We start from the raw sequence: 57671 nt of genomic DNA on the forward strand, positions 1-57671 counted from the left end.
GAACCCCACCACGGGGTAATGCTATGTTACTGGCCTGCTTCCTTGGGAAGCGGGGCGCATCATATCAAATGACGCGCCGCTGTAAAGCATTCCTTTGCTTAACGTGGATCGTTTGCGTACTTTTCATCCGTAACGCAGTAAAGCTAATCAATTCATATTATTGGTGATTACAGAATAATCGTTCGGTTACCGTAAACGAAAACTCGCTGGGCCAGAACCTGATACAGCGCACGGCTTAATACGTTTTTCTCAACGTCACGACCGGCACGCATCATATCCTCTGCGGTATAGGTATGATCTACATGAATCACGTCCTGCATGATGATCGGACCTTCGTCGAGATTGTCATTCACATAGTGGGCTGTCGCTCCGATGATCTTCACGCCGCGCTCATACGCCTGATGGTACGGGCGCGCGCCAATAAAGGCGGGCAGGAATGAGTGGTGAATATTGATAATCTTATTTGGGAAGCGAGAAACAAATGTCGGCGTCAGGACACGCATATATTTTGCCAGCACGACATAGTCTGGCTGATGTGCGTCGATAGCGTCCGCCATTTTTTGGTCATGCTCGTCACGCGTTAGTCCTTCGTGGCTGACCAGCTCAAAAGGAATATCAAAACGCTCAACTAGGGAGCGCAACGTGTCGTGATTGCCGATAACTGCGGCAATTTCAACATCCAGTCCGCCGTAATTGGCCTTCATTAATAGGTCGCCCAAACAGTGAGCTTCTTTGGTGACTAAAATGACAATGCGGCGACGTCCCGCTGGCGTAAGTTCACGAATGGAACCTTCTGGTAGTGCGCTGTCCAGATCGGTCAGCAGTGTGACATCGTTAAAAATGCCTTCCAGTTCGGTACGCATGAAAAAGCGCCCGGTACGGTGGTCCACGAACTCATTATTCTGCACGATGTTCAGTTCGTGCTTGTAACAGATATTAGTAATGCGCGCGATCAGACCTTTTTGGTCCGGGCAAATAGTACGCAGCACTTTTCGTTGTAATGAATGCATTTGCAGCGGAGATCCTGTTGAGAATGTTTGCATAATTGATACTGTCGGGCGTTGATTAGCCGCAGCACTTTTTAAATTTTTTACCGGAGCCACAAGGGCAGGTATCGTTTCGTCCAATTTGCGGGCGTGTACCATCGATATAGTACCACTGACCGTTTTCTTTTAGAAAACGAGAGCGTTCGATAATTGCGCCTGTTTTTCCCTGTTCAGAAAACCGTGCGACAAAACTGACATAGCCGATATTGTCGGTTTCTGCCGTCTGCTGTTCAAAAACGGTCAGCCCCAGCCATTCGGTATGGGTAAATCCTGCAATAATGTCATCCCGGAAATCGGCGGCATGGCAATCTGGATGCCAGGTTTTGATGAGGTAATCTGCGTCTTTCATCACAAAAGCACAGTAACGAGAACGCATGAGATGTGACGGCGTTGGTGCTACTTGTGCACCGGACACATAACGGTAGCAACATAGGCTATACTCGACAGCGCTACCACAGGGACAAAGCTGAGACACAAAGTACTCCCTGGAATAAAAAAACGGCGTAAAAACGCCAGGGTGGCACTATGTTAACTGAGCCGTGGCGATGTTGCTACGTCTGCAAGCCAGGGGAAGTCTGTAGGTATAATGAGAAAAATAAAAATTGGGCTGGCGCTAGGTTCCGGCGCAGCACGCGGCTGGTCGCATATTGGTGTGATCAAAGCCCTGAAACACATGGGCATTGATATTGATATTGTGGCAGGGTGTTCCATTGGCTCACTGGTCGGTGCCGCCTACGCATGTAACAAACTCCCCGCGCTTGAACAGTGGGTTTGCTCCTTCAGTTACTGGGATGTTTTACGCCTGATGGATCTCTCGTGGCGCAGGGGCGGACTATTGCGCGGCGAACGGGTATTCAACCAGTATCGTAATGTCATGCCGGTAGAATCTATCGAGCAATGCTCACGCCGTTTTGCCACTGTCGCAACCAATCTCAGTACGGGCCGTGAACTCTGGTTTACTGAAGGTGATTTGCACCTTGCCGTTAGGGCCTCCTGCAGTATTCCTGGCCTCATGTCACCTGTGGCGCACAATGGTTATTGGCTGGTAGATGGTGCGGTGGTGAACCCTGTGCCTGTCTCACTGACGCGTGCGTTGGGGGCCGATATCGTTATTGCGGTCGACCTGCAACATGATGCGCACCTGATGCAACAAGATCTGCTCTCCTTCAACGTCAATAGTGAAACCGAATCGAACGATGATGATGAGCTGTCATGGCATGCCCGCCTGAAAGAGCGCTTGAGCAACATTACAGCCCGGCGTGCAGTCACGGCACCTACGGCGATGGAGATCATGACGACCTCGATTCAGGTTCTGGAAAACCGTCTCAAGCGCAACCGTATGGCTGGGGACCCACCTGATATTCTGATTCAGCCGTTTTGTCCGCAAATATCCACGCTGGATTTCCATCGCGCCGGTGCTGCAATTGCTGCCGGGCAGTTAGCGGTCGAGAAGAAAATGGATGAGCTTCTGCCCCTGGTAAAAACCAACGTTTAACGCATTTTTTATCAACACTTAAGCAAATTCTGACAGGCGTGAGTTGCAATAGCATGCCACTATTTACTAAAGCCAGTCAGGGGGGAGAATATGACGCAGCCATTGGTCGGAAAACAGATTCTTATCGTTGAAGATGAGCCAGTATTTCGCTCGCTTCTGGATTCATGGTTTTCCTCTTTGGGAGCGACAACAGCAGTAGCGGGAGACGGGCTTGATGCGCTGGAGTTACTGGGGCGCTTCACCCCCGACCTGATGATTTGCGATCTCGCTATGCCGAGAATGAACGGCCTTAAACTGGTCGAGTATCTGCGTAATCGTGGCGATCAGACGCCTATTCTGGTGATCTCCGCAACGGAAAATATGGCCGATATTGCCAAAGCATTACGGCTCGGTGTGGATGATGTTCTTTTAAAGCCCGTGAAGGACCTTAACCGCCTGCGAGAAACCGTTTTTGCATGTCTTTATCCCAATATGTTTAATTCTCGCGTGGAAGAAGAAGAACGCCTGTTTCGTGACTGGGATGCGATGGTGGGCGATCCTGCTGCCGCCGCAAAACTGTTGCAAGAATTACAGCCCCCAGTGTCGCAAGTCATCTCGCATTGTCGGGTCAACTACCGCCAGTTGGTCGCCGCTGATCAACCTGGACTGGTATTGGATATTGCCCCTCTGTCGGACCACGATCTCGCCTTCTATTGTCTGGATGTTACTCGAGCAGGGGATAATGGTGTCCTGGCTGCATTATTACTGCGCGCGCTGTTTAATGGTTTGCTGCAAGAACAACTCACCCATCAGAATCAACGACTGCCTGAGCTCGGTGCGCTATTGAAACAGGTGAATCATTTACTTCGTCAGGCTAATTTACCCGGACAGTTTCCACTGCTGGTGGGGTATTACCACAGCGGATTAAAAAATCTGATTCTGGTATCGGCTGGGCTGAATGCGACATTAAATACCGGTTCACATCACGTACAAATCAGTAATGGTGTTCCGCTGGGCACGTTAGGCAATACGTATCTGAATCAGTTAAGTCAACGCTGTGAATCCTGGCAGTGCCAAATCTGGGGGGCAGGCGGTCGCTTGCGCCTGATGTTGTCTGCGGAATGAACAATCGAGAGGGTAGTGAATAAAATTGGTTCACCTCCCTTACGCTGTGAGTGCTACTATCAGCGCCAGTCTTATTCGTATTTATCTTAATTATACCGACGCGCGTCCTTTTCAGACCTGAAGCTTACTGCGGTACTGATATACTCGGATGCGAAACAGATTGATGAACACGTTCAATACATGAACAGTCCAGGAGAGTTTTAAATGGCTGCCCTTAATTCAAAAGTCAAAAAAGCCGTTATCCCGGTTGCGGGATTAGGAACCAGGATGTTACCGGCTACGAAGGCAATCCCGAAAGAGATGCTACCGTTGGTTGATAAGCCATTAATTCAGTACGTCGTAAACGAATGTATTGCTGCGGGCATCACTGAAATTGTACTCGTGACTCACTCGTCTAAGAATTCAATTGAAAACCACTTTGATACCAGCTTTGAACTTGAAGCGATGCTGGAAAAACGCGTAAAACGTCAGCTTCTGGAAGAAGTGCAATCTATTTGCCCTCCGCATGTCACTATTATGCAGGTGCGTCAGGGGTTGGCAAAAGGTCTGGGTCATGCGGTATTGTGTGCCCATCCGGTTGTTGGCGATGAACCGGTTGCGGTCATCCTGCCGGACGTTATTCTTGACGAATATGAATCTGATTTATCCCGTGACAACCTTGCTGAAATGATCCACCGTTTTGATGAAACGGGCAGCAGCCAGATTATGGTGGAGCCTGTAGCAGACGTAACGGCTTATGGTGTTGTTGATTGCAAAGGCGTTGAATTAGCGCCTGGTGAAAGCGTACCGATGGTTGGCGTGGTAGAAAAACCGAAAGCTGACGTTGCGCCATCTAATCTGGCCGTTGTGGGGCGTTATGTTCTCAGTGCGGATATCTGGCCTCTGCTGGCAAAAACACCTCCGGGAGCAGGTGATGAAATTCAGCTGACCGACGCAATCGATATGCTGATCGAAAAAGAAACGGTAGAAGCCTATCACATGAAGGGCAAAAGCCATGACTGTGGTAATAAGCTGGGCTATATGCAGGCGTTCGTTGAATATGGTATTCGCCATAATACGCTTGGCGCTGAATTTAAAGCATGGCTTGAAGATGAGATGGGTATTAAGAAGTAACCTCGCGGTATTATAAGGACAGAGCGGCGCTGCTAATCCAGCGCCGTTTTTTTATACCTAATTTGGGTAGGGAAATGTGCGAAGTGCGGGTAAAAAAAATCCCGCCAGTGGCGGGATTTTAAGCAAACTATTTCTGAATTATTCCTTGATCAGGAAATCGTCCAGTTGTTTACCTTGTTCTTCCATCGCTTTTTTGATCACTGCCGGTGTACGACCCTGGCCAGTCCAGGTTTTAGTTTCACCGTTTTCGTCAACGTAGCTATATTTAGCCGGACGTGCTGCACGTTTAGCTTTGGTGCCGGACTTAACCGCAGCCATGCTATTCAGCAGTTCGTTCGGATCAATACCATCAGCAATCAGCATTTCACGATATTGTTGCAGTTTACGGGTACGCTCTTCAACTTCAGCAGCGGCAGCGCTTTCTTCTTCGCGACGCTCGCTAACTACAACTTCTAATTTTTCCAGCATTTCTTCAAGCGTTTCCAGAGTACATTCTCTCGCCTGCGCACGAAGAGTACGGATGTTGTTCAGAATTTTAAGTGCTTCGCTCATTGTAGTAATCTCAAACTTATATTGGGGTGGTTTGTTGAGCTAATAATAGAGCGATAAATTCAGTTGTGCAATAGCCAGGAATGTAAGGAATTCAAAATTGCTCTTTATTTAGTGGCTGTATTAATTGTTCAGTCTTAATTTTATGACGATGTCGGGCATAAAAAAGGCTTATTGGTATGCGGGCTTCCCGGCAGCAGAGAGTAAAAATTCAAGATTCAGGTCACATTTCATAGTGTACAAATAGTATCTCTTTGCAGTGATTTCAACCTTTTGTATTAGTTTTGCTTACGGAAATCCTCTATTACAAGGCGGCTATCGTTAGATACAATAACAATAAGGGCAGGGTTTCTTTATTGCGCGGTGATGATAAGTGACGTTGATGAATTTCAGGAGCACTATTTGTGAAAGAATGTGTATATACACATCATACTTCAGGTTGTTTGTGCTTTGGCAGCGTACTTTCACTCTATTGTCCACTTAAGAAAGTACCCAAGGGCTCTTCCGTGCTGAGGGGTATTTAGACGAAACAGGGTGGTGTTTGCACGTTCTTTTATACATTCCGAATGTCACGCTGCACCGACTTGTTTGTGAAATATGATACAATCCTGCCCATATTTATTCTCCCCGGTGAGGGCCGACACACAATGGCACAGCTTTATTTTTACTATTCTGCAATGAATGCAGGCAAGTCGACGGCATTGCTGCAATCTTCATACAATTATCAGGAACGTGGGATGCGTGCCGTTGTATATACAGCGGAAATTGATGACCGTTTTGGCGCGGGAAAAGTAAGTTCACGTATAGGCCTGTCGTCACCTGCAAAATTGTTTAACCAAAATTCATCTTTGTTCGAGGAGATTCGAGCGGAGAACGCGCAACAACGAATTCACTGCGTGCTGGTCGATGAGTCTCAGTTTCTGACGCGACAGCAGGTTTATGAATTATCAGAGGTTGTTGATCAACTGGATATTCCCGTGTTGTGTTACGGTTTACGCACCGATTTTCGTGGTGAGCTATTCGGCGGTAGTGAATACCTGCTTGCATGGTCAGATAAGCTGGTTGAATTAAAAACTATTTGTTTCTGTGGCCGTAAGGCCAGCATGGTATTACGTCTTGATCAGGCCGGAAGACCTTATAACGAAGGTGAGCAGGTAGTTATCGGCGGAAATGAACGTTATGTATCGGTGTGCCGCAAGCATTATAAGGAAGCACAGTCTGAAGGCTCTCTGACGGCCATTCAGGAACGCCACAGCCACGATTAACCCTCTGCTCTCCTGCTGAGTTAAATCGCAGGGTAGGCCTCTGCTTTAGCCAGAAGCGTTACCCTGCGGTATTGCCTTCTGGTGTTACTCATACATCTCTTGTTTGCACCTATTTCTCTTACGCCTTTTCACCTCGATGGCTGGTGTCTGCATAGCCTGGTTTTGGCTGAGTATGGCAAAAAAAAACGGCCCCAAAGGGCCGTTTATGAAGATACTAAAACTTATGTGAGTACATTAAGCGGATTTTTTCGCTTTTTTCTCAGCTTTAGGCGCGGCTGCTGGTTCAGTTTTAGCAGCAGTTTCACCTTCGCTGTACTCACGACCGTAGTAAGTATCCAGCAGGATCTGTTTCAGTTCAGAAATCAGCGGGTAACGCGGGTTAGCACCGGTACACTGGTCGTCAAACGCATCTTCAGACAGTTTGTCGACGTGTGCCAGGAAGTCAGCTTCCTGAACGCCAGCTTCACGGATAGATTTAGGAATACCCAGCTCAGCTTTGATTTCTTCCAGCCATGCCAGCAGTTTCTGGATTTTAGCCGCAGTACGGTCGCCCGGTGCGCTTAAACCCAGATGGTCTGCGATTTCAGCGTAGCGACGACGAGCTTGCGGACGATCGTACTGGCTGAATGCAGTCTGTTTAGTCGGGTTGTCGTTCGCGTTATAACGAATGACGTTGCTGATCAGCAGGGCGTTCGCCAGACCGTGAGGAATGTGGAACTGAGAACCCAGCTTGTGCGCCATTGAGTGACATACACCCAGGAAGGCGTTAGCAAACGCGATACCGGCGATGGTTGCTGCACTGTGAACACGCTCACGCGCGACCGGGTTCTTAGAACCTTCATGGTAGGACGCAGGCAGGTTTTCTTTCAGCAGTTTCAGCGCTTGCAGAGCCTGACCGTCAGAGAATTCAGAAGCCAGCACGGAAACGTAAGCTTCCAGGGCGTGAGTCACTGCGTCCAGACCACCGAATGCACACAGTGATTTCGGCATATCCATCACCAGGTTGGCATCGACAATTGCCATGTCTGGGGTCAGCGCGTAGTCAGCCAGCGGATATTTCTGACCCGTTGCATCGTCGGTAACAACCGCAAACGGCGTTACTTCAGAACCGGTACCGGAAGTGGTGGTGACGGCGATCATTTTCGCTTTCACGCCCATTTTCGGGAACTTATAGATACGTTTACGGATGTCCATAAAGCGCAGTGCCAGCTCTTCGAAATGGGTTTCCGGATGTTCGTACATCACCCACATGATTTTCGCGGCATCCATCGGGGAACCACCGCCCAGTGCGATGATAACGTCAGGTTTGAAGGAGTTAGCCAGCTCAGCACCTTTACGAACAACGCTCAGAGTCGGGTCAGCTTCAACTTCAAAGAACACTTCGGTTTCAACGCCGGCTGCTTTCAGAACGGAGGTGATCTGGTCAGCATAACCGTTGTTGAACAGGAAGCGGTCGGTCACGATCAGAGCACGTTTGTGACCATCGGTAATCACTTCATCCAGCGCGATTGGCAGTGAGCCACGACGGAAGTAGATAGATTTCGGAAGTTTGTGCCACAACATGTTTTCAGCTCGCTTAGCAACGGTTTTCTTGTTGATCAGATGCTTAGGACCAACGTTTTCAGAGATGGAGTTACCACCCCAGGAACCACAACCCAGAGTCAGGGAAGGTGCGAGTTTGAAGTTGTACAGGTCGCCGATACCACCCTGTGAAGCCGGGGTGTTAATCAGGATACGCGCGGTTTTCATCATCTGACCGAAGTAAGCAACGCGTTCTGGTTGGTTGTCCTGGTCAGTGTACAGGCAAGAAGTGTGGCCGATACCACCCATCGCAACCAGTTTCTCTGCTTTGTCTACCGCATCTTCGAAATCTTTCGCACGGTACATCGCCAGCGTCGGGGACAGTTTTTCGTGAGCAAACGGCTCGCTTTCATCAACAACTTTCACTTCACCGATCAGGATCTTAGTTGTTTCCGGAACTGAGAAGCCTGCCAGTTCAGCAATTTTATAGGCCGGCTGACCAACGATAGCGGCGTTCAGTGCGCCATTTTTCAGGATAACGTCCTGAACAGCTTTCAGCTCTTTGCCCTGCAGCATGTAGCCGCCGTGGCTAGCGAAACGTTCACGAACTGCATCGTATACAGAGTCAACAACAACAACGGACTGTTCAGAAGCACAGATTACGCCGTTATCGAAGGTTTTAGACATCAGAACGGAAGCAACCGCGCGCTTAATATCCGCAGTTTCGTCAATAACAACAGGGGTGTTACCTGCACCTACACCGATTGCGGGTTTACCGGAGCTGTATGCTGCTTTAACCATGCCTGGACCACCGGTCGCAAGGATCAGGTTGATGTCCGGGTGATGCATCAGAGCATTAGACAGTTCAACGGAAGGTTGATCGATCCAGCCGATCAGATCTTTCGGTGCACCCGCAGCGATAGCAGCCTGCAGAACGATGTCAGCCGCTTTGTTAGTGGCATCTTTAGCACGCGGATGTGGAGAGAAGATGATTGCGTTACGCGTCTTCAGGCTGATCAGCGATTTGAAGATAGCAGTAGATGTCGGGTTAGTGGTCGGAACGATACCGCAGATGATACCAATCGGTTCAGCGATGGTGATAGTACCGAAAGTGTCGTCTTCAGACAGAACACCACAGGTCTTTTCATCTTTATAAGCGTTGTAAATGTATTCGGAAGCAAAGTGGTTTTTGATCACTTTGTCTTCGACGATGCCCATGCCGGATTCGGCAACGGCCATTTTCGCGAGAGGGATTCGAGCGTCAGCGGCTGCCAGAGCGGCGGCGCGGAAGATTTTGTCAACCTGTTCTTGAGTGAAACTGGCATATTCACGCTGGGCTTTTTTTACGCGCTCTACAAGTGCGTTAAGTTCAGCGACATTAGTAACAGCCATAATGCTCTCCTGATAATGTTAAACTTTTTTAGTAAATCATCTGCTCGATACGAGAGTATAGACAGATCGACGAAAAATTGTATAACGTTTTGAAAATCAAACGGTTAATTAACGTCCACTTTACTTTGATTTACTAAAAGAGCTTATGCGTTAACGTCATTTAACTCTAACGCGTTACCTCCAGGTGGCGTAAGCAAGATTACTCACTTCTGAGTAGTAATTGCGTGATCTGGATCAAATTTTCGCAAAGCTGACACCTTTCAGCAGGCCCTTTTAGCGTTTCTTGGTAAGTGTTAAAAAATTGATGTAATGAATGAGGTTAACATTAGCATATTTAATACATATTAATAACACCGAGTAATGGTAGCGTATTTACGCAGATATACGCAGATATACGCAGATAGCAGGTGAAGTATGCTGACAAAAGGCGTATCTTCAGCGCGGATTTCATCAATTTTTATGACTCATTTTATCCGGCTAACGCTTCGGAGCTAACCGTGATCCATACGCTATTCGATTTCCCTGTTTATTTTAAATTTTTCATTGGGTTATTTGCATTGGTCAACCCGGTAGGGATCATCCCTGTCTTTATCAGCATGACCAGCTACCAGACCGCTGCCGCACGCAATAAAACCAACCTTACGGCAAACCTGTCGGTTGCTATCATTCTGTGGACCTCTCTGTTTCTGGGGGATGGAATTCTGCAATTGTTTGGCATCTCAATTGATTCGTTCAGGATTGCTGGTGGTATCCTGGTCGTGACTATCGCGATGTCGATGATCAGCGGAAAACTTGGGGAAGATAAGCAAAACAAGCAGGAAAAGTCGGAGACGGCAATACGCGAGAGCATTGGCGTTGTCCCGTTAGCGCTGCCGTTAATGGCGGGGCCGGGGGCAATAAGCTCAACGATTGTCTGGGGCACGCGTTATCATAGTGCCATTAATCTGTTTGGTTTTTTCGTGGCAATTGCGCTGTTTGCGCTGTGCTGTTGGGGATTGTTTCGAATGGCGCCATGGCTGGTTCGCCTGTTGGGACAAACCGGCATCAACGTCATTACGCGTATTATGGGGTTGTTACTCATGGCGTTGGGTATTGAGTTCATTGTGACCGGTATCAAGTCTATTTTCCCGGGTTTACTTGCCTGAATACACCCATTCAATATAAACGGAGCTGCTCTCTGGCTCCGTTTCCCTCCATTGTCAGTAAAACTTCTCACGAAAGTTGAAAAGTGGCATAGCAATACTAAAAAATGATGATAGCCAACTGCATTTTTATGTATTGATTTTAAACACAAATACCTTTTCCGCAGAACAGATGAAACAGGGCTGCATTGTTATTTTATTAACATCATACTCTGGGGCTTGCTGAAGGATTATCGAAATGATATTAGTTATTTCAGCACCTAATTTAGATGAATGTGCTAATTAATAACCAATTGTTAAATTTATGTGCATTCTGACGTCTCTTCGATGCCGGACAGGGTGATGAACTGGGTGTCTCATGCAATGCATTGAATTAATTGATTTTATTGTTGAAAAATTGCTTTTTTGATGATTTTTTAGTGCGGTTTTTTTTCGATAAAAGAGAATTGGTTAACAAATCTGTAAAATGTATTGGCGGTGAAGAAACGCATTTGATACTTTCCGGCCAGGTATTTAGCAGAAGATTTCACGTTGATGAGAATCATTTTCAGTTAGTTTCTCTCAACAGGATAATAGCGTGCTTCCGGCAGGGGAGGCACGTAGATAATCGACGCAAGGCGATCAAACGAATCGCCAGAATAAATAAAGTCGGTGATAGCGAGCAGTAAACAAAAAAACACCTGACGGTAGAAAATCTCCGGTGCCGTACAGGGATCCTGACAGGATTAACAGTCTGGTTATAAAACCAGCCATAATAATGAGGGAGTACAAACACAATGACTAACATCACTAAAAAAAGTTTAGTAGCTGCGGGGATCCTAACTGCGCTAATCGCTGGAAATGTTGCTACAGCAGCAGTAGTACCAGCAGGCGTACAGTTGGCTGAGAAGCAGACTCTGGTGCGTAATAATGGTTCGGAAGTCCAGTCACTCGATCCGCATAAAATCGAAGGTGTACCGGAATCCAACATTAGCCGTGATTTATTTGAAGGTTTATTAATCAGTGACGTTGATGGCAAACCATCACCGGGCGTGGCTGATAAATGGGAAAATAAAGATTTTAAAGTTTGGACATTCCATCTGCGTAAAGACGCTAAATGGTCTGATGGAACGCCCGTTACCGCACAAGATTTCGTCTATAGCTGGCAACGTCTGGCGAACCCTAATACTGCTTCACCGTACGCCAGCTATTTACAGTACGGACATATTGTCAATATTGATGACATCATCGCCGGTAAGAAGCCAGTTACCGATCTCGGTGTAAAAGCGATTGACGACCATACCTTTGAAGTCACTCTGAGCGAACCTGTTCCTTATTTCTACAAACTACTTGTGCACTCCTCTCTTTCCCCTGTGCCTAAAGCCGTGGTGGAAAAATTCGGTGAAAAATGGACCCAACCCGCTAACATCGTTTCTAACGGCTCTTATAAACTGAAAGACTGGGTTGTCAACGAGCGTATTGTTCTTGAGCGTAATACCCACTACTGGGACAACGCGAAAACCATTATTAACCAGGTTACATACCTGCCAATTTCTTCTGAAGTGACTGACGTGAACCGCTATCGCAGCGGTGAAATCGACATGACCTATAACAACATGCCGATTGAGTTATTCCAGAAACTGAAAAAAGAGATCCCGAACGAAGTTCACGTTGATCCTTACCTGTGCACCTATTATTACGAAATTAACAACCAAAAAGCACCGTTCAACGATGTTCGTGTTCGTACCGCCCTGAAGCTGGCGCTGGATCGTGACATTATCGTCAACAAAGTGAAAAACCAGGGCGATCTGCCTGCCTATAGCTTTACCCCGCCATATACTGATGGCGCTAAACTGGTTGAGCCAGAGTGGTTCAAGTGGTCACAGGAAAAACGTAACGAAGAAGCGAAAAAACTGCTGGCCGAAGCTGGTTTTACCGCAGATAAACCGTTGACCTTTGATCTGCTGTATAACACCTCCGATCTGCACAAGAAGCTGGCTATCGCTGCGGCATCCATCTGGAAGAAAAATCTGGGTGCGAACGTGAAGCTGGAAAATCAGGAGTGGAAGACGTTCCTCGATACGCGTCATCAGGGCAACTATGACGTTTCACGCGCAGGCTGGTGTGCGGATTATAACGAACCGACGTCTTTCCTGAATATGGTGCTGTCTGACAGCTCCAACAACACCGTCCACTATAAGAGCCCTGCATTTGACAAGTTGATTGCTGATACCCTGAAAGCAACTGATGATGCTCAGCGCAGTGAACTGTATTCGCAAGCAGAACAGCTGCTGGATAAAGACTCTGCAATTGTACCGGTGTTCTACTACGTTAACGCCCGTCTGGTGAAACCTTGGGTAGGCGGATACTCCGGCAAAGACCCGATGGATAATATCCACGTTAAAGACTTGTATATTATCAAGCATTAATGGCAAGACGTGGGGCAATCATTTTTGCCCCACAGTGTCTTTTTCTTCGAACTATAAATACCTCTTTAGACAAAGAGAGGTATACCCTAAATAATTCACGTTGCAGGAAGGCGGCACGCAGCGAATCGCCAGGAGCTTACTTAAGTAAGTGACTTGCGTGAGCGAGTAAAGCCAACGCACCTGCAGCTTGAAGTATGACGGGTATAAAGGCACACGCCAGAAGGTACGGGCAATGTTGAAATTTATATTACGCCGCTGTCTGGAAGCGATTCCGACGCTATTTATTCTTATTACGATTTCATTCTTTATGATGCGTCTCGCGCCGGGTAGCCCTTTCACCGGGGAGCGCGCGTTACCGCCAGAAGTTCTGGCGAATATTGAAGCGAAATACCATCTTAATGACCCGATCTCAACGCAGTACTTTAGCTATCTGAAACAGCTGGCGCACGGTGATTTTGGGCCATCCTTTAAATATAAAGACTACACCGTTAATGACCTGGTCGCGTCAAGCTTTCCGGTTTCCGCGAAGCTGGGGGCTGCGGCCTTTATTCTGGCGGTGGTGATCGGCGTCAGTGCGGGCGTAATCGCCGCGTTGAAGCAAAACACGCGGTGGGATTACACAGTTATGGGGGTGGCGATGACCGGGGTGGTGATCCCCAGTTTTGTCGTTGCTCCCTTATTAGTCATGATATTTGCAATCACACTGAAATGGCTACCCGGTGGCGGCTGGAATGGTGGGGCGCTGAAATTTATGATCCTGCCAATGGTGGCGCTATCCCTGGCCTACATTGCCAGTATTGCGCGTATTACCCGCGGCTCGATGATTGAAGTGCTGCACTCTAACTTTATTCGGACCGCGCGTGCTAAAGGGTTACCGATGCGACGGATTATTTTCCGCCATGCGTTAAAACCTGCGTTGTTGCCGGTGTTGTCCTATATGGGCCCCGCGTTTGTCGGCATCATTACCGGTTCGATGGTTATTGAAACTATCTATGGTTTACCGGGCATTGGGCAGCTGTTTGTGAATGGCGCATTAAACCGCGATTACTCGCTGGTACTGAGCCTGACTATTCTGGTCGGCGCGCTGACCATCGTGTTTAACGCGATTGTCGATGTGCTGTATGCCGTAATCGACCCGAAAATCCGTTACTGATACTGGAGCTCGCTATGATGTTAAGTAAGAAAAACAGCGAAGCGCTGGAGAATTTCAGTGAGAAGCTGGAGGTCGAAGGCCGCAGCCTGTGGCAGGACGCTCGTCGACGCTTTATGCATAACCGGGCGGCAGTAGCCAGCCTCGTGGTACTGGTGATTATTGCGCTGTTTGTGACGTTGGCACCTATGTTATCGCAGTTTACCTACTTCGATACTGACTGGGGCATGATGTCCAGCGCGCCTGATACGGAGTCCGGGCACTATTTTGGCACTGACTCATCCGGTCGTGACCTGCTGGTGCGGGTGGCAATTGGAGGACGGATCTCGTTGATGGTGGGGATTGCGGCGGCGCTGGTGGCGGTGATTGTGGGCACGCTGTACGGTTCACTATCGGGTTACCTGGGCGGTAAAATCGACTCCGTGATGATGCGTCTGCTGGAAATCCTTAACTCCTTCCCGTTCATGTTCTTCGTTATTCTGTTGGTCACCTTCTTTGGGCAAAACATTCTGCTGATCTTTGTGGCGATTGGGATGGTGTCCTGGCTTGACATGGCGCGTATCGTTCGTGGCCAGACGTTGAGCCTGAAGCGTAAAGAGTTTATTGAAGCAGCCCAGGTTGGTGGGGTGTCTACCGTGCGTATTGTTGTGCGCCACATTGTGCCAAACGTACTGGGTGTAGTGGTGGTCTACGCCTCGTTGCTGGTTCCCAGTATGATCCTGTTTGAATCGTTCCTGAGCTTCCTGGGACTTGGCACACAAGAGCCGCTAAGTAGCTGGGGCGCATTACTCAGTGATGGTGCCAACTCGATGGAAGTATCGCCATGGTTACTGCTGTTCCCGGCAGGGTTCCTGGTGGTGACGCTATTCTGTTTTAACTTTATTGGCGATGGCCTGCGTGATGCCCTCGACCCGAAAGACCGTTAAGGAGTGCCGCCATGAGCGTAATTGAGACCTCAACCGCGCCGCTCGCGCAACAACAGGCTAACGCACTGCTGAACGTTACCGATCTGCGAGTGACGTTTGCCACCCCTGATGGTGATGTTACTGCAGTAAACGATTTAAACTTTTCACTACGCGCCGGGGAAACGCTGGGTATTGTGGGTGAGTCTGGTTCAGGTAAGTCGCAGACTGCATTTGCCTTGATGGGCCTGTTGGCCGCAAATGGCCGAATTGGCGGTTCCGCTACATTTAACGGTCGTGAGATCCTGAACTTACCGGAGCGTGAGCTGAACAAACTGCGCGCCGAGCAAATCTCGATGATCTTCCAGGACCCTATGACCTCTCTGAATCCGTATATGCGGGTCGGCGAACAGTTAATGGAAGTTCTGATGCTACACAAAGGTATGAGCAAAGCAGAAGCCTTTGAAGAGTCAGTCAGAATGCTGGATGCGGTGAAAATGCCGGAAGCGCGTAAGCGTATGAAAATGTACCCGCATGAATTCTCCGGCGGTATGCGTCAACGTGTGATGATCGCCATGGCGCTACTGTGCAGGCCAAAGTTACTGATTGCCGATGAACCCACTACTGCGCTGGATGTTACGGTTCAGGCGCAAATCATGACGCTGCTGAATGAGCTGAAAAGTGAATTCAATACCGCAATCATCATGATTACCCACGACCTCGGTGTTGTTGCCGGTATTTGCGACAAAGTATTGGTGATGTATGCCGGACGCACGATGGAATATGGTAGTGCGCGCGATGTCTTTTATAAGCCTGTTCATCCGTATTCAATTGGCCTGCTTAATGCCGTCCCGCGTCTGGATGCCGAAGGGGAAGAAATGCTGACTATCCCGGGTAATCCGCCGAACCTGTTGCGTTTACCGAAAGGCTGCCCGTTCCAGCCCCGTTGCCCGCATGCCATGGAAATCTGTAGCAGTGCTCCGCCACTGGAAGAGTTTAGTCCGGGCCGTCTGCGTGCCTGCTTTAAACCGGTGGAGGAACTGGTATGAATGCGGTAACCGAACAACGAAAAGTACTCCTCGAAATTGCCGATCTGAAAGTCCATTTCGACATCAAAGATGGTAAACAGTGGTTCTGGCAACCGTCGAAAACGCTGAAAGCCGTTAATGGCGTTACACTACGTCTGTATGAGGGCGAAACATTAGGTGTGGTGGGGGAATCCGGTTGCGGGAAATCGACGTTTGCGCGTGCGATTATCGGTCTGGTAAAAGCGACCGATGGTAAAGTCGCCTGGCTCGGCAAAGATTTGCTTGGCATGAAACCCGATGAGTGGCGGGCGGTACGCAGTGACATCCAGATGATTTTCCAGGATCCACTGGCATCGCTAAACCCGCGTATGACCATCGGTGAAATTATCGCTGAACCGTTGAGGACTTATCACCCGAATCTGCCTGGGCAGGAAGTTCGTGACCGCGTAAAGGCGATGATGATGAAAGTGGGGTTACTGCCTAACCTGATTAACCGCTATCCGCACGAGTTTTCCGGTGGGCAGTGCCAGCGTATTGGTATTGCCCGCGCGTTGATCCTTGAGCCGAAGCTGATAATTTGTGATGAGCCCGTATCCGCGCTGGATGTATCGATTCAGGCGCAGGTTGTTAACCTGTTGCAGCAATTACAGCGTGAGATGGGTTTATCATTAATCTTCATTGCCCATGACCTGGCAGTGGTTAAACATATTTCCGATCGCGTGCTGGTGATGTATCTCGGGCATGCGGTGGAATTAGGGACCTATGACGAGGTGTACCATAATCCGCTGCATCCCTATACCAAAGCGCTAATGTCAGCGGTGCCAATTCCCGATCCTGATATGGAGAGGAACAAGGTTATCCAGCTGCTGGAAGGTGAGTTACCGTCCCCGATTAATCCGCCTTCGGGGTGTGTGTTCCGCACGCGTTGTCCGATCGCCGGACCAGAATGCGCGAAAACGCGTCCTGTACTTGAAGGGAGTTTCCGACACGCGGTTTCCTGCTTAAAAGTAGACCCGCTATAATCGAGAGGGCTGACATACTGTCAGCCCTTCTTTTTGGTGAGGTAAATGTGTCAGGCTTAGTCTCTTCTGTTCGCCGTACTCTCTACCGTACATTATTTGATTTAGATACACGCTCGGGGCGCCGTTTTGAAGGCATGTGTGCACTGTTCGCATTGCTGAGCGTGATTGTTATCTTCATTGAGTCTGGGGTTGGGACGCAATACCATTTAACCTATGACGAATGGCATATTTTTGTCTGGCTGGAAGTCTTTATTACGCTGGTCTTTACCCTCGAATATCTGCTCAGATTGTGCTGCTGGGCCAATCCTGCAAAATATGTGTTTAGCTTTTGGGGAATTATCGATCTCGCGACGATTCTGCCACTGTATGTGATGTGGCTATGGCCGGAAATTAGTCTGAGTTATGTTTTCGCCTGGCGAGCGATGCGCGTGCTGCGTGTACTGAGAATACTCAAACTGTTGCGATTTATGCCGTCGCTACGTGTGTTCTGGAGCGCAATTAAAAGTGCCCGTCATCAGTTGATGCTGTTTTACTCGTTTATTGCCATTCTGATGATTGTCTTTGGTGCACTGATGTACCTGCTCGAAGGCCCGAAATATGGTTTTACCACGCTGAATGCGTCGGTATATTGGGCAATCGTTACGGTGACAACGGTTGGCTATGGGGATATTACCCCGCATACACCGCTTGGCCGCATGGTGGCGTCAGTGCTGATCCTGATTGGTTATTCGGTTATTGCAATCCCGACAGGATTGATAACAACACACATGAGCAGTGCGTTTCAGCATCGGCAAAATCAGCGCAAATGTCCGCAGTGTCAACAAAGCCAGCATGAGCACAGCGCGCAATTTTGTAATCGCTGCGGAAGTAAATTGCCTGACTAGAAATAAAAAAAGCTGCGAGAGCAGCTTTTTGTTTTCATTATTCGCGCCAGAGAATGTGGCAGAGTTTGTGATCTTTTTCGCGACATAACAGAACACGTGCAAAAATATCGTTAATCTCGCCGTCTTCTGAGTCTGCCAGACCAATCACTACTTCGGCGAAGAAGTCAGGATTCAGGTCAAAATCGACGTGCTCCTGCCAGTCTTGTGCAGGGTCAAATAACTCTGCACCGCCACGTTCTTCAAACTGCAAATTAAACAGAAGGATGTCGGCCGGATCGAGATTGTCCGCCGCCAGTTCGAGAAAAATGTCATAAGCCTGCTCAAGCGTTTCGTCTTCGGTCAGGCGGTTGTTCAAATCCATATCCATAATGACTACCTGTTTACTGTCTGATGGGCACGTTTTACAGCAACGGGCTAAAGAAGTAAAACAGTCGCTCAGCGATACGCTGCCAGAGTGGTCGTTTTACCCACAAACGTGCATCCAGCAGGCGGGAACGCGAAATATAATCATCCTGTACCGCGGCGAGGTCACCGCCGAATCCGGCATCGTCAATCACCAGTGTTATCTCAAAATTCAGCCACAGGCTGCGCATATCCAGGTTTACGGTACCGACAAGACTCAGTTCGCCATCGACCAGCACGCTTTTGGTATGTAACAACCCGCCTTCGAACTGATAGATTTTCACGCCTGCCGCCAGCAACTCGGTGAAAAAAGCCCGGCTTGCCCAGCCAACCAGCATTGAGTCATTCTTGCGAGGAAGAATGATGCTGACATCTACACCGCGCTGCGCCGCTGTACAGATGGCGTGCAGCAGATCGTCACTGGGGACAAAGTACGGGGTGGTCATGATTAAATATTCACGAGCAGAATATGCGGCGGTCAATAAGGCTTGATGGATCAGGTCTTCAGGGAAGCCAGGGCCGGAGGCAATAGTGTGAATGGTGTGTCCGCTGGCCTGCTCAAACGGCATGATGTTGACATCGGGAGGCGGCGGTAAAATGCGTTTACCGGTCTCAATTTCCCAGTCGCAGGAGTAGACGATCCCCATGGCAGTGGCCACCGGGCCTTCCATTCTCGCCATCAGGTCAACCCATTGTCCGACACCGGCATCCTGTTTAAAGAAACGCGGATCGACCATATTCATGCTACCGGTGTAGGCGATGTAGTTGTCGATCATGATCATTTTACGATGCTGGCGCAGGTCCATACGGCGTAAAAACACACGCATCAGGTTAACCTTTAGCGCTTCGACCACCTCGATACCCGCGTTGCGCATCATCGCCGCCCACGGACTACGGAAGAATGCCACGCTGCCCGCGGAGTCCAGCATCAAACGACAGTGAATCCCCCGTCTGGCGGCGGCCATCAATGATTCCGCGACCTGATCGGCCATACCGCCAGGTTGCCAGATGTAGAACACCATCTCAATGTTGTGACGCGCCAACTGAATATCGCGGATTAACGCCTGCATCACGTCATCAGAGCTGGTGAGAAGCTGTAGCTGATTGCCCTTAACGCCAGCAATGCCCTGGCGACGCTCGCATAACTTAAATAATGAGGAGGCAACGCTGCTGTTTTCTTGCGCGAAAATATGTTTGCAGGCTTTGAGATCGTTCAACCATTTAGCTGTTGATGGCCACATCGCTCTGGCACGCTCGGCCCGGCGTTTGCCCAGGTGAAGTTCACCAAAGGACAGATAAGCAATGATCCCTACCAATGGCAGTATATAGATGATCAAAAGCCAGGCCATTGCGGAGGGTACTGCGCGTCGCTTCATCAGAATGCGTAATGTAACGCCAGCAATGAGTACCCAGTAACCCAGAATGACCAGCCAACTCACCACGGTGTAGAAGGTTGTCATAAATTTAAAAATCCTTTTGAAAGCGTATTGTTAAGAGTTTACGCATCAGGAGTCATCTGGCAAATAAAAACACGGGAAAACCACTGGTCTGCATTCGGTCTGGGGGTATAATGCCCGCTCTGTGACTGGAAGAGTAGTTAACATGAAGCGTAGTAGAACGGAAGTGGGACGCTGGCGGATGCTGCGTCAGGCTAGCCGCCGTAAAGCACGTTGGCTTGAAGGGCAATCGCGCCGTAACATGCGTATCCACTCCATCAGAAAATGCATTCTCAATCATCAACGAAATTCGTTGCTGTTTGCGATCTACAGCATTTGAGCCAAAAAGGGCACCGCTGGCGGTGCCCAATGTATTCCTGTCCGTTCTGTTTTTTAACGAACCTTTTTGTATTGCCATTCGGCCTATTTCGAAGAATTCCGCGTAAAAACGATCTGTTACGCTAAAGCCTTCTATTACCTGCCTTCCGGCCTTCCAATCATCACACCTCGAGTACAAGTGTTACATTGCGGGTAGCTTAGAGTGGACTGACCCCGCCCGATAGACGATCCTGCTCTATAGTTTGGACTGCGGACCTGATGGTTCCGTCGTACTTCTATCAATCTCCTGCAATATATGCTCAATCTGGTTATTGAACCCTTTGAATTTAATGACGCGCTTAGTAATTTTCCTTCCCTCGCCACTGAGTCCAAGTGACACTTTCTCAGTAGAGGTTTTCGCGCCTAATTCAGCCGATGCGGAGCCATCGTAGAACTCTTCAATTTCAACTTCTTCAGCTGCGAGAATTCTTCTTGCTATAGCGAGCTCTTGTTGAACTTTTGCCTGAGATTGAAAAACTAGCGACTGAAGTTCCGCCTTTTGAGCTTCATCTGATAATTGGGCTGAAGTCTGAGAGGCATCAGTCGATTTTTTACTAAATGCTTCAATAGCTTTTCGTGCAGCCAATTCAATAAATAACCCGGTTGCTCCGCCATAAAGTCCTAACATCGGTTTTTCCTTGTAGAGTGGGATTGATTGAAGTATCGGCAAAATAATTAGATAACTTAACTCTAGTCGAACGATTTTCTACTTTATATGCGCCTGCAAATTCTTAACCATATAGTCAAACCGAGCAGCGAATGATGATATCCAACCCTGATGCAGGCTGGATATTAAAATGAGATTGTAAATTGGGGCAACAGCTCGATGATCCAAAGCAGCTATGCGGGTTATGGTTTACGGGTTCACATTAGACGAGAACCAGTCGTCTCGAGACAAGGCAACTAATTAGAGGACGGGTCCTTGACCCGATGGCAATGGAACTCGGACTCAACGCCAGTATCACGCAGGGCCAATATATCGTAGCTGTCAGCGTAAGCACCCCATTTAAAACGGGCTAAATGTTTAGATTCACCATTAGGATCAGTCAAGTACAGGACACCATCCCCCATCCCTGAGTTGTACTTGTATAGCGTTTTAACACCAGCGCGAGTGATCATCAGCGGCATATCCTGACCTCGTTCATCATTCGTCATTCCTCGTACAGCCAGTATTGATTCGCCACTCCCGTTAGCGTTTGTGCAATTCCAGACATTCAGCACAGACTTGAAGCCGTATGCGGTGATGTTATGTTGTTCTTTAGCCGCTTGAGCTGCAGCTCCACGGGCCAGTGCTTCTTCTTCATCGTAGTGGGAGCCGCAGCCAGCAAGAATAGTTGTTGCTGCAAACGCCAGCATTAAACGCTTCATTTTTCGTGTATCCGTAATACAAAGTGGGTGTGAGAAAAAAATATATACTTTTTCGCGGTAACGCAGCGTTGATTTTTAGCAATAGACTAAAGAAAGCCTTGGTGTAGATCCTGAGGGAGGGGATTTTGACCTAGTCCTCATTGGATTAAGACACCTCTCTACCAGTCCTTTGTCAGCTGCAGCTGTAACTATCAGAAAACCTTCTGCTTCATCACCTCGTTCAAATGGTGTGCTGCCGATTGCCGCCATAAATATTGGCTGACCATCGACCCGATGAATGAAGTAGGGCTGCTTCTTATCACCTTCCTTTTTCCACTCAAACCATCCATCTGCAAAGCAAATTGCGCGGCCATGCTGCCAGAGTGGTTTAAACATTCTGCTAGTGGCCGCAGTTTCAGACCGTGCGTTAATGAGAGGCGGTTTATCCCACCAACCGGGGGCGTACCCCCAGATGACTGGATCAAGATGCAACTGCTCATCACGTTCGCTAAGAAGCAGAACTTTTGTTCCTGGCGCTACGTTGAAACGGCCAATGGGTTCTGGATCGTATGGAATATCGCATTCTGATTCATCAGCGAGAAAGGCGAGGTAGTCTTCACGTGTCATTGACTGTGAAAAGCGTCCACACATAGAAATCTCCAGCCATATGTCAGACTGAAAGTATAGGCGGTAACTAAAAGAGAGGGCGCGTACGTTAATGTGTACCTGAATGCGCCCTTAATTTGTATTTAGTATGATTGTTTTTCTTTATGTGTTTGAATTTATTGTGAATTATTTAAATTCAAAAAACCTTTTTGTATGGTTTGATCGAAACCTGCGCATAAACGCCTGCAGCCACATACGGGTCGGCATCTGCCCACGCCTGTGCTGCCTCTAAAGATTCAAACTCCGCAATCACCGTCGAGCCGGTAAATCCCGCCGCACCCGGATCGTTACTGTCGACCGCGGGCATGGGGCCTGCCGTCAGTAGACGACCTTCATCATGGAGGAGTTGCAGGCGGGCCAGGTGAGCGGGGCGTACGGAAAGACGTTTTTCGAGAGAATCTGCGATATCTTGAGCATAAATTACATACAGCACGGGTAGAGCTCCTTGATCGGTAAAAGTCGCGTTTACGTTATTGGAAAGCCCTGGTAACTGCAACGTAAAGATAATAGCTTTGTTAAGGCCATATTAAGATAATGGTTTTTTTACATGAAATTGCGTTTTAAATGCGGCTTACTGTCATGGGCTTATTGAATATGATTGCTATTTGCATTTAAAATCGAGGCCTGGTTTTATAACTGAAACGATTATGACTGCAATGACCCTTGATTTACCTCGTCGCTTTCCCTGGCCGACGTTACTTTCCGTCGGCATTCACGGCGCTGTAGTGGCGGGTCTGTTGTATACCTCGGTACATCAGGTTATTGAACTGCCTGCACCCGCGCAGCCGATCTCCATCACGATGGTCGCACCTGCCGATCTTGAGCCACCTCAGGCAGTTCAACCACCGCCGGAGCCTGTCGTTGAGCCTGAACCGGAACCTGAACCTATACCGGAACCGCCAAAAGAGGCTCCGGTGGTGATCGAGAAACCGAAGCCTAAGCCAAAACCGAAGCCGAAACCGGTGAAAAAGGTTGAAGAGCAGCCAAAACGTGACGTGAAACCGGCTGAGTCGCGTCCGGCATCGCCGTTTGAGAACACGGCGCCTGCTCGTCCGGCAGCAACCAGTACCGCACCGGCAACCAGTAAACCTGCGGTTAGTGCACCGTCTGGGCCACGCGCCTTAAGTCGTAATCAACCACAGTATCCGGCGCGCGCGCAGGCTCTGCGCATTGAAGGCCGGGTGAAGGTCAAGTTTGATGTCACATCAGATGGCCGTGTAGAGAATGTTGAGGTGCTTTCCGCACAGCCTGCCAATATGTTTGAGCGTGAAGTGAAAAATGCGATGCGCAGATGGCGTTACGAGGCGGGCAAACCGGGATCTGGCCTGGTGGTGAATATCGTTTTCCGTCTGAACGGTACGGCGCAGATTGAGTAACTGGCGTGCCGGAGTTGGCGTCAGGCCTTCTCCGGCAAGCAGGTTTGATAACGGTGTTAACGCTGGTTATCAGACCTGTGTTGGTATCGGACGGGGTTTACCGTCTTTATCTACAGCGACGTAGATAAATAGGGCTTCAGTGGCTTTGTAACGCTGGCCAATGGGTTCCGAAGCGACTTTCTTCACCCAGACTTCAATATTAATGCTGATTGACGTCGTTCCGCGTTTTACACAGCGAGCGTAGCAACAGACGACATCACCTACGGCAACCGGGCGCAAAAAGCTCATTCCTTCAACTCGCACCGTCACCACGCGGCCGTGTGCGATCTCTTTGGCCTGAATAGCGCCACCAATATCCATCTGTGACATCAGCCAGCCGCCAAAAATATCACCGTTAGCATTGGTATCGGCAGGCATGGCCAGAGTGCGTAAAACCAGTTCACCCTGGGGGGTGTTATTCGTTGTTGTCATTGTAGAACCGACTGTAGAGAAAGATTACAGGCGCGATGCTACTAGAATTTACGGGCGGAGAACAGAGGGGATGCGGCGCGCGGAGGGGATGTAAGCCAGCTTGTCTGCCACGAAGAACGCAAGCGGATAAAAATTCGCCAGATCCGCAGATCTGGCGAACACATATTACGATTTATCTTCCTGCGGCAGATGGCGGTAGATATAGACTCCGCTCAGCAACGTGAAGAATAAGGTCAGGGCGGTTAATCCGAACACTTTGAAGTTGACCCAAATGTTCTGCGGCAGCCAAAACGCAATGTAGATATTGGCCAGTCCACACAGGATGAAGAAGACAGCCCAGGCCAGATTCAGCTTTGACCATACCGGCTGCGGCAGTGTCAGCTCTTTTCCTAACATGCGCTGAATCAGTGGCTTTTTCATTACCCACTGGCTAACCAGTAGTGCACCGGCAAACAGTCCGTAAATCACCGTAACCTTCCACTTAATGAATTCATCGTTGTGGAAGAAAATCGTCAGGCCACCGAAGACGGCAACCAGAACAAAGGTGATTAACGCCATCTTCTCGACCTTGCGATAGCGAACCCAACTGTAAATCAACACCACAGCCGTTGCGACAATAAGCGCCGAGGTTGCCGCGTAGATGTCATAGAGCTTATAAAAAGCAAAAAAGACAACCAGCGGTAAAAAATCAAGAAACTGCTTCATTCTTCGAGTCCGTAATCAAAAAGCATTGGGTAACACACCCGGCATGCGTTCAGGGTTTATTGACGAATCAGCATATACAGGCGGAACAAATAGATCAGCAGCACAGCAGAGATCATATTGCTCAGCGTATTCGCCAATACCGCGCCTACGTTTGGCGTTAGTACTGCAAAACTTGGCGCAAAAAGCAACAGCAGTGTTTTTGCCAGTAACCAACCGATTACTGCCGGCGCTACCAGTCGCATATTAGACCACGCCAGACGCATACTGTTGCGCATAGCGGCAAAGACGCCCATTTTATCCTGCACGACCATCACTGGCGCGAGGGCCAGCAAGATAGCCAGCAGAATACCAGGCACGACAACCAGCATAATACCGACCTGTACCAGCAGGGTAGTCAGAAAAATCAGAATAAACAATTTAGGTAATACCGGCGCGCTGGCGCCAATGGCGCGTAATGCGCTAACCCGATGACCCGCCGAAATCAGTTGAATCATCAGGATGATGCCTCCTGCAAGGATGGCATTACCAATCAGCCCTGAAAACGTCGATGCTGCAGAAGCGCGTAGCAAAATTTGCTGCTGCTCCGGCGTCATATTCTGTACCAGATCGAACAGGCCCACACTGCTGGTTAGCTGATCCCCTTCGCTCAGTTGCGCGATTTGCGCGTCGCTGGGAGAAAAGGCATGCCCTAGCACCACTGTGATAAACGCGCACAATAACGATACCAGCAAGATGGTAATGAATTGATTACGGAAAAAGTTTCCCGTGTCACGGTAAACGGATTTCGCCGTGATAGACATGCACTCTCCTTGAGTTTTGCAGGTGTTCATTTGCGCGCAATTGTACCCTGGATAACTCTACAGTGGCAGCATCGTACGATGTATGGAAAGGCATATCTTTGTAAAGCTCCGGTAATTTTTGGCCAGGACTTCAGCATCTTGAAACATCATTGTGTGTTCTCTGTACATCACGTTCAAATAACAAACGCTTCCTGTTGGAGCTAAAGGTACTTGCATAGTGAAAATATATCAAAATTGATCTGAATTAATTTAACCAGGATTTTGAATGCAAGTTCTAACTTAATCTGGATCAATAAATGTTAAATTATCAAACTCAATGTGATCCAGGTTAGATCACTTATTACTCCATTGTAGGTATATTCGTTCCGCTTTTATAACCATAACGATGGAGCGGACATGAAAAAATTAACAGTTGCAGCATTGGCTTTAACAACTCTTCTCTCTGGGAACGCATTTGCGCATGAGGCCGGAGAGTTCTTTATTCGTGCAGGTTCGGCTACCGTCAGACCGACGGAAGGCGCGGGTGGTACGCTGGGAAGCCTGGGTGGCTTTGATGTCAGCAACAATACGCAGTTGGGCCTGACATTCACGTATATGGCAACCGACAATATTGGCGTTGAGTTACTGGCAGCCACGCCGTTCCGCCATAAGATCGGCACCGGGGCAACCGGTGATATTGCCACCGTTCATCATTTACCGCCGACATTAATGGCGCAGTGGTACTTTGGCGACTCCAGCAGCAAACTGCGTCCTTACGTTGGCGTAGGTGTGAACTACACGACTTTCTTCGATGAAGGTTTTAACAACAACGGGAAAGAAGCGGGTTTATCCGATCTGAGCCTGAAAGACTCCTGGGGTGCGGCAGGACAAGTCGGTATGGACTATCTGATCAACCGCGACTGGCTGATTAACATGTCGGTCTGGTACATGGATATCGACACCACCGCGAGCTATAAAATGGGTGGCGTCCAGCAGCGCGACAGCGTACGCCTTGATCCGTGGGTGTTTATGTTCTCCGCGGGTTATCGTTTTTAAGTCAGCGATTCCAGTCTGAAAGGCTGGTCGTTTAGCGGCCAGCTTTTCTCCTCTCTTTTTCCCTTCCCGACATTCTCCCCTTTGATGTAATGCTACTCTTTAAGCAAACTGGCTTTGAGGGTATTGACGATGATATTGACCCGTCAGCTGCTACAACAAAAAATTTCCCTTATGGAAGCATCCATAGACGATGATACGAAAGAGTTTGCCGTGTATGCTGCGCGCGAATTATTGAATTACATGAGCAGGGTGGAAGCCCTGGAAAAGGTCATCGCCACACAAATCACACTACCTTATTGCAGCGCCAGTCCGGTTTGTGAAATCGAAGCGGGGTATGCCGCAGGCGTGAGCGACTGTCGGGAAGCGATTCGGCGTGCCGGCTATCCGATAGCCGGGGATGACTAGTTTGCATTTTTGTTAACAAAAATGTTCTTTTGTTGTATAAATCTGTAACTTAGGTACACGGGAGAGACCTTATTTTCATCCATTATCAGGGCCGCAGGACGATCACTATTATTTTTAATACTCAGCGCTGTTATGCAACAACATAAACGGGTAACCGGTTTGGCATTACCGTTAACTATCAGGGTGGACTCGTGAAGATTGTGCAAGATAAGCTCAGGAACAGGCAGGCACTGCTGGTATCGGGGCTGATTACGCTGATATTTACCTCGTTGTTTCTGTTTATCATCTACGAACAGCGTATGGCCACGGCCAGCGAAGGGATTAACCGCCTGCAAGCCCGTATGCTGGATATCTTTAATGATAATGAACTCATCGCCGATGCGATTGGTGAGCGCTACCATCACATTAAAAATGACGATCAATGTGATAATGCGGCGCAGTTTGTTCCGCGAAATGCGGGTGAATGGGGGATTAATGCCGACCCAAAGCGGGTGCATTCGGCAACAGGGACGATTATCGCCCGACAAGCTAACCTTAAAGCTATATGTATGTATACGGCAGCGGAGTTTATTCGCGGCATGGTTAATGAGTTAAATCCTGGCAGTTTTGACGCGCATCGTTACATCATTGCCAAGAATGCGGATTATTTTTACTGGTTTATGCCTTCTGATTCGCGCAATTTTACGTTCTCTGATTCTGAAATGGCGCAGGACATTACCGGATTTTTCTATCCGCCAGTCGATTTTTATACCCGTTTGCTGCAAAAAAACATCAAGAATAAAGCGCTCAGTTCAACGAATTTTTATACCGATAAAATTACCGGTGAAAAAGCCTACAGCGTGGTGAGCTATATCTATGACCTTTCCGGGAAAGAGATATCGGATCAAATCGTCGCCTATCTGGTCTATGACCATTCAAAGCCGGAGTTGCAGGAGGCGTTGGCAAATGCTTTTGACTATCAAATGCCACCGGGCCTGAATGTGGCTCTGGTGAATTTATCCAATAATGAGCGCCTCTGTTTATCTGGCAAATGTACGGGGAAAACGCGCATTATGGTGCGGAAGTTGTCAGAAAAATATGCGCTGTACTACTCAATAGCATTAGGCCGGTTTATGGTGCGCGATACGCACGCCGGAATTGTGATACTGCTGGCACCATTCTTCTTTATTATGATCAGTTTCTCGCTGAAGTCGTGGCTGAATCAAAGCGACCTCAAAGTCTATATTGATTCGCTGACTGGCTGCTTTAATCGGCGAATTCTCGACATTATTAAGCGTCGGGACTTATCACATTGTTCTGTGGTGCTGCTGGATTGCAATAAGTTTAAGGCAGTCAACGACACCTGGGGGCATGCCGCAGGCGATCGCGCGCTGCAAACTATTGCCAACAGAATGTTGTCAAACACTCGTACCAGCCACGATCTCGTGATTCGTACCGGTGGGGATGAATTTATGATCCTGCTGTTTCGCTCCCAGACAAGTGATGCTATCGCGATTGCGCAGCGTATCAGTGGCCAGGTCAACAATCACGTCTTTGTGGTGGATGGCCACACCGTACCGCTGTCGGTGTCATGGGGCGTTGCTGAGGTGAAGGGCGAACTGGATGTGGCCATCCAGAATGCGGATAACGCCATGTACAAAATGAAGCAGGCGAAAGAAGGGTAAAACCGCCAGACGTTTCTGGCGGTTATTTCAGCTTACTGATGGGTCGCGGCTTTCATTGCACTGACAAAGGATTTCAGCTCAGCCAGCATTTGCTCTGGTGCTGCAACATTCTTCTCAATGATTTTGACAATCGCCGATCCAGAAATAGCCCCCGCAGCACCTGCTTCAATGGCGCCTGTCACCTGTTCCGGTGCAGAGATACCAAAGCCCTGTAATGAAGGCGGGGCATTAAATTCTTTCAGCTTCTCGACCAGATGATGTAACGGTAACGCTGCACGATTTTCGGCACCTGTAACACCTGCGCGTGACAATAGATAGGTATAACCGCGGCCATAAGAGGCAATCTGGCGCAGCAGTTCCTCGTCAGCGTTAGGCGGGCAAATGAAAATTGGCGCGACATTATGGCGTAATGCCGCCGTTCTGAATGGCGCAGATTCTTCAACCGGCACATCGGCGACTAATACCGAATCTACACCGACCTTCTCGCACTGTGCGTAAAATTCGTCAATACCTTTACTGAACACCAGGTTGGCATACATCAGTAAACCAATCGGAATGGTTGGGTGTTTTTGCCGAACCAGTGCCAACATTTCAAAGCATTGTGACGGTGTGACGCCTGCCGCGAACGCACGTAAGGTCGCTTCCTGAATGGTTGGACCGTCGGCCAACGGATCGGAGAACGGAATACCCAGCTCAAGCGCATCGGCACCCGCTTCGATCAGCGTATCAATGATTTTCAGTGACTGTTCAACAGAAGGATCGCCCAGGGTTACGAAGGGGACAAAAGCGCCTTCTTTGCGGTCCTTCAGTTGTGCAAACAGATTTTCATAACGTTCCATCAGATTTCCCCTCGCGCTTTCAGAATATCGTGTACGGTGAAAATGTCTTTGTCGCCGCGACCAGAGAGGTTGACCACCAGTAATTGCTCTTTCTCCGGGTTTTCCCGCATCATTTTCAACGCATGTGCCAGGGCGTGGGAAGACTCCAGCGCCGGGATAATCCCCTCATGCAGACACAGTGTTTTGAAGGCTTCAAGCGCTTCATCATCAGTAATCGAAACATAGTCAGCGCGTCCGATACTGTTCAGATAAGCGTGTTGTGGCCCGACTGACGGGAAGTCCAGCCCCGCAGAAATGGAGTAGGACTCTTCGATTTGCCCTTCAGTGGTCTGCATCATTGGCGACTTCATGCCGAAGTAAATCCCGACACGACCATGTTTCAGCGGTGCGCCGTGCTCGCCGGATTCGATCCCGTGACCACCAGGCTCAACGCCAATCAGTCCAACGCTGGTTTCATTTATAAAATCGGCGAACATGCCGATCGCATTTGAGCCGCCGCCGACACAGGCGATCACGGCATCCGGCAGACGGCCTTCTTTTTCCAGAATCTGCGCTTTTGTTTCTTCACCAATCATGCGCTGGAACTCGCGTACGATAGTCGGGAAAGGATGCGGGCCTGCCGCCGTACCCAGCATATAGTGCGCGGTATCGTAACTGCCAGACCAGTCGCGCAACGCCTCGTTACAGGCATCTTTCAACGTGGCAGAGCCGCTGTGTACCGGAATAACTTCAGCACCCATCAGACGCATACGGAAAACGTTCGGAGACTGACGCTCGACGTCTTTCGCACCCATATAAATACGGCACTTTAAACCCAGCAGGGCGCTGGCAAGGGCAGACGCCACACCGTGCTGACCCGCACCTGTTTCTGCGATGATTTCTGTTTTCCCCATGCGCTTCGCCAGTAACGCTTGTCCCAGAACCTGGTTCGTTTTGTGTGCGCCGCCGTGCAGCAGATCCTCACGCTTGAGATACAGCGTAGTCCTGGTGCCGTTAGTGATGTTCTGGCATTTGGTCAACGCGGTAGGGCGCCCGGCATAGTTTTTCAGCAGGTCGGTAAACTGGGCCTGAAACTCAGGGTCTTTTTGTGCACTGACGAACGCTTCTTCCAGTTGGCGCAGTGCAGGCATCAGAATCTGTGGCACATACATACCGCCAAATTCACCAAAATACGGATTGAGTAATGTTGTCATGTCCTTTTCCTTAATATGCGCGCAGCGTCTGAAAGACTGAAGCCAGAAGACGTGCATCTTTGATGCCCGGCTGTGACTCTACGCCAGAATTAAAATCGAGCCCGGCACAGCCGGTTTTAGCCGCGTCGACGCAGTTATCTGCACCGAGTCCGCCAGCCAGTAAAACGTTATCCAGCGATTGTCCGCCCAGTAGCGACCAGTCAAAGCGCTTACCGCTGCCGCCCTGGCCGTTATCAAAAACGTATTTATCAATATGTTGATAGCGACGAGCAGGCAGTGATTCGCCAACGCTCAGTGCCTTCCAGATTTGTACCTGTGCGGGTAGCGCGTCGCGCAGGGCGTCAACATAGGCCTGATCTTCACTACCATGCAGTTGCACCGCGGTGAGTTCCAGAGCTGCCGCTGTTTCGCGCACGTCGGTAATATCTGTGTTGCGAAACACCCCAACATACTGCAGCGGCGCACCGGTCATAACTTCTCGAGCCTGTTCAACGTCGATCGCGCGCGGCGATGTGGGCACAAAAATCAAGCCACCGTAAATGGCGCCCGCTTCATATGCCGCGTTTGCATCCTGCGCCCGGGTCAGGCCGCAGACTTTATTCTCGCCGAGCAGCACGCGACGCACGGCGGCATGCAGATCATCGTGGGACATCAGCGCGGAACCAATCAGAAAACCGTTGGCGAAATGGCTGAGCTCGCGCACCTGAGCATAGGTATTGATACCAGATTCGCTGATGACGGTAACGCCATGACCCAGTCGCGGTGCCAGTTGACGGGTACGATTCAGGTCAATCGACAGGTCACGTAAATCACGGTTGTTAATGCCGACGACTTTTGCACCCAGCGCAATGGCGCGCTCCAACTCTTCTTCATTGCTGACCTCAGTCAGCACGCCCATTTTCAAACTGTGGGCGACGGCAGCGAGTTGACGATACTGTTCATCATCTAAAACCGACAACATCAGCAGGCAGGCGTCGGCCTGGTAGAAACGTGCCAGATAAATCTGGTAAGGATCGATAATAAAGTCTTTACACAGGATCGGCTGTGGTGCGATGCGACTGACGATGGGCAGAAAATCAAAGCTACCCTGAAAGTATTTCTCGTCCGTCAGCACGGAAATCGCAGAAGCATAATGTTTATATACGTCCGCAATCTGTGCCGGGTCGAAGTCATCACGGATCACGCCTTTTGACGGAGAGGCTTTTTTACACTCCAGAATAAAAGCGGTTCGTGTCCCTTGCAGCGCATCGTAGAAATCACGCGTGCTGGGTTGAACATCATTTTGAAAGCTGGCCAGCGGTTGTTGCTGTTTGCGGGCTTCTACCCAAATCGCCTTGTCAGCGACAATTTTCGCTAAAACGGTTTGCATCATTTACCCTCTTGCGGCCAGTGCAGTGACACGGTCGTAAGCCGCACCGCTGCGCAGCACATTAATCACGGTTTGCGCGTTGGCTTTTAAGTCTTCTTTACCGTGCAGGCGCATTAACATGGCGACATTCGCGGCAACAGCAGCCTCATGAGCGGCCTCACCTTTACCTTGTAACAAGCGACTCAGAATGTCACGGTTTTCTTCCGGCGTGCCGCCAGCCAACTGTTCCTGATGATATGGCGTCAGGCCAAAGTCTTCCGCCGTTAGCTGGTAGCTCTTAATTTCACCATCATGCAGTTCTGCCACTATGGTCGGCGCATGCAGTGAAACTTCATCCATTCCGCCGCTATGTACCACGGCTGCCCGTTGATATCCCAGCACGCGCAGTGTTTCGGCAATCGGCAACACCAGTTCCGGGCTGTAAACGCCGATCAGCGCCAGCGGTGGATGCGCTGGATTTATCAATGGCCCAAGCACATTAAACAACGTGCGGGTTTTCAACTGCTGGCGTACCGGCATCGCATGGCGAAAACCCGTGTGGTATTTCGGTGCAAACAGGAAACACACGCCCAGGTCATCGAGCGCCTGACGGGATTTATCGGCATTCATATCCAGATTGATACCAAATGCCGCCAGCAGATCCGAAGAGCCTGATTTACTGGAGACGCTGCGGTTGCCGTGTTTGGCCACTTTTAATCCACAGGCCGCCGCGACAAACGCGCTGGCGGTGGAAATATTGATACTGTTACTGCCGTCACCGCCGGTTCCGACAATGTCGGCAAACAGATAGTCCGGGCGCGGGAACGGGGCGGCATTTTCCAGTAATGCCGTTGCCGCACCGGCAATTTCATTCGGGTGTTCGCCACGAATTTTCATACTGACCAGTGCCGCAGCCAACTGTTCCGGCTTCAGTTCACCGCGAACGACAGCAGAGAACAGCTGGTGGCTTTCCTGCTGGGATAACGTCTGAGCCTGGTACAGTTTTTCCAGGATCGGTTGCAGCGTATTGGTTTGTTCGAGCTTCTGTTGCGCCCAGGCCAGCGTTTGCTCCAGTAGACGCGCACCCTGAGTGGTCAGAATCGATTCCGGATGGAACTGGAAACCGCATACGCGGTCGGTATCGTGACGAACTGCCATTACCATACCGTTAAAATGCGCGTTAATGGTCAATCCGGCCGGTACGTTGCTGCCAACCAGCGAGTGATAGCGCGCCACCGGCAGCGGGTTTGCCAGACCGGCGAACATCGCCTGCCCATCGTGTTCAATGCTGGAGGCTTTGCCGTGCAGGATTTCCCCCGCCTGACCGACATATCCACCATAGGCTTCAACAATCGCCTGATGCCCCAGACAAATACCGATAATGGGCAGTTTGCCGCGCAGGCGGGTTAACAGCTCTGGCATGCAGCCCGCTTCACTGGGTGCGCCAGGCCCTGGAGAAAGCATCAGCACAGGGTTTTTCATCGTCGCTAAACGGTCAATTAACGTCTGAGCCGGAATATGGTTACGGTAAATCACTACGTTGTGACCATTAGTGCGCAGCTGATCTGCCAGGTTGTAGGTAAATGAGTCGATATTATCGAGCAGCAGAATGTCAGCCATTAGAAAGTCTCCTGTGCATGGTGCGCGGTGGCGATAGCACGCAAAACGGCACGCGCTTTATTACGGGTTTCATCGGCTTCAGACTGCGGAACAGAATCCAGAACAATCCCGGCACCTGCCTGCACGGTGGCGATACCGTCTTCCACCAGAGCTGAACGGATCACAATGCAGGTATCCAGGTCGCCATGGGCGGTAAAGTAGCCGACCGCGCCGCCATAGCTGCCCCGACGGCGACCTTCGGCCTCGGCGATCAATTGCATCGCGCGGACTTTTGGCGCACCACTCAGCGTGCCCATGTTCATACAGGCGCGGTAAGCATGAAGCACATCCAAATCGCTACGCAGTTCGCCCACCACACGGGATACCAGGTGCATTACGAAAGAGTAACGGTCGACTTTGGTCAGGTCGGCAACATAGCGGCTACCTGGGGTGCAGATACGTGCGAGATCGTTACGAGCAAGGTCGACCAGCATCAGGTGTTCGGAAAGTTCTTTATGGTCGGTACGCATTTCCAGCTCGATACGACTGTCGAGATCGCGATCCAGCGAGCCATCCGCACGGCGACCACGCGGGCGGGTCCCGGCGATCGGGTAAATTTCAATCTGACGGCTGGTGGCATCGTATTTCAACGAGCTCTCCGGCGATGCGCCAAACAGGGTGAAATCATTGTCCTGCATGAAAAACATGTACGGGCTGGGGTTGCTTTTCTTCAGCACATAGTAGGCTGCCAGCGGCGACGGGCAGGGCAGCGAGAAGCGACGAGATGGAACCACCTGGAAAATCTCACCTGCGCGAATCGCTTTTTGCAGGCCACGCACTACTGCACCGAACTCTTCATCGCTCTGATTGCATTCGCAGCGCATTTGCGGGACTTCAGTGACGGGCAGCGGCGGTGCGGGTTCGGTGAGCTGTTGGCTCAACTGTGCCAGGCGGGCGTTCAGTCGCTGTTTTTCCTCGTCATTTGGCGTGAAGATGCTGGCCTGAATGCGGGTGCTTTTTTTCTGGTGGTCGATAACCATCAGTGTTTCTGCCAGATAGAAGCAGTAGTCCGGGCAACGGTTACCTGCTTCAAGCTGAGGTAAATCTTCAAATCCGGCAACCAGGTCGTAGGAAAACAGACCGCCGAAGAACATGGCTTCACGCTCTTGCGCCGGAACATTGACCAGCTCCTGCAACAAACGGAACGCGTCAAATACAGAAAGTGAACATAAACGGGCATCTTCATCCAGCAGCGGGCTTACGCTGGGGAATGTCAACTGACGAATGTTCGGCTGTTTATCGTTTTCAACGCCCGTGGGCAGGGCGGCGTCCAGCAGAGGAAGTAGCGACGCGCCATTCGCCGACAATGCCTGAATAGTGACAGTGTCACCCAGTGCGGTAATACGCAACGCGCTGTCTACCAGCAGCAGGCTCTTGAGATCGTCCTTACTGTCGATATCGGCGGATTCCAGCAACAACGTTGCCGGTCGTGCGCCACACACCTGATGAAACAGCGCCGTTGGGTTCTCACGGTAGGCGGCATCGCAGGCGAGCAGTTCAAGTGTTGGTTTTTGTGTTTGCATCGTTCTTCTCATTAATTTTGTTCAAAAAAAAGCCCGCTCATGTGGCGGGCCGGGTATCTGGTTGCATAGTGCAGACGTAAGACACTGCCCGAAATCAGGAAGTGCGCCACCAACCGTGCAGAACAAAACGTGCTTTCATCTCAGATACCTTCTTCATGTGAACTTGCGTACTAGTTAACTAGTTCAATGGAGTAAAGTCAACACCTGATTTCAGTTAATTTGTCGAAACCGCTATGATGATCGTGATACGACATTTATTGAAACGGGAGACGCCTTGAGCGACACGAATTACGCAGTGATTTATGACCTGCACAGCCATACGACAGCCTCCGATGGGCGATTGACGCCAGAGGCCTTAGTACATCGTGCGGTAGAGATGCGAGTCGGTACACTGGCGATCACCGATCATGACACCACGGCAGGTATTGCGGCGGCAAGAGAAGAAATTTCACGTTCGGGGCTAGCGCTAAATCTAATCTCGGGTGTAGAAATTTCAACGGTCTGGGAAAACCATGAGATCCATATTGTGGGTCTGAATATTGATACCGCACATCCTATGATGTGTGCGTTTTTGGCACAGCAAACGGAACGCCGCCAGCAGCGCGCGCGCCTGATTGCAGAACGGCTGGACAAAGCGCATATTCCGGGAGCGTGGGAAGGGGCTTTGCGTTTGGCCGACGGCGGGGCCGTCACGCGGGGCCATTTTGCGCGTTTTCTGGTGGAATGCGGAAAAGCCACAACCATGGCGGATGTCTTTAAAAAATATCTTGCCCGTGGGAAAACCGGTTACGTTCCGCCACAGTGGTGTACAATAGAACAAGCTATTGATGTCATTCATCATTCTGGCGGTAAGGCAGTTCTGGCTCATCCTGGGCGGTACGATCTTAGCGCTAAGTGGCTGAAAAGACTGGTTGCACATTTTGCTGAACATCACGGTGACGCGATGGAAGTGGCACAGTGCCAGCAGTCTCCCAATGAACGTACCCATCTGGCGACGCTTGCGCGCCAGCATCAGTTGTGGGCATCGCAAGGGTCTGATTTTCACCAGCCGTGTCCATGGATTGAACTGGGGCGCAAACTTTGGTTGCCTGCCGGCGTCGAAGGCGTGTGGCAGCTTTGGGAACAGCCCGAGATCACAGAGAGGAAAGTATGAGCCAGTTTTTTTATATTCATCCCGAAAACCCACAGCAGCGGTTGATCAATCAGGCCGTTGAAATTGTGCGTAAAGGTGGGGTGATTGTCTATCCAACCGATTCCGGCTATGCGTTGGGATGCAAAATTGAAGATAAAGGCGCGATGGAGCGTATTTGTCGTATCCGTCATCTGCCGGACGGCCACAACTTTACGCTGATGTGCCGCGATTTGTCGGAGCTGTCTACCTATTCATTTGTCGACAACGTGGCCTTTCGTTTAATTAAAAACAATACGCCAGGCAACTATACTTTTATCCTGAAAGGGACGAAAGAAGTTCCACGCCGACTGCTGCAGGAAAAGCGTAAGACTATTGGCCTGCGAGTTCCGTCGAATCCCATTGCGCTGGCGTTGCTCGAAGCTTTGGGTGAGCCAATGCTTTCTACTTCACTGATGCTTCCGGGCAGCGAGTTTACCGAGTCCGATCCCGAAGAGATCAAAGATCGTCTGGAGAAGTTGGTCGATCTGATCATTCACGGTGGTTACCTTGGTCAACAACCGACGACGGTCATCGATTTAACCGATGATTCCCCGGTGGTATTGCGCGAAGGCGTTGGTGACGTTAAACCTTTCTTATAAAGGCGCGAACCGCTATACTACGCGGCCTTAAAATGGCGCTGACTGGTGCCGTTGATTCTCCTGTTCGACGCCTGTGAAGGCGACACCTAAAGGAAGCTCTATGAGCGAAAAGTTACAAAAAGTGCTGGCGCGTGCTGGCCACGGTTCTCGCCGTGAAATTGAATCCATTATTGCAGCAGGTCGTGTGAGCGTTGATGGCAAAATTGCCACGCTTGGCGATCGCGTTGAAGTGACGCCGGGTCTGAAAATCCGTATCGACGGCCATCTGATTTCGGTGAAAGAATCTGCAGAACAAATCTGCCGCGTTCTGGCCTATTACAAGCCGGAAGGTGAACTGTGTACCCGTAACGACCCGGAAGGTCGTCCAACCGTTTTTGACCGCTTGCCAAAGCTGCGCGACGCGCGCTGGATTGCCGTAGGTCGTCTGGACGTCAATACCTGTGGTCTGCTGCTGTTTACTACTGATGGTGAATTGGCGAACCGTCTGATGCACCCGAGCCGTGAAGTTGAACGCGAGTACGCGGTGCGTGTGTTCGGTCAGGTTGATGAAGCTAAACTGCGTGATCTGAGCCGTGGCGTACAGCTGGAAGATGGTCCGGCTGCGTTTAAAACCATCAAGTTCAGCGGTGGTGAAGGGATTAACCAGTGGTATAACGTCACGCTGACTGAAGGCCGCAACCGCGAGGTTCGTCGTCTGTGGGAAGCGGTAGGCGTGCAGGTAAGTCGTCTTATCCGTGTACGTTATGGCGATATTCCATTGCCGAAAGGTCTGCCGCGTGGCGGCTGGACGGAGCTTGATCTTGCACAGACCAACTATCTGCGTGAACTGGTGGAGTTGAAACCGGAAACCACGTCTAAAGTCGCTGTCGAGAAAGACCGTCGTCGCATGAAAGCGAATCAGATCCGCCGTGCGGTGAAACGTCACTCTCAGGTCGGCAGCAGCCGTCGCCCGGGTGGACGCAGCAACAACGGTTAATCATAAACAGGCCTGATAAGCAAAGCGCTATCAGGCGTTAGCGTGGAGCCGGATGCGGCGCAAGCGCCTTATCCGGCCTGCTATTAGTAATCAATCCCCATTTGGGCTTTAATGCCCGCTTCAAAAGCATGCTTGACCGGACGCAACTCGCTGACCGTGTCGGCTAACTCCAGAATATCGCGATGGCATCCACGACCCGTAATTATGACCGTCTGCTGGGCCGGGCGCGCGTTTAAGGCGTTGATCACCTCTTCAAGCGGGAGGTAGTCGTAGGCCACCATATACGTCAGTTCATCCAGCACAACCATATCCAGCTCAGGATCGGCCAGCATTCGTTTACCGTGTTCCCATACGGCCAGACAGGCAGCGGTGTCAGCTTCACGATTCTGTGTTTCCCAGGTAAACCCGGTCGCCATCACCTGAAACTCTACACCATGAGGTTCGAGCAGGTTTCTTTCGCCGTTTGGCCATGTACCTTTAATGAACTGCACTACACCGACTTTTTTACCGTGGCCCACTGCGCGAGTTGCTGTGCCGAACGCAGCGGTAGTTTTACCCTTACCATTACCGGTAAAAACGATGATAATTCCGCGCTCGTCTCTGGCGGCCGCAACACGCGCGTCAACCCGGTCTTTTACGCGCTGTTGGCGCTGCTGATAGCGTTCTTCACTCATTGGGCAATTCCTGGTTTACGGCCCGGTTGGGCATCAAAAGTCATACCGGTTTTACGGCGGCTGTCATCGCCCATCAGCCACAGGTACAGCGGCATAATGTCGGCGGGGGTTTTGAGTTTTTGCGGATCTTCCGTCGGGAATGCGCTGGCACGCATGCCGGTACGCGTGCCGCCTGGATTAATGCAATTTACGCGCAAATGGCGATTCTGGTATTCGTCTGCCAGGACCTGCATCATCCCTTCGGTTGCAAACTTAGAGGTGGCATACGCTCCCCAGTTAGCCCGTCCCTGACGACCGACGCTTGAGGAGGTAAAAACCAGCGATCCTGAATCTGATTTGAGTAACAGCGGCAGCAATGCCTGAGTCAACATAAACGTCGCGTTGACATTGACCTGCATAACATCCTGCCATACCTGCGGATTTTGTTCGCTCATCGGGCAAATATCGCCCAGCAGCCCGGCGTTATGCAACACCCCATCCAGACGCGGATAATGTGCGGCGAGGCGTTGCGCCAACTGGTGACACTCTTCAGCGGTACAGGTCAGCAGATCCAGTGTAAACCATTGTGGTTGTGTTCCGTTTTCATCGGCGACGGTGCGGGCAACCTGACGCAATTTTTCTTCATTACGTCCAAGCAGGATAACGGTCGCACCGTAGCGTGCATAGGTAAGCACGGCTTCACGTCCGATGCCATCACTGGCACCGGTGACCAGAATAATGCGATCCTGTAACAGGTCTTGTTTAGGTTGGTAATGCACGGCTACTCCTCGGCGACGCTTTGGCCATCTCGTTCGCGATAACTTTTCGGCTTTATGCCTTAAACACTGGTGTTTTTCAATCAGCCAAAGGTAATAACACCGCAAAATGAACACTTTGTCATGCTTTTTGCCGATTCAGCATCGGATGGATGAAGCAAGACGGGTTTACACGCCTGTTGTACACTGAGCGAAAGTAGCGTTGTTTAACCAAGGTGGGTCTCGTGGAATTGTTGTCTGAATATGGGCTGTTTTTGGCAAAAATTGTCACTGTTGTGGTGGCTATTGCGGTGATTGTCATGCTGATTGTAAACGCGACACAACGTAAGCGTCAGCGTGGTGAATTACGCGTTATTAATCTTAGCGATCAATATAAAGAGATGAAGGAAGATCTGTCGATGGCATTGCTGGATAGTCATCAGCAGAAGTTATGGCATAAAGCGCAGAAAAAGAAGCATAAGCTAGAGGCCAAAACCGCCAAAGCCAAAGCAAAACTGGGGGACAGTGCGTCATCAGAAAAACCTCGCGTCTGGGTGCTCGATTTTAAGGGCAGTATGGATGCCCACGAGGTCAGCGCATTGCGGGAAGAGGTCACGGCGGTACTGGCGGTGGTGAAACCGCAGGATCAGGTGGTTGTGCGTCTGGAAAGCCCCGGTGGTGTGGTACATGGTTATGGGCTGGCTGCCTCGCAGTTGCAGCGCCTACGCGATAAAGCGATTCCCTTGACGGTAACGGTGGATAAAGTCGCAGCGAGCGGTGGATATATGATGGCCTGTGTAGCGGATAAAATTGTCTCAGCGCCGTTTGCCATTGTGGGCTCGATTGGCGTGGTGGCGCAGATCCCGAACTTCAACCGTTTCCTGAAAGGCAAGGATATTGATATCGAGCTGCACACGGCTGGACAGTACAAACGTACGCTGACACTGCTTGGTGAAAATACGGAAGAAGGGCGACAGAAATTCCGTGAAGATTTGAATGAAACCCATCATCTGTTTAAAGATTTTGTGCAACGTATGCGTCCAACTCTGGACATCGAACAGGTTGCTACAGGTGAACACTGGTTTGGGCAGCAGGCGCTGGCAAACGGGTTGGTCGATGAGATCAATACCAGTGATGAAGTGATTCTCGGGTTGATGGATGGCCGTGAAGTGCTGCACGTCCGCTATATGCAGCGCAAAAAGCTGATGGACCGTTTCACTGGTAGCGCGGCAGAAAGTGCAGACCGCTTACTTATGCGCTGGTGGCAGCGGGGACAGAAGCCCCTGATGTAAAATTGCAATTGCCGGATGGCGATGCTCACGCATCTTATCCGGCCTGGAGGATCGTAATATCCCAGGCCGGATAAGGCAGCGCCGCCATCCGGCAAATCATTTCTCGCGTTAATCGATCAAGTGGTACTTTTCAGAAAGCACATGCGCCAGGTGTTTAAACATATTAAACACCGCAGTGCTTTTGGGCGTTGGTAGCCCTTGCTCGTCTAAAAAGTAATCTCCGCTGAAAACCAGCACGCCATTTCGCTGCGTTACGCCGGTGGCGACAATCCCCGCCAGCGTGTCCTCATGCTCACGAATGATTTTGTTGGCTTCAATCAGCAGTGTTTCGCGATCGATGGGTTGAGTGTCTTTATGCATTATTTACTCCTTAAACAAGGACATTAGTCTACGCCGAGCCCAGCTTATGGGCAAATATTCCCTGACTTAAATGAAGGCTATAGGAGGGGATTGCAACTGGCGAGATTTGTTTTTGCATGCTAATAAAGTTGCGTAACGCATTTTATCAGGTACAGTGTGACGCTTTCGTCAATCTGGCAACAGATTTGCTTGACATTCGACCAATACTCCGTCGCGCCAAAGCGTTTGTGTGCGAAAAAGCCTGTTAACTCAGTTACATGAGAGTTACATTACAAGCGCAAATCAGTTTAAGGGGTTGATATCCGCCGACGCAGAGACCATATCGATGTCTCGTCGCCAGTGGAAGGTGAATCAACGTGCGACGCATTCTGGAAGAATCAAATTAGGTAAAGGTGAATATGGGTAAAGCTCTTGTCATCGTTGAGTCCCCGGCAAAAGCCAAAACGATCAACAAGTATCTGGGTAATGACTACGTGGTGAAATCCAGCGTCGGTCATATCCGTGATTTGCCGACCAGTGGCTCAGCAACTAAAAAGAGCGCCGACTCAACCTCCACCAAAACGGCTAAAAAGCCCAAAAAGGATGAACGTGGCGCTCTCGTCAACCGCATGGGCGTTGACCCGTGGCACAACTGGGATGCGCGCTATGAAGTGCTGCCTGGTAAAGAGAAAGTTGTCTCTGAACTGAAACAACTGGCTGAAAAAGCCGACCACATCTATCTCGCAACCGACCTTGACCGCGAAGGGGAAGCCATTGCCTGGCACCTGCGGGAAGTTATCGGTGGCGACGACACCCGCTACAGCCGCGTGGTGTTTAACGAAATTACTAAAAACGCTATCCGTCAGGCGTTTGAAAAACCGGGCGAGCTGAACATCGACCGTGTTAATGCACAACAGGCTCGTCGCTTTATGGACCGCGTTGTCGGCTATATGGTGTCGCCGCTGCTGTGGAAAAAAATTGCCCGTGGCCTGTCTGCCGGCCGAGTACAGTCGGTTGCCGTGCGTCTGGTTGTTGAGCGTGAGCGTGAAATTAAAGCATTCGTCCCCGAAGAGTTCTGGGAAATTGATGCCAATACCACGACGCCAGCCGGTGATGCATTGCCGCTTGAGGTTACTCACCAGAACGATAAACCGTTCCGTCCGGTTAATCGCGAACAAACACTCGCGGCAGTAAGCCTGCTGGAAAAAGCACGTTATAGCGTTCTGGAACGCGAAGATAAGCCAACCAGCAGCAAGCCGGGCGCCCCCTTCATCACGTCCACGTTACAGCAGGCTGCCAGCACGCGTCTGGGCTTTGGCGTGAAGAAAACCATGATGATGGCGCAGCGCTTGTATGAAGCGGGTTATATCACCTATATGCGTACTGACTCCACCAACCTGAGTCAGGATGCTGTGGCGATGGTCCGTGATTACATTAGCGATAATTTTGGCAAAAAGTATCTGCCAGAAAGCGCAAACCAGTACGCCAGCAAAGAGAATTCGCAGGAAGCGCACGAAGCTATTCGTCCTTCTGATGTCGCTGTTCAGGCGGAATCTCTGAAAGATATGGAAGCCGATGCTCAAAAACTGTATCAACTGATTTGGCGCCAATTTGTTGCCTGTCAGATGACGCCAGCAAAATACGATTCCACTACGTTAACCGTGGGCGCGGGTGATTTCCGCCTGAAAGCACGTGGCCGTATTCTACGTTTCGATGGCTGGACAAAAGTGATGCCTGCACTGCGTAAGGGTGATGAAGATCGCATCTTACCGGCCGTGGATAAAGGCGATGTACTGACACTTGTCGAGCTGACACCCGCTCAGCACTTTACCAAGCCACCAGCGCGCTTCAGTGAAGCCTCGTTGGTTAAAGAACTTGAAAAACGGGGTATTGGTCGTCCATCAACGTATGCCTCGATCATCTCTACAATTCAGGATCGCGGTTACGTTCGTGTTGAGAACCGTCGCTTCTACGCTGAAAAAATGGGTGAAATTGTCACCGATCGTCTGGAAGAAAACTTCCGCGAATTGATGAACTACGATTTCACCGCGCAGATGGAAGACAGCCTTGACCAGGTGGCGAACCACGAAGCTGAGTGGAAAGGTGTGCTCGACAACTTCTTCAGTGATTTTACTCAGCAGTTGGATAAAGCCGAGAAAGATCCCGAAGAAGGCGGCATGCGTCCGAACCAGATGGTACTGACCAGCATTGATTGTCCGACATGTGGGCGCAAGATGGGTATCCGTACTGCCAGTACCGGTGTCTTCCTTGGGTGTTCCGGCTATGCGCTTTCACCGAAAGAGCGTTGCAAAACCACGATTAACCTGGTGCCGGAGAATGAAGTCCTGAACGTACTGGAAGGGGATGACGCTGAGACTAACGCCTTGCGCGCGAAGCGTCGCTGCCAGAAGTGTGGTACGGCGATGGACAGCTATCTGATCGATCCAAAACGTAAGCTGCATGTCTGTGGTAACAACCCGACCTGTGATGGTTACGAAATCGAAGAGGGCGAGTTCCGTATTAAGGGTTATGACGGTCCTATCGTTGAGTGCGAGAAATGTGGTTCTGAAATGCACCTGAAAATGGGGCGTTTCGGTAAATACATGGCATGTACTAACGACGAGTGTAAAAACACCCGTAAGATCCTGCGTAATGGTGAAGTGGCTCCGCCGAAAGAAGATCCTGTTCCGTTGCCGGAACTGCCGTGTGAAAAATCGGATGCGTATTTCGTGTTGCGTGACGGTGCAGCAGGTATTTTCCTGGCCGCTAACACCTTCCCGAAATCACGTGAAACCCGTGCACCGTTAGTGGAAGAGTTGTATCGCTTCCGCGATCGTCTGCCGGAAAAACTGCGTTACCTGGCCGATGCGCCGCAGACGGACCCCGATGGTAATAAGTCGATGGTTCGCTTTAGCCGTAAAACTAAGCAGCAATATGTCGCTGCGGAAAAAGACGGTAAAGCAACCGGGTGGTCTGCATTTTTCGTTGACGGTAAATGGGTAGAAGGTAAGAAATAACAGCGTTCTGGCTGAATTTCTCCTCAAAGGGTCGCGTAAGCGACCCTTTTTGTTTGCGGCGTATTATTTTTTGTCATACCTATACAGCGTACATATAAATGATATAGTGGTTATAGTTGACAGGCTTTTTATTATTAAATCGTATTAGCAGCGCGTGTGAGTCTGCTTTTAAACGATGTTCTGATGGCACAATTCTGGATGGCTTAACATGAAATTACAGCAGCTTCGCTATATCGTTGAGGTGGTAAACCACAACCTTAATGTCTCCTCAACGGCCGAAGGACTCTATACCTCCCAGCCGGGGATCAGTAAGCAAGTTCGTATGCTGGAAGATGAGCTTGGCATCCAGATTTTTGCCCGTAGCGGTAAGCACCTGACGCAGGTGACTCCTGCAGGGCAGGAAGTTATTCGTATTGCCCGCGAAGTCTTGTCAAAAGTGGATGCCATTAAGTCGGTTGCTGGTGAACATACCTGGCCCGACAAAGGTTCGTTATATATTGCTACCACACACACGCAGGCGCGTTACGCGCTGCCCAACGTGATTAAAGGTTTTATTGAGCGTTATCCTCGCGTTTCGTTGCATATGCATCAGGGATCGCCGACGCAAATTGCCGAGGCTGTTTCGAAGGGGAATGCTGATTTTGCCATCGCGACGGAAGCACTGCATCTGTACGATGATCTGGTGATGCTGCCATGCTATCACTGGAACCGTTCGATTGTTGTTACGCCAGACCATCCGTTGGCGGGCAAAACCTCCGTATCCATTGAAGAGCTGGCGCAATATCCGCTGGTGACGTACACCTTTGGTTTTACAGGGCGCTCAGAACTGGATACCGCGTTTAATCGCGCGGGTCTTGAGCCGCGTATTGTTTTTACGGCAACCGATGCTGATGTGATAAAAACCTATGTCCGACTGGGGCTGGGCGTGGGCGTGATTGCCAGCATGGCAGTGGATCCTCTCTCTGATCCGGATCTGGTGCGTGTTGATGCTCATGATATTTTCAGTCACAGCACCACGAAAATTGGTTTTCGTCGCAGCACATTTTTACGCAGCTACATGTATGATTTCATTCAGCGTTTCGCACCGCATCTGACACGCGATGTGGTGGATACGGCGGTGGCGTTGCGTTCCAACGATGACATTGAAGCTATGTTCAAAGATATTAAATTGCCAGAGAAATAATAACGGAAGCTGCCTCGCTGGTATCCTCGTTCTCCAGCCATACCCGCGGGGCGGTTGAATGTATTTATGATTTTCTTTTTGTCTATTATCCCTATATTATTTATGGAAAATATTCTCCAAAGTAGTTTCAAATGAGTAAGCCTGCCAAAATCCCTTTCAAATATTTATAACTGATCAAACAATTAAGTTATTTATAAAGCTGGGTTCGAAAATTATCTGGCTTTTTCAGGCTGTTTTTATTAGGATTCCTCTTATCTGATGATTAATTGTACCGATTGTTTGGTGCCTAAATGATAAGTGATTTCGATAGTATGAGGTTAGCAATGCCTTCTGGAAACCAGCCTGCGCGCAGAGATCCCGCGATGAAACGTAAAGCATGGTTCACCGTGTTTCTGGGCTCCGCCGTGTTCTGGATCGTGGTTGCTCTGGTGGTCTGGAAAGTGTGGGGGTAATTGATGTCCACACAGGAACAACAGTCCACTGTTACACCTGCTCATCATGATAATGAGCAAGCGAATGAAACCGTTGTAGAAAAAAAACAGGATATTCCCGCTTCGTGGGATCTTTCATCTGAGCAACGGGCATTTATTGATCTATTTATTGAAGATGATAAGCAAGAACAATAAGCAATACGTTTTTTATAATAATAAGTATTAGCGTGCTTATTTAATTCAGTATGAATAATCACATCTCAATCTTGGTACGCCATCTAAACAGCGTATTGTCGGTTGCATCGATGTATCGGGTCTGCTCATTTACCGTACTTCAATCTTATTCCCCGCCACTTGCATAGTTCGTCATCTTTTGTCGTTCACCTATTTTATCAATTTGAGTTGTTATCAAAACGTTACATTTTGTTTGTGTTATCTTTAATACTAACCCTGAGGAGAGTCAGGGGATCCAACCCTGTCATTTAAGGAGGAGCTATGTCGTCTACCCTACGAGAATCCAGTAAGGACACATTGCAGGTTAAAGATAAAACCTACCGCTACTACAGTTTGCCCCTGGCTGCCAAATCACTGGGTGATATCACCCGTTTACCTAAATCACTAAAAGTATTGCTGGAAAACCTGCTGCGTTGGCAGGACGGTGACTCTGTTACCGAAGAAGATATTCATGCTCTGGCGCAATGGCTGAAAACGGCTCATGCCGATCGCGAAATTGCCTACCGACCCGCTCGCGTTCTCATGCAGGACTTCACCGGCGTTCCGGCGGTGGTTGACCTGGCTGCCATGCGCGAAGCGGTTAAACGTCTTGGCGGGGATACCGCAAAAGTGAACCCGCTGTCACCTGTTGATCTGGTTATTGATCACTCCGTTACGGTCGACCGTTTTGGTGACGATGATGCTTTTGAAGAAAACGTTCGCCTGGAAATGGAGCGCAACCATGAGCGCTATGTATTTCTGAAATGGGGGCAGCAGGCGTTTAGCCGATTCAGTGTTGTTCCACCGGGAACAGGAATTTGCCACCAGGTAAACCTCGAATACCTGGGTAAAGCGGTGTGGAGTGAGCTGCAAAACGGCGAGTGGGTAGCTTACCCCGACACGCTGGTCGGTACCGATTCCCATACCACAATGATTAATGGTCTCGGCGTGCTGGGCTGGGGTGTCGGCGGGATTGAAGCAGAGGCCGCCATGTTGGGGCAACCGGTTTCAATGCTGATTCCGGATGTCGTGGGCTTCAAACTCGTTGGTAAACTTCGCGAAGGGATCACCGCTACCGATCTGGTACTGACCGTTACGCAGATGCTGCGTAAACACGGTGTGGTCGGTAAATTTGTTGAGTTCTATGGTGATGGGCTGGACAGCCTGCCGCTCGCTGACCGGGCGACCATTGCTAACATGTCGCCGGAATACGGCGCAACCTGCGGCTTTTTCCCAATTGACGGGGTAACTCTTGAGTACATGCGTCTGAGCGGGCGCAGTGAAGAGCAGGTTGAATTAGTCGGCGCTTATGCTAAAGCACAGGGGATGTGGCGTAACCCAGGTGATGAGCCTGTGTTTACCAGTTCACTGGAGCTGGACATGGGCACTGTGGAAGCCAGCCTGGCCGGACCGAAGCGTCCGCAGGATCGTGTTGCATTGGGTGATGTACCGAAAGCATTCGCCGCGAGTAATGAACTGGAAGTGAATAGCTCGCAAAAAGATCGTCAGCCGGTCGACTATGCAATGAGCGGTCATCAATATCAGCTACCGGATGGTGCTGTAGTGATTGCAGCGATCACGTCATGTACCAACACGTCCAATCCCAGCGTTCTGATGGCGGCTGGATTGCTGGCGAAAAAAGCGGTCACGCTTGGTCTGAAGCGCCAGCCGTGGGTGAAAGCGTCGCTGGCACCTGGGTCAAAAGTCGTTTCTGATTACCTGGCGCAGGCAAAACTGACCCCGTACCTTGATGAGTTGGGTTTTAACCTTGTTGGTTATGGCTGTACTACCTGTATAGGCAACTCTGGCCCGTTACCTGACCCGATTGAAACGGCGATTAAAAAAGGTGATCTGACGGTAGGGGCGGTGCTTTCCGGCAACCGTAACTTTGAAGGGCGTATCCATCCGCTGGTGAAGACAAACTGGCTGGCTTCTCCACCGCTGGTGGTGGCTTATGCGCTGGCCGGGAATATGAATATTGATCTGACGAAAGATCCGCTTGGCCATGACAGAAAAGGCGATCCTGTCTATCTGAAAGATATCTGGCCGAGTGCGCAGGAAATCGCCCGTGCTGTGGAACAGGTTTCTACTGAGATGTTCCATAAAGAGTATGCCGAGGTGTTCGAAGGCACGCCGGAATGGAAGTCGATTAATGTTGATCGTGCAGATACCTATGGCTGGCAGTCGGATTCAACCTATATCCGGTTATCACCGTTTTTTGATGGTATGCAGGCGAAGCCGGACCCTGTGCAGGATATCCATGGTGCACGTATCCTGGCGATGCTGGGCGACTCCGTCACCACCGATCATATTTCTCCTGCGGGGAGCATCAAGCCAGACAGCCCAGCCGGGCGTTATCTGCAAAACCACGGTGTTGAGCGTAAAGATTTTAACTCCTACGGTTCTCGCCGCGGAAACCACGAAGTAATGATGCGTGGTACGTTTGCCAATATCCGTATCCGTAACGAAATGGTACCGGGTGTGGAAGGGGGAATGACGCGTCATTTGCCAGGTGCAGAAGTGATGGCTATCTATGACGCCGCCATGCAATACCAGCAAGAGAAGACCCCGCTGGCCATTGTTGCCGGTAAGGAGTATGGGTCGGGTTCCAGTCGGGACTGGGCTGCGAAAGGCCCGCGTTTGTTGGGGATTCGCGTCGTGATCGCCGAGTCCTTTGAGCGTATTCACCGTTCTAATCTCATTGGTATGGGGATCCTGCCTCTGGAATTTCCGCAGGGAGTTACACGTAAAACCCTGGGTTTAACCGGGGAGGAGGTCATTGATATTACGGACTTACAAAATATTAAACCGGGAGCGACTATCCCGGTGAATATGGTCCGTGTGGATGGTAGTAAAGAGGTGATTTCGTGTCGCTGCCGTATTGATACCGCGACAGAGCTAACCTATTACCAAAACGATGGCATTTTGCACTATGTTATTCGTAATATGTTGAATTAAATTATAAAAAAGCCTGCTTACGCAGGCTTTTTGCATCGTCAGCAAGCGAGAATGTCACTCGCTTAGCAGATGTCCCATTTTAGCGGCTTTGGTATCCAGATAGTGTTCATTCTTCGGGTTACGGCCAACAATTAGTGGCACACGCTCCACAATATTGATCCCAGCTTCTGTCAGAATTTCCACTTTCTTCGGGTTATTGGTTAGCAGACGGACTTCATCCACACCCAATAATTTGAACATATCGGCACACAAGGTGAAGTCTCGCTCGTCCGCCGCAAAGCCTAACTGATGGTTGGCTTCGACGGTGTCATAGCCCTGATCCTGCAACGCATAGGCACGGATCTTATTCAGCAGGCCGATGTTACGTCCTTCCTGACGATGGTAGAGCAGAATACCGCGTCCTTCTTCAGCGATATGCGTAAGTGCCGCTTCCAGTTGGAAGCCACAATCACAACGCAGACTGAACAGCGCATCGCCGGTCAGACATTCGGAATGAACACGTGCCAGGACAGGCGTCTGGCCTGAAATATCGCCAAAAACCAGTGCGACATGATCGTGTCCGGTTGCCAGTTCTTCAAATCCCACCATCAGGAAATCACCCCAGGGGGTTGGCAGTTTGGCTTCTGCCACACGTTTAAGCTGCATGTAATTCTCCAGATTATGCTGGCACTGTGCGTGCCGTCGCCTGTTGGCTTCTGTATTGCACTATTTTGCCATAAGGCAAGGGTGTTCACCTAATTGCAGCAACGCATTCATTTTCGAATGGCACAAAATTGTCAATTTTCCCGGTGCGTAGATTTTTCAGTTATGATTGTGGGACTTATCGACGAAAGGAGACGCAATGCTGTCTATTGCCAAGCGAACCACTGTAGGCGCAGGGTTGTTACTGATTATGCCGGTTTCTGTATGGATATCCGGCTGGAGCTGGCAGCCTGGGCAGAATGCCTGGTGGTTAAAATCCTTATACTGGGTAACTGAAACGGTGACGCAACCCTGGGGGATTATCACCCATGTTTTTCTCTGTGCGTGGTTTTTGTGGTGCCTGCGATTTCGTCTGAAGGCCGCAGTTATGCTATTTGCGATCCTGGCGGCGGCTATCTTAATTGGCCAGGGTGTGAAATCCTGGGTTAAAGAGAGGGTGCAGGAGCCCCGACCATTTGTTCTGTGGCTGGAAAAAACGCACCATGTTCCGGTAGATGAGTTCTACACTTTAAAACGTAAAGACCGCGGGCACTTAGTAAAAGATCAGTTGTCCGGGCAGCAGGATATTCCACCTTTTTTACGTAAGCACTGGCAAAAAGAGACTGGTTTTGCTTTTCCTTCAGGGCATACGATGTTTGCTGCCAGTTGGGCGTTACTGGGTGTCGGGTTGTTATGGCCACGCAGGCGCACGCTGACGATTGTGTTCTTACTTGTCTGGGCGACCGGCGTAATGGGCAGTCGTTTGCTTCTGGGCATGCACTGGCCGCGCGATTTGGTTGTTGCGACGCTGATTTCGTGGCTGCTGGTTACGCTGGCAACATGGCTTGCACAGCGAGTATGTGGACCTCTAACACCTCCCGTCCAGGAGACGAAGGAAATAGCGCAGCGTGAGCAATAACGCAGACCGTGATTGATTTTTCAAATTTAGCCCTCAAATCATACAGCGTAAGGCGCTTTTCCGTTTCGCACTCGTCGTGAAAATGGTAATTTAAAGGGCTTAACGCGGTAAGTTGTACACGATTTATTCGCTCAAACCACATAACGGGAAGTAATGTGAAATATTTACTCATTTTCTTACTGGTGTTGGCGATTTTTGTTATTTCGGTGACATTGGGTGCGCAAAACGATCAACAGGTTACGTTTAATTACCTGCTAGCTCAGGGTGAGTATCGTATCTCCACGCTGCTTGCTGTATTGTTTGCTGCAGGTTTTGCGATTGGTTGGTTAATTTGCGGCCTCTTCTGGCTGAAGGTTCGTGTGTCTCTTGCGCGTGCCGAACGTAAAATTAAACGCCTGGAAAACCAGCTTGCGCCTGCGACCGACGTTGCGGTAACTGCCGACTCGTCGGTTGTGAAGGAATAATTATTTATGTTGGAGTTGTTGTTTCTGCTTTTACCTGTAGCCGCTGCCTATGGGTGGTATATGGGTCGCAGAAGTGCGCAACAAACAAAGCAGGATGAAGCTAACCGTCTTTCGCGCGACTATGTCGCCGGGGTTAACTTCCTCTTGAGCAACCAACAAGATAAAGCGGTGGATCTGTTCCTCGATATGTTGAAAGAGGATACCGGCACCGTTGAGGCTCATCTCACCCTCGGAAACCTGTTCCGCTCGCGCGGTGAAGTTGACCGTGCTATCCGTATCCACCAAACCCTCATGGAAAGTGCTTCGCTGACATACGAGCAGCGTTTGTTGGCTGTACAGCAGTTGGGACGTGACTACATGGCTGCCGGATTGTATGACCGTGCGGAAGACATGTTCAATCAGTTGACTGATGAAACGGATTTCCGTGTGGGGGCATTGCAGCAACTGTTGCAAATCTATCAGGCAACCAGTGAATGGCAAAAAGCTATTGATGTTGCAGAACGTCTGGTGAAACTCGGCAAAGATAATCAGCGCATTGAAATTGCGCATTTTTACTGTGAACTGGCCTTGCAGCAAATGGGCAGCGACGATGTGGATCGCGCCATGGCATTGCTGAAAAAAGGAGCCGCTGCAGACAAAAACAGTGCTCGTGTCTCGATTATGATGGGGCGCGTTTATATGCTGAAGGGAGATTACGCGAAGGCCGTTGAATGCCTGCAACGCGTGATCTCCCAGGATAAAGAGTTGGTCAGTGAAACGCTGGAAATGCTGCAGAGCTGCTATCAACAACTGGGTAAAAACGATGAGTGGGCGGAGTTTTTACGCCGTGCGGTCGAAGAAAACACCGGTGCTGCCGCGGAGTTGATGCTGGCTGATATTCTTGAGGCGCGTGAGGGGACTGATACTGCGCAGGTTTATATCACCCGTCAGTTGCAACGCCACCCGACGATGCGTGTGTTCCATAAACTGATGGATTACCATCTTAATGAAGCGGAAGAAGGGCGCGCAAAAGAGAGTCTGATGGTCCTGCGCGATATGGTTGGCGAGCAAGTGCGTAGCAAGCCACGCTATCGTTGCCAAAAGTGCGGGTTTACTGCTTATTCGCTGTACTGGCATTGCCCATCGTGCCGCTCCTGGTCAACCATCAAGCCAATTCGTGGTCTGGATGGGCTCTAATTTTTAAAAAAAACTCATTTTAGTTACAACATACTGCTTTGTTTTTCTTCATCCAACACTCAGGCTCCTGCGCCACATCGCTTCGCAGAAATGTAAACGCGCCTGTTAATTTCCTATTACCACAGGTAGAATGCACGCCGTTTACCCATTTTGCGCCGTTCGTGCGCCCATCATCAAGAAGGTCTGGTCATGACGTTTACTGCTTCATCTTCTTCCCGTGCTGCTACTGATTCTCCCGTCGTTGTCGCGTTGGATTATTCAAATCGTGATAAGGCATTAGCTTTTGTCGACAGAATTGATCCTCGCGATTGCCGTTTGAAAGTGGGCAAAGAGATGTTCACACTTTTTGGACCTCAGTTGGTACGGGATCTGCAACAGCGCGGCTTCGACGTCTTTCTGGATTTGAAGTTTCATGATATTCCCAACACCACGGCGCATGCCGTCGCGGCGGCAGCTGACCTTGGTGTCTGGATGGTAAACGTTCATGCTTCCGGTGGGGCTCGAATGATGACCGCTGCCCGTGAAGCATTGCTGCCTTTTGGTAAAGATGCGCCACTGTTAATTGCGGTGACGGTCCTGACCAGTATGGAAGCCAGCGACCTTGCCGATCTTGGAGTGACGTTGTCACCTGCGGAGTATGCTGAAAAGTTGGCGCGTTTGACGCAAAATTGTGGGTTGGACGGGGTAGTATGCTCGGCGCATGAAGCGGTGAGGTTCAAGCAGGCGCTTGGTCAGGCATTTAAGCTGGTGACGCCAGGCATTCGTCCGGAAGGCAGTGAGGCGGGTGACCAGCGCCGTATTATGACGCCACAGCAGGCGCTGGACGCTGGTGTGGATTACATGGTGATTGGTCGTCCAGTCACGCAGTCGGAAGATCCGGCGCAAACGCTGAAGATGATCAACGCCTCTCTGAATCGAGGTGCATAAATGAGCGACTCAAACTCTCGACTGGTTTATTCAACTGAGTCCGGGCGAATTGATGAGCCCAGAGTGGTAGCAGAGCGTCCGAAGGGCGATGGCATTGTTCGCATTCAGCGTCAGACCAGCGGTCGTAAAGGTAAGGGCGTTTGCCTGATTACCGGTATTGATCAAGATGACGCTGCACTGGTCAAATTAGCCGCAGAACTGAAGAAAAAATGTGGCTGTGGTGGTGCAGTGAAGGACGGCGTAATTGAAATTCAGGGTGATAAACGCGACCTGATAAAATCGCTGCTGGAAGCCAAAGGAATGAAAGTTAAACTGGCAGGCGGCTAATAAAAAAAGCCACGGATACACTCCGTGGCTTTTCTAATAATACAAACCTGAAAAAGTAAACGTATTATTATATCGAGCCGTTCAACCGTAAATTATTTACCCACCTGGTGGCCGATAATACCACCCACTGCAGCACCACCCAGCGTACCCAGCGTGCTGCCGTCAGTCAGGACTGCACCGCCTATCGCACCTGCACCTGCACCGATTGCAGTGTTACGGTCACGTTTGGACCAGTTAGAGCAGGCACTCAAAGACATTGCTAGTGTAATCGCCAGAATGGCAGCGGTCATTTTTTTGCTCGTTACTAACATAATACTTTCTCCTGAATTATTGAATCACGGAATCCAGTTCACTTTAATGATAGCGCCAAAATAGGACGACTAAAGATATTTCCGCGAAACCGTTTAGCGCAGGGCATTACAATCAAATCTTGAGGTGATTGTTCGCTCCTGTTATATCGCTAACATTAATTCTACGACTTTATCCTGTTAACGACAGGTAAAAAGTCTTAATTGGACCGTCGGATAAGTCTCAGAGAGAAGATGATCTGCCCGCAGACAAATCATCTGCTGAAGTATTATGCGTGGGCATCAATGATATTGACGGTTAAACCCGAGTGTTCAAGTTGCATTTGCACACTGGCACTGAGTCTGGAGTCTGTAACTACACGACTGAATCTGTCTAACGGGCCCAGTGTGTAGGGATGAATGGCCTCAAATTTAGAGCTATCGCTGAGTACAATCACCTCTGCGCCTTTTTCCAGAACCGCATTAACCACATCAGAGCGCATCATATCACGCCCGGTGAAGCCGGTGTCGGCCTGCCAGCCATCAATACCGATAAAGGCTTTACTGAAATGTACCTGCTGAATAAATTGGCGAGTCAACGGTCCGACCATGCTCTCGCTTTTTTTCTGATAGATCCCACCGAGGAGAATGACTTCACACGGTGTTTCTTTGAGCAGGTGCGCGATGTAGCTACTCACCGTGATGATGGTGACATCTTTTTGTTCCGCCAGCGTTCTGGCCAGCAGCGCATTGCTGCTGCCATTTTCAATAAAGACGGATTCACCTGGATTGACCAGCGACGCCGCAAATTCAGCCAGTTCACGTTTAAGGGTGAAATTGGTCATCATGCGCGTTTCGACATCATCACTGTTCAGTGACACCGCAAAACCGTGCGCACGGCGCAAGTAACTCTGTTTTTCCAGTGTGTTCAGATCCTGTCGAATCGTCACTTCGGATACACCAGTGATTTTAGCCAGGTCGGCCACGCTCATCTGACCTTTATCAATCACCATCTGCAAAATAGATTGTTGTCGGGAATTCATAGTATTAATTTTTATAGCGATATCGTATCGGAAATTAAACGGTAGCTGCGTTATCTGAAATCTGATGGCTACAGCGACATAACGTGAGTGAGGTCATCAGATCTCCCACGGGGCCTTCGGTTTGTTTGACACAGACGCAGCATCTTCTTTGACCGTATCTAACAGTTCAGCCTTGAGAATTTCGAGGTTATGGATAGCTGAGTGGTAATCGCCTGCAACGAGAATATCCAGCACGGTATCAATGCGCTCGGCCAGACGTTGTGCGTCGATATCAGACATGGTCATCATCCTAATGTCAAAAAGGTTTGAATTTCATGATGCAGAAATTCATGCCAAAAGAGAAGGGAAAAATAGTATTAACATGAATGATTGGAGAATATTATATATTCTGTGATTACATACAGATATGATCATCACACAGTGTCCACTTTTGGCTATTTTTCACGTTTATCCCTTCCACTTTTCTTGTTGCGTTACCGCATTTTTTTATTCAGATGACGTTTATACCAACGTTCAAACGCAGCGGCTGGCATTGGCTTGGCGAACAAAAAACCCTGACGTTCATTGACGCCATTTTTGGTTAAAAAGGCATCCTCTTTCGTACTTTCAACGCCTTCAGCTATCACCTGCAGGTTAAGCGCCTGCGCCACCGCGACAATGGCGCGCACCAGCGACTGTGAAATGGGTTGCTTATGAATATCCCTGACGAACGCCTGGTCCAGCTTAATGGCATCAAGTGGGAAGCGGGCAAGTTGAGACAACGATGAATAACCCGTCCCGAAATCATCTAAATGGATCTGTGCCCCAAGCTGGCTAAATTGCTGAATAACGGACAGTGCCAGTTGTTCGTTTTCAATTAAACTGCTCTCGGTCAATTCGACATCGATAGGGCAATATTCAAAATTGAGGTCGTGAAGCACCTGTTTCAGGTCGGTAAACAGCGTCTGATCGGCAAGCTGGCGAGCAGAAACGTTCACGGCCACTCGCAGATTAATCCCTTTATCGCGCCACTTTGCGACCTGACGAACAACGTCGAGAATAACCCAGCGCCCCAGCGGCACAATCAAGCCTGATTCTTCAGCGTAGGAGATAAACTCCAGCGGAGGAATGAGGCCGCGTTCAGGGGACTGCCAGCGCACCAGCGCCTCCAGACTACGTACTTCACCACGCCATGTTATTTTCGGCTGGTAATGAATCAACAATTGATCGTTTTCCAGCGCCTTACGTAAGTTGGTATCCAGCCAAAGATACTCAAATACTCGCTGGTTCATTTCCGGAGAGAAAACGCAGAATTGTCCACGTCCGCCTTCCTTGGCGGTATACATGGCGGTATCGGCATTGCGAATAACGCTCTCGCAGTCGTGTCCATGCTGTGGTGCAAGGGATATTCCAATCGAACAACCGGTATAAACCTCAATCAGGCCAATTCGGAAGGGCTGGCGCAAACGGGTCAAAATACGTGATGCCGTGGCTTCCAGCGCCACTTGAGATGTTTCAGTCGCGAGGACAATAAACTCATCGCCACCAAAGCGGGCCAGTAACTGGTTATCATCAAGACAGCTGAGAATCGCCAGTGATACGCTTTGCAACAGTTGATCGCCGAACATATGTCCGTAGGCATCGTTTACTTTTTTGAAATTGTCCAGATCGAGGTACACAATACCAACCTGAGTATCTCCTGCATTCTCAATGGCTTCAGTAATCAGCTCATGAATCGCATTCCGATTAGGTAATCCGGTAATGGAGTCGGTATTTGCCAGAACTCTCAGGCGCTCCTGAGCACGCCGTTCTTCGGTGATATCGGTACCTGAGCAGATCAGAAATATTTCGTTTTTACCGCTACCGTTGTGCACAAATTTATTGCGAAACAGAAACAGTCGCTGACCTTTACAAGTCTTCACCCAACGTTCGACTTCATATGAGTTGCCTTCGCGAAAGAAAACATCGATGTTGCGTCTGGAGGCCGCAGCTTCGCGTCGACTCATAAACAGCGTGAAGACACTTTGACCAATCACTTCGCGTTCTTTGAGTCCGGTATATTCCTCACACAGGCGATTGAAACGCTGAATGTTGCCCATGCGGTCAAGGATGACAATAACGGAGTTGGCTTCAGAGACCACCTGTTCGGCAAAAGAAAGGCCTTGTGCCAAATCACGGGCGACCGAGGGGGTATCATCCCAGGCGGATGCACTTCCGGCCCATTCGCGTTTATTGATTTTCCGCCCAACCAGGTGAACAGGGATATCGTCGTCTTCAATCGACAGTGTCATTAACAGGCTTGACGTGATGACCGTCATCTCCCGAATGCGGTCGGCTTGCTCAGGTGATAATTCGATGTTCTGGTTCGTTTCTGCCGCTTCGTCAATAGAGAAATGCAGGATGTTGCAATCCTCTGACAAACGCCAGTAAGGGTTATGGGTGCCCACATAGCTATACAACGTAGCCAGCTCCCGAACGTCTTTCATGATGTGTACTATCCCGTTTAAAGCGCATAGAGCCTCAAAAGTAAGGGTAGCCATAATTCAAAGGGTGATGATGGCTGAACGTATTGTTTTATTTATATATTTATGTGTAATCCAGATTCAGGAAAAAGCAAAGCTGGCGAACGGAAAATAGTAAAAAATAAATATGACCGGATGAAAGAAGTGTAGTGCGTGGCAGGCAATTGGGCGGGGAAAAAGAAAACGACCTTTCACAAAAGAGAAAGGTCGTTGAGTTAATGCGTATTATACGGCAGGGCGCGCGATGACGCTGCGGGTTTCCATCCGCACTTCGGCGATGGTGACATCAATGACATCGGTAACTTTGTAAACCACTTCACCTTTGATCTGGATCGTTCCACTTTCCTGGTTACACACCAGTTCATCACGAACCGCGTGCAGGAAGGGGGCCGGAATAAAGGCTACCGCGCCGTTATCAATTAAACGTACACGCATACCACCACGGCTGACATCAATAATCTCGGCCGCAAAGCGGGTGTCGGTACCGGCTT

57 protein-coding genes, 2 pseudogenes and 1 other annotated feature (1 of these 60 running past the window's edge) are annotated in these 57671 nt (G+C 49.8%); of the genes and pseudogenes, 30 read left to right on the top strand and 29 right to left on the bottom strand.

The window, feature by feature from the left end:
* Window positions 1-167 precede the first annotated feature (167 nt).
* Complete coding sequence (purU, locus tag QMN38_RS11755; RefSeq protein WP_005126391.1) at window positions 168-1010, bottom strand: formyltetrahydrofolate deformylase; 843 nt, start codon at window positions 1008-1010, stop codon at window positions 168-170.
* Between the two features lie 55 nt (window positions 1011-1065).
* Entirely contained in the window at window positions 1066-1521 is a 456-nt protein-coding gene (locus tag QMN38_RS11760) for a YchJ family protein (RefSeq protein ID WP_061068013.1), read from the bottom strand.
* A 111-nt stretch (window positions 1522-1632) separates the two neighbouring features.
* On the opposite strand from QMN38_RS11760, the gene rssA reads away from it, so the two are divergent.
* The 3 genes from rssA to galU all read left to right on the top strand — a co-directional run bounded on the left by rssA (window position 1633) and on the right by galU (window position 4758).
* On the top strand, window positions 1633-2541 hold the full coding sequence (rssA, locus tag QMN38_RS11765; protein ID WP_005126393.1) for a patatin-like phospholipase RssA: 909 nt from the start codon (window positions 1633-1635) through the stop codon (window positions 2539-2541).
* Window positions 2542-2631: 90 nt separating this feature from the next.
* The gene (gene rssB, locus QMN38_RS11770) at window positions 2632-3645 is read left to right on the top strand and encodes a two-component system response regulator RssB (RefSeq protein ID WP_137381700.1); all 1014 of its coding nucleotides are present in this window, start codon (window positions 2632-2634) and stop codon (window positions 3643-3645) included.
* 204 nt (window positions 3646-3849) lie between these two features.
* Window positions 3850-4758 carry a UTP--glucose-1-phosphate uridylyltransferase GalU gene (gene galU / locus QMN38_RS11775; RefSeq protein WP_271440929.1) on the top strand — a complete coding sequence of 303 codons (909 nt, stop codon included), beginning with the start codon at window positions 3850-3852 and terminating at the stop codon, window positions 4756-4758.
* Window positions 4759-4896: 138 nt separating this feature from the next.
* Here galU and hns read toward each other — a convergent pair whose 3' ends face one another.
* Entirely contained in the window at window positions 4897-5310 is a 414-nt protein-coding gene (gene hns, locus QMN38_RS11780; protein WP_003020723.1) for a histone-like nucleoid-structuring protein H-NS, read from the bottom strand.
* A gap of 644 nt (window positions 5311-5954) precedes the next feature.
* Between hns and tdk the strand changes: the two genes are divergently transcribed.
* On the top strand, window positions 5955-6572 hold the full coding sequence (gene tdk / locus QMN38_RS11785) for a thymidine kinase (RefSeq protein ID WP_005126397.1): 618 nt from the start codon (window positions 5955-5957) through the stop codon (window positions 6570-6572).
* A gap of 234 nt (window positions 6573-6806) precedes the next feature.
* On the opposite strand, the gene adhE is transcribed toward tdk, so the two are convergent.
* Window positions 6807-9485 carry a bifunctional acetaldehyde-CoA/alcohol dehydrogenase gene (gene adhE, locus QMN38_RS11790; protein WP_048211477.1) on the bottom strand — a complete coding sequence of 893 codons (2679 nt, stop codon included), beginning with the start codon at window positions 9483-9485 and terminating at the stop codon, window positions 6807-6809.
* A gap of 497 nt (window positions 9486-9982) precedes the next feature.
* Between adhE and ychE the strand changes: the two genes are divergently transcribed.
* The 7 genes from ychE to QMN38_RS11825 all read left to right on the top strand — a co-directional run bounded on the left by ychE (window position 9983) and on the right by QMN38_RS11825 (window position 18021).
* Entirely contained in the window at window positions 9983-10630 is a 648-nt protein-coding gene (gene ychE / locus QMN38_RS11795) for an NAAT family transporter YchE (RefSeq protein ID WP_137381703.1), read from the top strand.
* A 773-nt stretch (window positions 10631-11403) separates the two neighbouring features.
* Window positions 11404-13035 carry an oligopeptide ABC transporter substrate-binding protein OppA gene (gene oppA / locus QMN38_RS11800; protein WP_137363867.1) on the top strand — a complete coding sequence of 544 codons (1632 nt, stop codon included), beginning with the start codon at window positions 11404-11406 and terminating at the stop codon, window positions 13033-13035.
* 232 nt (window positions 13036-13267) lie between these two features.
* Window positions 13268-14188: an oligopeptide ABC transporter permease OppB gene (gene oppB, locus QMN38_RS11805; RefSeq protein WP_005126405.1), complete on the top strand. Its 921-nt coding sequence runs from the start codon at window positions 13268-13270 to the stop codon at window positions 14186-14188.
* A 14-nt stretch (window positions 14189-14202) separates the two neighbouring features.
* The gene (gene oppC / locus QMN38_RS11810) at window positions 14203-15111 is read left to right on the top strand and encodes an oligopeptide ABC transporter permease OppC (protein WP_048211481.1); all 909 of its coding nucleotides are present in this window, start codon (window positions 14203-14205) and stop codon (window positions 15109-15111) included.
* Window positions 15112-15122: 11 nt separating this feature from the next.
* Window positions 15123-16136: a murein tripeptide/oligopeptide ABC transporter ATP-binding protein OppD gene (oppD, locus tag QMN38_RS11815; RefSeq protein WP_124021107.1), complete on the top strand. Its 1014-nt coding sequence runs from the start codon at window positions 15123-15125 to the stop codon at window positions 16134-16136.
* Window positions 16133-17137, top strand: coding sequence for a murein tripeptide/oligopeptide ABC transporter ATP-binding protein OppF (oppF, locus tag QMN38_RS11820; protein WP_323605113.1), 1005 nt, complete (start codon window positions 16133-16135; stop codon window positions 17135-17137). Before oppD ends, oppF begins: the two co-directional genes overlap by 4 nt.
* A 47-nt stretch (window positions 17138-17184) precedes the next feature.
* The gene (locus QMN38_RS11825) at window positions 17185-18021 is read left to right on the top strand and encodes an ion transporter (RefSeq protein WP_323605114.1); all 837 of its coding nucleotides are present in this window, start codon (window positions 17185-17187) and stop codon (window positions 18019-18021) included.
* Window positions 18022-18058: 37 nt separating this feature from the next.
* Here QMN38_RS11825 and QMN38_RS11830 read toward each other — a convergent pair whose 3' ends face one another.
* Complete coding sequence (locus QMN38_RS11830; RefSeq protein WP_040233211.1) at window positions 18059-18388, bottom strand: HI1450 family dsDNA-mimic protein; 330 nt, start codon at window positions 18386-18388, stop codon at window positions 18059-18061.
* A gap of 34 nt (window positions 18389-18422) precedes the next feature.
* Window positions 18423-19883 (bottom strand): cardiolipin synthase, encoded by a 1461-nt coding sequence (cls, locus tag QMN38_RS11835; RefSeq protein WP_048211484.1) that lies wholly within the window; start codon window positions 19881-19883, stop codon window positions 18423-18425.
* A gap of 142 nt (window positions 19884-20025) precedes the next feature.
* On the opposite strand from cls, the gene QMN38_RS11840 reads away from it, so the two are divergent.
* Complete coding sequence (locus QMN38_RS11840; protein ID WP_005126414.1) at window positions 20026-20199, top strand: YciY family protein; 174 nt, start codon at window positions 20026-20028, stop codon at window positions 20197-20199.
* Window positions 20200-20433: 234 nt separating this feature from the next.
* Here QMN38_RS11840 and QMN38_RS11845 read toward each other — a convergent pair whose 3' ends face one another.
* From QMN38_RS11845 to QMN38_RS11860, 4 genes and pseudogenes are all read right to left on the bottom strand, one after another.
* Window positions 20434-20865: a hypothetical protein gene (locus QMN38_RS11845; RefSeq protein ID WP_271454818.1), complete on the bottom strand. Its 432-nt coding sequence runs from the start codon at window positions 20863-20865 to the stop codon at window positions 20434-20436.
* 275 nt (window positions 20866-21140) lie between these two features.
* A complete protein-coding gene (locus QMN38_RS11850; RefSeq protein ID WP_271454817.1) occupies window positions 21141-21605 on the bottom strand; it encodes a hypothetical protein in 465 nt (154 codons plus the stop codon).
* A 156-nt stretch (window positions 21606-21761) separates the two neighbouring features.
* Window positions 21762-22235 (bottom strand): annotated as a pseudogene (locus tag QMN38_RS11855) (SOS response-associated peptidase family protein); the annotation flags it as partial.
* A 151-nt stretch (window positions 22236-22386) separates the two neighbouring features.
* Window positions 22387-22683, bottom strand: coding sequence for a YciI family protein (locus tag QMN38_RS11860; RefSeq protein WP_271450392.1), 297 nt, complete (start codon window positions 22681-22683; stop codon window positions 22387-22389).
* A gap of 214 nt (window positions 22684-22897) precedes the next feature.
* Between QMN38_RS11860 and tonB the strand changes: the two genes are divergently transcribed.
* Window positions 22898-23626: a TonB system transport protein TonB gene (gene tonB / locus QMN38_RS11865; protein WP_271440930.1), complete on the top strand. Its 729-nt coding sequence runs from the start codon at window positions 22898-22900 to the stop codon at window positions 23624-23626.
* A 69-nt stretch (window positions 23627-23695) separates the two neighbouring features.
* On the opposite strand, the gene yciA is transcribed toward tonB, so the two are convergent.
* From yciA to QMN38_RS11885, 4 genes and pseudogenes are all read right to left on the bottom strand, one after another.
* Window positions 23696-24097: an acyl-CoA thioester hydrolase YciA gene (gene yciA / locus QMN38_RS11870; RefSeq protein ID WP_048211486.1), complete on the bottom strand. Its 402-nt coding sequence runs from the start codon at window positions 24095-24097 to the stop codon at window positions 23696-23698.
* Between the two features lie 165 nt (window positions 24098-24262).
* Window positions 24263-24802, bottom strand: coding sequence for a septation protein A (locus QMN38_RS11875; protein WP_003020667.1), 540 nt, complete (start codon window positions 24800-24802; stop codon window positions 24263-24265).
* Between the two features lie 56 nt (window positions 24803-24858).
* Window positions 24859-25602, bottom strand: coding sequence for a YciC family protein (locus tag QMN38_RS11880; protein ID WP_040233207.1), 744 nt, complete (start codon window positions 25600-25602; stop codon window positions 24859-24861).
* 28 nt (window positions 25603-25630) lie between these two features.
* Window positions 25631-25717: pseudogene (locus tag QMN38_RS11885) on the bottom strand (YkgJ family cysteine cluster protein); the annotation flags it as partial.
* A gap of 281 nt (window positions 25718-25998) precedes the next feature.
* On the opposite strand from QMN38_RS11885, the gene ompW reads away from it, so the two are divergent.
* The 3 genes from ompW to QMN38_RS11900 all read left to right on the top strand — a co-directional run bounded on the left by ompW (window position 25999) and on the right by QMN38_RS11900 (window position 28706).
* A complete protein-coding gene (gene ompW / locus QMN38_RS11890) occupies window positions 25999-26637 on the top strand; it encodes an outer membrane protein OmpW (RefSeq protein ID WP_040233206.1) in 639 nt (212 codons plus the stop codon).
* A 129-nt stretch (window positions 26638-26766) separates the two neighbouring features.
* Window positions 26767-27042 carry a hypothetical protein gene (locus tag QMN38_RS11895; RefSeq protein ID WP_271450391.1) on the top strand — a complete coding sequence of 92 codons (276 nt, stop codon included), beginning with the start codon at window positions 26767-26769 and terminating at the stop codon, window positions 27040-27042.
* A 191-nt stretch (window positions 27043-27233) separates the two neighbouring features.
* Window positions 27234-28706, top strand: coding sequence for a GGDEF domain-containing protein (locus QMN38_RS11900; protein ID WP_271450390.1), 1473 nt, complete (start codon window positions 27234-27236; stop codon window positions 28704-28706).
* A 32-nt stretch (window positions 28707-28738) separates the two neighbouring features.
* On the opposite strand, the gene trpA is transcribed toward QMN38_RS11900, so the two are convergent.
* From trpA to trpL, 6 genes are all read right to left on the bottom strand, one after another.
* Window positions 28739-29545 carry a tryptophan synthase subunit alpha gene (gene trpA / locus QMN38_RS11905; RefSeq protein ID WP_323605115.1) on the bottom strand — a complete coding sequence of 269 codons (807 nt, stop codon included), beginning with the start codon at window positions 29543-29545 and terminating at the stop codon, window positions 28739-28741.
* On the bottom strand, window positions 29545-30738 hold the full coding sequence (gene trpB / locus QMN38_RS11910) for a tryptophan synthase subunit beta (protein ID WP_202038508.1): 1194 nt from the start codon (window positions 30736-30738) through the stop codon (window positions 29545-29547). The genes trpA and trpB overlap by 1 nt, the downstream gene beginning before the upstream one ends.
* A 10-nt stretch (window positions 30739-30748) precedes the next feature.
* Window positions 30749-32107, bottom strand: coding sequence for a bifunctional indole-3-glycerol-phosphate synthase TrpC/phosphoribosylanthranilate isomerase TrpF (gene trpCF / locus QMN38_RS11915; protein WP_476580377.1), 1359 nt, complete (start codon window positions 32105-32107; stop codon window positions 30749-30751).
* Window positions 32108-32110: 3 nt separating this feature from the next.
* Window positions 32111-33706 (bottom strand): bifunctional anthranilate synthase glutamate amidotransferase component TrpG/anthranilate phosphoribosyltransferase TrpD, encoded by a 1596-nt coding sequence (gene trpD / locus QMN38_RS11920; protein WP_202038509.1) that lies wholly within the window; start codon window positions 33704-33706, stop codon window positions 32111-32113.
* Window positions 33706-35268, bottom strand: coding sequence for an anthranilate synthase component 1 (locus QMN38_RS11925; protein WP_323605117.1), 1563 nt, complete (start codon window positions 35266-35268; stop codon window positions 33706-33708). Before QMN38_RS11925 ends, trpD begins: the two co-directional genes overlap by 1 nt.
* 23 nt (window positions 35269-35291) lie before the next feature.
* Window positions 35292-35386, bottom strand: a sequence feature (Trp leader region).
* Entirely contained in the window at window positions 35363-35407 is a 45-nt protein-coding gene (gene trpL, locus QMN38_RS11930) for a trp operon leader peptide (protein WP_212734703.1), read from the bottom strand. (Overlaps the previous feature by 24 nt.)
* A 135-nt stretch (window positions 35408-35542) precedes the next feature.
* On the opposite strand from trpL, the gene rnm reads away from it, so the two are divergent.
* The 3 genes from rnm to rluB all read left to right on the top strand — a co-directional run bounded on the left by rnm (window position 35543) and on the right by rluB (window position 38014).
* Window positions 35543-36421, top strand: a complete 879-nt coding sequence (gene rnm, locus QMN38_RS11935; protein WP_323605118.1) for an RNase RNM — start codon at window positions 35543-35545, stop codon at window positions 36419-36421.
* Complete coding sequence (locus QMN38_RS11940) at window positions 36418-37038, top strand: L-threonylcarbamoyladenylate synthase (RefSeq protein ID WP_003833336.1); 621 nt, start codon at window positions 36418-36420, stop codon at window positions 37036-37038. The genes rnm and QMN38_RS11940 overlap by 4 nt, the downstream gene beginning before the upstream one ends.
* A gap of 100 nt (window positions 37039-37138) precedes the next feature.
* Complete coding sequence (gene rluB / locus QMN38_RS11945) at window positions 37139-38014, top strand: 23S rRNA pseudouridine(2605) synthase RluB (RefSeq protein ID WP_271450387.1); 876 nt, start codon at window positions 37139-37141, stop codon at window positions 38012-38014.
* Window positions 38015-38097: 83 nt separating this feature from the next.
* On the opposite strand, the gene cobO is transcribed toward rluB, so the two are convergent.
* Complete coding sequence (cobO, locus tag QMN38_RS11950) at window positions 38098-38688, bottom strand: cob(I)yrinic acid a,c-diamide adenosyltransferase (RefSeq protein ID WP_286630964.1); 591 nt, start codon at window positions 38686-38688, stop codon at window positions 38098-38100.
* Complete coding sequence (locus QMN38_RS11955) at window positions 38685-39446, bottom strand: YciK family oxidoreductase (protein WP_271440937.1); 762 nt, start codon at window positions 39444-39446, stop codon at window positions 38685-38687. The genes cobO and QMN38_RS11955 overlap by 4 nt, the downstream gene beginning before the upstream one ends.
* Before the next feature lie 221 nt (window positions 39447-39667).
* Between QMN38_RS11955 and sohB the strand changes: the two genes are divergently transcribed.
* Complete coding sequence (sohB, locus tag QMN38_RS11960) at window positions 39668-40714, top strand: protease SohB (protein WP_323605119.1); 1047 nt, start codon at window positions 39668-39670, stop codon at window positions 40712-40714.
* A gap of 108 nt (window positions 40715-40822) precedes the next feature.
* Here sohB and QMN38_RS11965 read toward each other — a convergent pair whose 3' ends face one another.
* A complete protein-coding gene (locus tag QMN38_RS11965; RefSeq protein WP_003020616.1) occupies window positions 40823-41074 on the bottom strand; it encodes a YciN family protein in 252 nt (83 codons plus the stop codon).
* 398 nt (window positions 41075-41472) lie between these two features.
* On the opposite strand from QMN38_RS11965, the gene topA reads away from it, so the two are divergent.
* The 5 genes from topA (at window position 41473) to acnA (ending at window position 48855) form a co-directional block, all read left to right on the top strand.
* A complete protein-coding gene (topA, locus tag QMN38_RS11970; RefSeq protein WP_271440939.1) occupies window positions 41473-44070 on the top strand; it encodes a type I DNA topoisomerase in 2598 nt (865 codons plus the stop codon).
* 208 nt (window positions 44071-44278) lie between these two features.
* Window positions 44279-45253, top strand: coding sequence for an HTH-type transcriptional regulator CysB (gene cysB, locus QMN38_RS11975; protein ID WP_271456298.1), 975 nt, complete (start codon window positions 44279-44281; stop codon window positions 45251-45253).
* A 290-nt stretch (window positions 45254-45543) separates the two neighbouring features.
* A complete protein-coding gene (locus tag QMN38_RS11980; protein WP_137381720.1) occupies window positions 45544-45705 on the top strand; it encodes a YmiA family putative membrane protein in 162 nt (53 codons plus the stop codon).
* 3 nt (window positions 45706-45708) lie between these two features.
* The gene (locus tag QMN38_RS11985) at window positions 45709-45879 is read left to right on the top strand and encodes a hypothetical protein (protein ID WP_271442904.1); all 171 of its coding nucleotides are present in this window, start codon (window positions 45709-45711) and stop codon (window positions 45877-45879) included.
* A 300-nt stretch (window positions 45880-46179) separates the two neighbouring features.
* A complete protein-coding gene (gene acnA / locus QMN38_RS11990) occupies window positions 46180-48855 on the top strand; it encodes an aconitate hydratase AcnA (RefSeq protein WP_323605120.1) in 2676 nt (891 codons plus the stop codon).
* Window positions 48856-48909: 54 nt separating this feature from the next.
* Here the strand turns inward: acnA and ribA are convergent, their stop codons facing one another.
* Window positions 48910-49500 (bottom strand): GTP cyclohydrolase II, encoded by a 591-nt coding sequence (ribA, locus tag QMN38_RS11995; RefSeq protein ID WP_005126450.1) that lies wholly within the window; start codon window positions 49498-49500, stop codon window positions 48910-48912.
* A 196-nt stretch (window positions 49501-49696) separates the two neighbouring features.
* Between ribA and pgpB the strand changes: the two genes are divergently transcribed.
* The 5 genes from pgpB (at window position 49697) to yciH (ending at window position 53349) form a co-directional block, all read left to right on the top strand.
* The gene (gene pgpB / locus QMN38_RS12000; RefSeq protein ID WP_323605121.1) at window positions 49697-50455 is read left to right on the top strand and encodes a phosphatidylglycerophosphatase B; all 759 of its coding nucleotides are present in this window, start codon (window positions 49697-49699) and stop codon (window positions 50453-50455) included.
* A gap of 155 nt (window positions 50456-50610) precedes the next feature.
* Window positions 50611-50919 (top strand): LapA family protein, encoded by a 309-nt coding sequence (locus tag QMN38_RS12005; protein ID WP_005126452.1) that lies wholly within the window; start codon window positions 50611-50613, stop codon window positions 50917-50919.
* A gap of 6 nt (window positions 50920-50925) precedes the next feature.
* Window positions 50926-52095, top strand: a complete 1170-nt coding sequence (gene lapB / locus QMN38_RS12010; RefSeq protein ID WP_271442725.1) for a lipopolysaccharide assembly protein LapB — start codon at window positions 50926-50928, stop codon at window positions 52093-52095.
* Window positions 52096-52284: 189 nt separating this feature from the next.
* On the top strand, window positions 52285-53022 hold the full coding sequence (pyrF, locus tag QMN38_RS12015) for an orotidine-5'-phosphate decarboxylase (RefSeq protein ID WP_323605122.1): 738 nt from the start codon (window positions 52285-52287) through the stop codon (window positions 53020-53022).
* Window positions 53023-53349: a stress response translation initiation inhibitor YciH gene (yciH, locus tag QMN38_RS12020; protein WP_048211503.1), complete on the top strand. Its 327-nt coding sequence runs from the start codon at window positions 53023-53025 to the stop codon at window positions 53347-53349.
* A 92-nt stretch (window positions 53350-53441) separates the two neighbouring features.
* Here the strand turns inward: yciH and osmB are convergent, their stop codons facing one another.
* The 5 genes from osmB to QMN38_RS12045 all read right to left on the bottom strand — a co-directional run.
* Window positions 53442-53660, bottom strand: a complete 219-nt coding sequence (osmB, locus tag QMN38_RS12025; RefSeq protein ID WP_003020583.1) for an osmotically-inducible lipoprotein OsmB — start codon at window positions 53658-53660, stop codon at window positions 53442-53444.
* Window positions 53661-53926: 266 nt separating this feature from the next.
* Window positions 53927-54679 carry a DNA-binding transcriptional regulator YciT gene (gene yciT / locus QMN38_RS12030; protein WP_323605123.1) on the bottom strand — a complete coding sequence of 251 codons (753 nt, stop codon included), beginning with the start codon at window positions 54677-54679 and terminating at the stop codon, window positions 53927-53929.
* Between the two features lie 96 nt (window positions 54680-54775).
* A complete protein-coding gene (locus QMN38_RS12035) occupies window positions 54776-54958 on the bottom strand; it encodes a YciZ family protein (protein WP_271442727.1) in 183 nt (60 codons plus the stop codon).
* Between the two features lie 194 nt (window positions 54959-55152).
* Window positions 55153-57144 (bottom strand): cyclic di-GMP phosphodiesterase, encoded by a 1992-nt coding sequence (pdeR, locus tag QMN38_RS12040; protein WP_271450178.1) that lies wholly within the window; start codon window positions 57142-57144, stop codon window positions 55153-55155.
* 261 nt (window positions 57145-57405) lie between these two features.
* Window positions 57406-57671 carry the 3' end of an exoribonuclease II gene (locus tag QMN38_RS12045; RefSeq protein WP_323605124.1) on the bottom strand. It continues 1669 nt past the right edge of the window, so 266 of the gene's 1935 nt are visible here — the last part of the coding sequence; its start codon lies off the right edge, out of view; it ends in the stop codon at window positions 57406-57408.

The sequence above is a fragment of the Citrobacter sp. R-1.5.2 genome, assembly GCF_035064245.1.
Classification (GTDB): Bacteria; Pseudomonadota; Gammaproteobacteria; order Enterobacterales; family Enterobacteriaceae; genus Citrobacter.

Excerpts from the sequence above, each read along its gene's own strand:
- yciH (WP_048211503.1), top strand. The coding sequence starts at position 53,023 with ATGAGCGACTCAAACTCTCGACTGGTTTATTCAACTGAGTCCGGGCGA.
- pyrF (WP_323605122.1), top strand. The coding sequence starts at position 52,285 with ATGACGTTTACTGCTTCATCTTCTTCCCGTGCTGCTACTGATTCTCCC.
- oppD (WP_124021107.1), top strand. The coding sequence starts at position 15,123 with ATGAGCGTAATTGAGACCTCAACCGCGCCGCTCGCGCAACAACAGGCT.
- oppB (WP_005126405.1), top strand. The coding sequence starts at position 13,268 with ATGTTGAAATTTATATTACGCCGCTGTCTGGAAGCGATTCCGACGCTA.
- ompW (WP_040233206.1), top strand. The coding sequence starts at position 25,999 with ATGAAAAAATTAACAGTTGCAGCATTGGCTTTAACAACTCTTCTCTCT.
- QMN38_RS11980 (WP_137381720.1), top strand. The coding sequence starts at position 45,544 with ATGATAAGTGATTTCGATAGTATGAGGTTAGCAATGCCTTCTGGAAAC.
- rluB (WP_271450387.1), top strand. The coding sequence starts at position 37,139 with ATGAGCGAAAAGTTACAAAAAGTGCTGGCGCGTGCTGGCCACGGTTCT.
- QMN38_RS11895 (WP_271450391.1), top strand. The coding sequence starts at position 26,767 with ATGATATTGACCCGTCAGCTGCTACAACAAAAAATTTCCCTTATGGAA.
- tonB (WP_271440930.1), top strand. The coding sequence starts at position 22,898 with ATGACTGCAATGACCCTTGATTTACCTCGTCGCTTTCCCTGGCCGACG.
- oppC (WP_048211481.1), top strand. The coding sequence starts at position 14,203 with ATGATGTTAAGTAAGAAAAACAGCGAAGCGCTGGAGAATTTCAGTGAG.
- tdk (WP_005126397.1), top strand. The coding sequence starts at position 5,955 with ATGGCACAGCTTTATTTTTACTATTCTGCAATGAATGCAGGCAAGTCG.
- rssA (WP_005126393.1), top strand. The coding sequence starts at position 1,633 with ATGAGAAAAATAAAAATTGGGCTGGCGCTAGGTTCCGGCGCAGCACGC.
- QMN38_RS11925 (WP_323605117.1), bottom strand. The coding sequence starts at position 35,268 with ATGCAAACACAAAAACCAACACTTGAACTGCTCGCCTGCGATGCCGCC.
- QMN38_RS11985 (WP_271442904.1), top strand. The coding sequence starts at position 45,709 with ATGTCCACACAGGAACAACAGTCCACTGTTACACCTGCTCATCATGAT.
- adhE (WP_048211477.1), bottom strand. The coding sequence starts at position 9,485 with ATGGCTGTTACTAATGTCGCTGAACTTAACGCACTTGTAGAGCGCGTA.
- galU (WP_271440929.1), top strand. The coding sequence starts at position 3,850 with ATGGCTGCCCTTAATTCAAAAGTCAAAAAAGCCGTTATCCCGGTTGCG.
- purU (WP_005126391.1), bottom strand. The coding sequence starts at position 1,010 with ATGCATTCATTACAACGAAAAGTGCTGCGTACTATTTGCCCGGACCAA.
- yciT (WP_323605123.1), bottom strand. The coding sequence starts at position 54,679 with ATGAATTCCCGACAACAATCTATTTTGCAGATGGTGATTGATAAAGGT.
- QMN38_RS11830 (WP_040233211.1), bottom strand. The coding sequence starts at position 18,388 with ATGGATATGGATTTGAACAACCGCCTGACCGAAGACGAAACGCTTGAG.
- pgpB (WP_323605121.1), top strand. The coding sequence starts at position 49,697 with ATGCTGTCTATTGCCAAGCGAACCACTGTAGGCGCAGGGTTGTTACTG.
- trpB (WP_202038508.1), bottom strand. The coding sequence starts at position 30,738 with ATGACAACATTACTCAATCCGTATTTTGGTGAATTTGGCGGTATGTAT.
- pdeR (WP_271450178.1), bottom strand. The coding sequence starts at position 57,144 with ATGAAAGACGTTCGGGAGCTGGCTACGTTGTATAGCTATGTGGGCACC.
- ribA (WP_005126450.1), bottom strand. The coding sequence starts at position 49,500 with ATGCAGCTTAAACGTGTGGCAGAAGCCAAACTGCCAACCCCCTGGGGT.
- QMN38_RS11850 (WP_271454817.1), bottom strand. The coding sequence starts at position 21,605 with ATGAAGCGTTTAATGCTGGCGTTTGCAGCAACAACTATTCTTGCTGGC.
- cysB (WP_271456298.1), top strand. The coding sequence starts at position 44,279 with ATGAAATTACAGCAGCTTCGCTATATCGTTGAGGTGGTAAACCACAAC.
- lapB (WP_271442725.1), top strand. The coding sequence starts at position 50,926 with ATGTTGGAGTTGTTGTTTCTGCTTTTACCTGTAGCCGCTGCCTATGGG.
- cls (WP_048211484.1), bottom strand. The coding sequence starts at position 19,883 with ATGACAACCTTCTACACCGTGGTGAGTTGGCTGGTCATTCTGGGTTAC.
- oppF (WP_323605113.1), top strand. The coding sequence starts at position 16,133 with ATGAATGCGGTAACCGAACAACGAAAAGTACTCCTCGAAATTGCCGAT.
- hns (WP_003020723.1), bottom strand. The coding sequence starts at position 5,310 with ATGAGCGAAGCACTTAAAATTCTGAACAACATCCGTACTCTTCGTGCG.
- QMN38_RS11880 (WP_040233207.1), bottom strand. The coding sequence starts at position 25,602 with ATGTCTATCACGGCGAAATCCGTTTACCGTGACACGGGAAACTTTTTC.
- QMN38_RS11965 (WP_003020616.1), bottom strand. The coding sequence starts at position 41,074 with ATGCATAAAGACACTCAACCCATCGATCGCGAAACACTGCTGATTGAA.
- osmB (WP_003020583.1), bottom strand. The coding sequence starts at position 53,660 with ATGTTAGTAACGAGCAAAAAAATGACCGCTGCCATTCTGGCGATTACA.
- trpD (WP_202038509.1), bottom strand. The coding sequence starts at position 33,706 with ATGGCTGACATTCTGCTGCTCGATAATATCGACTCATTTACCTACAAC.
- topA (WP_271440939.1), top strand. The coding sequence starts at position 41,473 with ATGGGTAAAGCTCTTGTCATCGTTGAGTCCCCGGCAAAAGCCAAAACG.
- QMN38_RS11875 (WP_003020667.1), bottom strand. The coding sequence starts at position 24,802 with ATGAAGCAGTTTCTTGATTTTTTACCGCTGGTTGTCTTTTTTGCTTTT.
- QMN38_RS11940 (WP_003833336.1), top strand. The coding sequence starts at position 36,418 with ATGAGCCAGTTTTTTTATATTCATCCCGAAAACCCACAGCAGCGGTTG.
- trpCF (WP_476580377.1), bottom strand. The coding sequence starts at position 32,107 with ATGCAAACCGTTTTAGCGAAAATTGTCGCTGACAAGGCGATTTGGGTA.
- oppA (WP_137363867.1), top strand. The coding sequence starts at position 11,404 with ATGACTAACATCACTAAAAAAAGTTTAGTAGCTGCGGGGATCCTAACT.
- cobO (WP_286630964.1), bottom strand. The coding sequence starts at position 38,688 with ATGAGTGAAGAACGCTATCAGCAGCGCCAACAGCGCGTAAAAGACCGG.
- acnA (WP_323605120.1), top strand. The coding sequence starts at position 46,180 with ATGTCGTCTACCCTACGAGAATCCAGTAAGGACACATTGCAGGTTAAA.
- yciA (WP_048211486.1), bottom strand. The coding sequence starts at position 24,097 with ATGACAACAACGAATAACACCCCCCAGGGTGAACTGGTTTTACGCACT.
- rssB (WP_137381700.1), top strand. The coding sequence starts at position 2,632 with ATGACGCAGCCATTGGTCGGAAAACAGATTCTTATCGTTGAAGATGAG.
- QMN38_RS11845 (WP_271454818.1), bottom strand. The coding sequence starts at position 20,865 with ATGTTAGGACTTTATGGCGGAGCAACCGGGTTATTTATTGAATTGGCT.
- QMN38_RS12035 (WP_271442727.1), bottom strand. The coding sequence starts at position 54,958 with ATGTCTGATATCGACGCACAACGTCTGGCCGAGCGCATTGATACCGTG.
- trpA (WP_323605115.1), bottom strand. The coding sequence starts at position 29,545 with ATGGAACGTTATGAAAATCTGTTTGCACAACTGAAGGACCGCAAAGAA.
- QMN38_RS11840 (WP_005126414.1), top strand. The coding sequence starts at position 20,026 with ATGAAGCGTAGTAGAACGGAAGTGGGACGCTGGCGGATGCTGCGTCAG.